Raw genomic sequence first — 56,152 nt, forward strand, 5'->3', positions numbered from 1 at the left:
CCCTTGCCGTAGATCGCGAAGACCTTGGCGCCGTCGATCTTCGGCCCGGTGTTCATCTTCACCTGCACCGATCCCTCGCCGTCCTCGCGGCGGTGGACGGTCCTCGGCAGCGGCAGCGTGGTCTTGAGCGCGGTCATGCGGCCACGACCTCCTTGCTTGTGATTCCTTCGAGCCGATCCTCGAGATCGGCGCCGGCCTCGCGCAGCGCCTCGCGGTCCGCTGCGTCGGGGGTCCAGTAATGGCGCTCCTCGGCCTCGATCAGCCGGTCGGCCATGCGGGCGGACGCGGTCGGGTTGAGGCTGGCGAGACGCTCGCGCATGTCGGCGTCGAGAACGAAGGTCTCGGCGAGGCGCTTGTAGACCCAGGGGCTCACCTGACCGGTGGTCGCCGACCAGCCGAGCGTGTTGGTCACATGGCTCTCGATCTGTCGTACGCCTTCGTATCCATGGGCGAGCATCGCTTCGATCCATTTCGGATTGAGCATGCGCGTGCGGGTCTCCAGAGCGACCTGCTCTTCGAGCGTGCGCACCTTGCCCTCGCCTCTCGTCTGGTCGCCGATATAGACCGGCACCTTCTCGCCGCGGGCGACCGAGGCTGCCCGGCTGACGCCGCCGAGGGTGTCGAAATAGTGGTCGATGGTGGTGACACCGAGCTCGACGGATTCGAGATTCTGGTAGGTCATCTCGACCTTGGCGAAGCTCGCTTTCAGGAGCCTCGCCTGCTCGGCGGTGTGGCCCCTGCGGTCGACGGCGAAGCACTTGCGCCGCGTATAGGCTTCGGCGAGCTCGCCCTCGGCGTCCCAGGCGCCCGAGTCGATCAGCATGTTGACGTTGGAGCCATAGGCGCCGTCGGCATTGGAAAAGACGCGCAGCGCCGCTGTTTCCATGTCGCAGCCGGTCTCCTCGGCATAGGCGAGCGCGTGCTTCCTGACGAAGTTCATCGCCTCGGGCTCGTCGGCGGTGGCGGCGAGGAAGGCGGCTTCCGCCAGCAGTTTCGACTGGAGCGGCAGCAGGTCGCGGAAGATGCCGGACAGGGTCACCAGAACGTCGATCCGCGGCCGGCCGAGGCTTTCGAGCGGCAGGAGATCGGCACCGCTGAGCCGGCCGAAGCCGTCGAAGCGCGGCGCCGCGCCGATCAGCGCCAGCGCCTGGGACAGCGGGCCGCCCTCGCTCTTGAGGTTGTCCGTCCCCCACAGGACGATCGCCACCTTCTCCGGCAGGCCGTGGCCGCCGGCGGCGTGGCGCGAGAGCATCCGCTCGGCCTGGCGCCGGCCATCGGCGACGGCGAAGGCGCTGGGAATGCGGAACGGGTCGAAGCCATGGACATTGCGGCCGGTCGGGACGATCTGCGGGGTACGAAGGAGGTCGCCGCCCGGCACCGGCCGGATGAACCGCCCGTCGAGGGCCCGCATCAGCGCCGGAAGCTCGTGGTCGCGGCAGAGGTCCTCCGCCAGCGCCACCAAGGAGTCGATGGCTGCATACTCATCGGTATCAGGATCGATCGACTGCTTCAGTGCGGCGCCGCCGTCGCCGCTTGCCAGAGCCTCGATGGCAGCGCGATCCGGAACCATGCCGAGGCTCGCCTCGGCGGTGACGGCGAGGAGGTCGGCGCGCTCGGCCTCGCTCACCGCTTCGCCGACGACGTGAAGCCCATGCGGTATGAGCGTTTCCTCGACCTCCAGAACGGCGCGATGCAGCGCGGCAACGTCGACGGGTCGGCCGTCTTCCGGCTCGCTGCCAAGGTCGAGGGCGCTTGCCTGGGCGGCGATGGTGGCTTCCAGATTGCGACGTTCGACGGCCATCTCCGGCGCCGAGGCCCGCCAGCGCTCGATGGTCGCCTTCAGATCCGCGAGCCCGCGATAAAGGCCGGCATGCGCGACCGGCGGCGTCAGGTAGGAGACGAGCGTCGCCGCTGCCCGGCGCTTGGCGATGGTGCCTTCCGAAGGGTTGTTGGCGGCGTAGAGATAGACATTCGGCAGGTCGCCGATCAGCCGGTCCGGCCAGCACTCGCCGGAAAGCCCCACCTGCTTGCCCGGCATGAATTCCAGCGCCCCGTGGGTGCCGAAATGCAAGACCGCATCGGCGCAAAAATCCTCACGCAGCCAGCGATAATAGGCCGAGAAGGCGTGGGTCGGCGCGAAACCCTTCTCGAACAGCAGCCGCATCGGGTCGCCCTCGTAGCCGAAGGCCGGCTGCACCCCGACGAAGACGTTGCCGAACATCGCCCCCAAGACGAAGATCGACGAGCCGTCCGACTGCTGGCGGCCCGGCGCCGGGCCCCATTGCGACTCGATCTCGGCGAGATGCGGCTCGCGGCGGACATGGTCCTCGGCGGGGATGCGGAGATAAACGTTCGCCTGCGCGCCGAAGCGGCTTGCATTGCCCTTGAGGATCGCATCGCGCAGAACGTCGGCGCTCTCGGCCAGGTCGACCGAATAGCCGTCCGCCTTCAGCGCCTTCAGCGTGTTGTAGAGCGAGGCGAAGACCGACAAATGCGCCGCGGTGCCGACGCTGCCGGCATTCGGCGGGAAGTTGAAGATCGTCAGCGCGACCCTGCGCTCGGCCTTGGGCCGGCGGCGCAGCGCAATGAGCTTCGCCGCGCGCCGCGCCAACAGGTCGGCACGCCCCAGATCGGCGGTCATCTCGCGATGGCCGTCGGCCCGCGAAAGGGTGGAGCGGCCGCCGAACAGCATCGGCCCGGTCGCCCCGTCGATCTCAGGGATCGCCACCATCATGGTGGCTTCCACCGGCGTCAGCCCGGCAGAGGAAACCCGCCATTCCTCCAGCGACTGGAACTCGACCGCATGGGCCGAGAGGAACGGCACGTCGAGACGGGCGAGCATCGCCTCCGCGGCGCTGGAGTCGTTGTAGGCGGGCCCGCCGACCAGCGAAAAGCCGGTGAGCGAGACCAGCGCATCGATCGTCGGCCGGCCGCCCTTCATGAAGAAGGCCTCGATGGCGGGCCGTGAATCGAGCCCCGACGCAAAGGCTGGGATCACCCTCAGGCCGCGGGCCTCCATCGCAGCGATCACCCCGTCATAGTGGCCGGTGTCGCCTGACAGGACGTAGGAGCGCATGACCAGAAGCCCGACCGTCCCGGCCGTACCGCCCTTGCGGTTCGGCAGCGAGTCGATGCGCGTCGCGATGCGGTCGGCGAGCCGCGGATGATAGAGCCCGACATCGGGATATTCGACCGGCGCGCGGGTCTGGCGCAGCCTGGCGGCGATCTCGGCGCGCGGCCCCTTGGCATAGCGCTCGACCAGGAAGCGGATCATGTTGGCGACGTTCTCGTCGGATCCCGCCAGCCAGTATTGCAGCGTCAGGAAATAGGCCCGGACGTCCTGCGCCGTGCCGGGGATGAAGCGCAGGATCTTCGGCAGGCGGCGCAGCATCGCCATCTGCCTGGCGCCGGAGCCCGAGGACGGCCTGCCCTCGGTCTTCGGCCCGCCGCGCAGACGCTTCAGGAGCGCGATGACGCCCTTCGCCTCGCCGGCCATCTCGAAGCCGCCGAGCCGAGTCAGCTTGATCACCTCGCCGGCCGACATCGCGCCGACCATGGCATCGCAGGCATCGCGCCGGGCTTTCAGCGCCGGCAGCACCGCCTCGATGTGGTTCTCCATGAACAGCATGTTGGCAAAAACGATGTCGGCCCGGGCGATATCGGCGATGCAGCGGGCAAGGCTTTCCGGCTCGCGCTCCCAGTCGGTCGCCGCATGGAGCACCACTTCGAGGCCGGGGATCTCGCCGGACAGCCGCCCGCGCGCCGCCGCGACGGCACCGGCCATGTGGCCGTCGAGGCTGATCAGCACCACCGTGACCCGCGCCGATGCGCCCGGCCCGGCAGGGCCGCTAGCGGCTGTAATGGGCCTTTGCATCATAGAGCGTCTCCACGGTGATCTGTGACAGACCCCGTTCGAGGGCGAATTGCTCGGTGTTCCGGCGGGCTTTGCCCCGCACGAAAAAGGGTATCTTTTTCAGTTCGAGTTCGGCTTCGTTCAGCCAGCCGGGGGCGATCGATGCAGCAGTGGCAGCCGGGAACGAAGGCTCTTGCTCGTCTTCGGGCTCGGCCGCGATGCGGGCGCCGCCGCCGAGATGCGAAGGCCGTGCCGCGTCGTTGAATTCGAAGTCGTCGCGGAACATGCCGAGAAGGTGTTCCTCGAGCCCCATCACCAGCGGGTGCACCCAGCTGTCCCAGAGGACATTGGCGCCCTCGAAGCCCATCTGCGGCGAGTAGCGGGCGGGATAGTCCTGCACATGCACCGGCGCGGAGATCACCGCGCAGGCGATGCCGAGCCGCTTGGCGACGTGCCGCTCCATCTGGGTGCCGAGGACGAGCTCCGGCTGCGCCGCGGCGATCGCCGCTTCGACGTCGAGATAGTCGTCGGAAATCAGCGGCTCGACGCCGTATCTTTCGGCGGCGGCGCGGATGTCACGGGCAAATTCGCGGGAGTAGGTGCCGAGACCACAGAGGGTGAAGCCGAACTCTTCCGTCGCGACGCGGGCGGCGGCGAGCGCGTGCGTCGCATCACCGAAGACGAAGACGCGCTTGCCGGTCAGATAGTTGGAATCGACCGAACGGGAGAACCACGGCAGGTTCGACTTCGCTTTCCCGCTGCCGAGCCTCGCCTCGCCTGCCGCCTCGGGCAGTTTGGCCAGTTGGCGGACCTCGGCGATGAAATCCTGCGTCGCACCGACGCCGATCGGCACCACGGTGGTGAAGTCCTGCCCGAAGGTCCGCTTCAGCCACTTCGCCGCGACGCCGGCGATCTCCGGATAGAGGACGACGTTGAAGTCCGCCTCGCCCAGCCGCGCGATGTCGTCCGGCGAGGCGTCGAGGGGAGCGACGACTGCGACGTCGATGCCGATCCCGCCGAGCAGCCTGCGGATCTCCGCGACGTCGTCGCGGTGCCTGAACCCGAGGGCCGTCGGGCCGAGGATGTTGCAGCGGGGGCGCGCGGCGTTGCGCGGCGCATGCCGTGCGTCTGCCGCGCTGGTTGAATCCGCAACCTCGTTTGCGCCGGGGGAATGGATGACTCCGGCCTCACCCCCCTCTGCCCTGCCGGGCATCTCCCCCTCAAGGGGGGAGATCGATCCTGCGGAAACGCCTCCGGCGTCTTTCTGGTCGGCGCCTTGCTGCGGCGCAGAATGGAGCGCGGCACCCACGCCTTCGATCTCCCCCCTTGAGGGGGAGATGCCGGCAGGCAGAGGGGGGTCTCCAGACGCAACATCGGACGAAACCGTCGTCGACACGGCGCCACCATCGTTTCGCGACGACCCTCCCGCCGCCAGCGTCCGCACCACCTGGTAGAACGTCTCGGCGGCGCCCCAGTTTTCCTTGCGCTGGTAGGAGGGGAGTTCCAGCGGGATCACCGGCACCGGCAGGCCGGCGGCTCTCGCAAGACCGGCCGGGTCGTCCTGGATCAGCTCTGCCGTGCAGGACGCGCCGACGAGCATCGCCCGCGGCTGGAAGCGCTCGAAGGCGTCCCTGAGCGTCGCCTGGAACAGCGCCGCCGTGTCGGTGCCGAGGTCTCGCGCCTCGAAGGTCGTGTAGGTGACCGGCGGGCGCCTGTCGCGCCGCTCGATCATGGTGAAGAGCAGGTCGGCATAGGTGTCGCCCTGCGGCGCATGGAGAACGTAGTGCACCCCTTCCATCGCGGTGGCGACGCGCATCGCGCCCACATGCGGGGGTCCTTCATAGGTCCAGACGGTGAGCTGCATCGCCGCCTCCCCTAAACTCTCAGCCGCGTCTTGCGGTCGAGCGGGCGGGCGAACAGGCTGGCGAGGTCGCCGGCCTGTTCATAGCCCTGGATCGGGGTGAAGAGGAGCTCGATCGACCACTTGGTGGTCAGCCCCTCGGCCTCCAGCGGATTGGCGAGGCCGAGGCCACAGACCGCGATGTCCGGGCGCAGTTCCCGGGCTCTGGCGAGCTGACGGTCGACGTCCTGCCCCTCCGAGAGAGACGCCTCGTCAGGCAAGAGCTCCAGCTCCTCGGCGAGATGGCGGCGGTGGAGATAGGGCGTCCCGACCTCGGTCAGCCGCATGCCGAGTTCGCGCGACAGCATCCTGGCGAGCGGGATCTCGAGTTGCGAATCCGGAAAGAAGAACAGCGAGCGGCCGGCAAGCTCGGCGCGGAACGGCTCGAGCGCCCGCTTCGCCCGCGCCTCGGCCGCGGCGGTGGCCGCACGAAACCGCATCGGATCGGTGCCGAAGCTGTCGGCTGCCGCCTTCAGCCACAGCGTCGTGCCCTCGGCCCCGAGCGGGAACGGCGCGGCGATGCGCGACGCGCCGCGCTCCTCCAGCGCCCGCGCGGTCTCGCCGAGAAACGGCTGGGCGAGCAGAAAGCGCGTCGACGGCCCGACCGGCGGCAGATCGCGCGCCCGCCGGGGCGGCAGGAAGCCGACATTCCCGATCCCCATTGCGGCAAACAGCCGGGCGAACTGGTCTTCGACGACGTCGGCGAGCGCCCCGACGACCAGCAGCGACGGTGCCTCGGCTTCAGCCTCGGGCAATGCCGGCACCAGCGCAGCAAGGCAGTTGTCCTCGCCCTGCGTGAAGGTGGTCTCGATGCCGGAGCCGGAATAGTTGAGGATCCTGACCTCCGGCGCGTAGCGCTCCGACAGCCGCGCGGCGGCGCGGGAGAGATCGAGCTTGATCACCTCGGAGGGGCAGGAGCCGACGAGAAACAGCATGCGGATGTCGGGCCGCCGCTCGATCAGCCGCGAGACGGCGGCATCCAGTTCCTCATTGGCGTCGGCAAGGCCGGCCAGATCGCGTTCCTCCATCACCGCAGTGGCAAAGCGCGGCTCGGCGAAGATCATCACCCCGGCGGCCGACTGCATCAGATGGGCACAGGTGCGCGAGCCGACGACGAGGAAGAAGGCGTCCTGGATCTTGCGATGCAGCCAGACGATGCCGGTGAGGCCGCAGAACACCTCGCGCTGCCCGCGTTCGCGCAGCACCGGCCGCTCGGCACAGCCCACAGAGGGCACCGCGACGCCGGGGCTGGCGGCAGCGCCGCTCATGCCGGCACCTGTGCTGGGTAGTCACGCCGCTTCGGGCCGGCCTCGAGCCGCGCGGCGCGCAGCTTCAGGACGAACTGTCCGGCATTGACGACATAGGCGGCATAGCCCGCCAGTGCGACGGCGAACTGCTCGGCCGGGGTGCCTATCCCGCGAAGGAGCATGACGACATAGGCGGTGTGGAGCGCGATGACGCCCATCGACACGACGTCTTCCCAGAAGAAGGCGGGAGCGAACAGCCAGCGGCCGAACACCACCTTCTCCCAGATCGAGCCGGTGACCATGATGGCGTAGAGCGCCAGCGTCTTGACCAGCACCGAGAGGGCCGCGGCCCCGTAGCCCTCGCCCGTTGCGAGATAGCGCAGCACCAACGCCAGCGAGCCGAGGCAGATCAGGAACTGCAGCGGCGCCAGCACCCCCTGCACCAGGGTCCAGACCGTTCCGTCACGCCGCGCCCGCTCGGCCGGCGTGTAGAGCCCGCCTCGGCGCCCGGCGGCGCTGCCTTTTGGCGATGGGGAACGTAACGCTGTCATGGGGTGGAGTCTGCGGCGGGCGGGTCCAATGTGTCAAGTTAAATTGACGCTCTGGAATTTTTACACTTTTATCGTCACCCGCCGCATTGATTTGTCCGCCGGATTGGAGGAAGCTCCATGAATAACGATCGCCGAACATGGGCGAGTGCCGGGATGCCAGGGGTTTGGCGTCGCGGCAGATCGCGGCGACCTTCTGGGAGGGGCAATTTATGCCGGGCATCCCCCACGTTTCTGAATTGTATGCCGATGAGTTTCGCGGACCTGCTCACGGCCCCACCCTGTCCAGCCGCGTTGACAGGTCCAGTCGCCGTGACTGGAAGGGCCGGCTCTCAGATGCGATCGTCAACAAGGTGATCCCGTCCCTTTATGCCGCCCATGGGGAGACGAAACCCGGCGGACGCACAGCCCAGGAATGTGCCGAGCTGCGCCGCAGGGTCGAGGCGGAACGCTTTCTCGGTCTCGTCCTCTCCAACAGTCCCGAAGCCCAGTGGCAGCATCTTCTCGGGCTGCGCGCCTCGGGCATGGGCCTCGAGACGCTGCTGATGGAGATCATGGCCCCCGCCGTGCGCGAGCTCGGCGAGATGTGGCTGAACGACCGGATGAGCTTCGTCGAGGTCACGACGAAATCGGCTCGCCTGCAGCACATGATCCGCTCCCTCGGCCGGTCCGATTCCGACTTCCTGCCGGACGGCTGCGGCAGCGTTCTGCTGGCGGCGGCGCCCGGCGAGCAGCACACATTCGGCCTGTTCGTCCTCGCCGAGATGTTCCTCGCCGCCGGCTGGAGCGTTTCGCTGGAAGCCAATTCCACCATGGAAATGCTCTGCGAGCTGGTCGCGAGCCGCCGCTTCGATGCGGTCGGCCTCAGCGTCGGCAGCGAGCGCTTCCTTGCCCCCGTCGGCAGCCAGGTCGCGGCCCTCAGGCAGGCCTCCGAAGCCCATGCGAGCCGCATCTTTCTCGGCGGGTGGGCTTTCACGACGGCCGGACAGTCGTTAGATGACTATGGAGCCGACCTGGTTGCGGTGGATGGGCGCAGCGCCGTCGAGAAGGCAGAGACCCTGCTGATCGGGCGCTAGGCATTCACGCATTCAGGGACGAGGCCGCACCGGGGGGACAGGCGAGAGATAGGCGCTCAGAGGATGGAACATCCGAGAACTGGCCGGCAGTTTTCCGATCCGAGCCGTTCCTTTGCAAATCTCGAGGCTGCGTTGGTCGCGACGATGGTCACGGCCGCGACGGATGTCGCATTGCTGCTGGATCGCGGCGGAACGATCGTCGACGTGGCGATCCGCGAGCCGGATCTCTTCGGCGAGGTCGAAAAAAGCTGGATCGGCCAGAAGTTTTCCGACGTCGTCACGGTCGAGAGCCGCCAGAAGGTGGTGCGCATGCTCTCCGAGGAGCCGGACGAGGAATCGCCGGCCCGCCGCGAGATCAACCACCCGATGCCGCACGGGATCGACCTGCCGGTCAGCTATTCGATGCTGCCGCTGACCAAGAACGGCACGCGGCTCGCCCTCGGCCGCGACCTCAGGACGATGGCCTCGCTGCAGCAGAACCTGATCGAGACCCAGCTTGCGCTGGAGACGGACTATGCCCGCCTGCGCAACACCGAGACGCAGTACCGGGTCCTCTTCGACACCGCGCTCGAGCCGATCGTTCTCGTCGACGCCTCCAACGGCCGCATCATCGACGCCAATCTCGCCGCCCGCCAGCGTTTCGAAAAGGACGGCCGGCGGCTTGCCGGCGCGCCCGTCAACGCGCTGTTCGGCACGGCGAGCCAGAGCGAGGCCGACGCGCTGATCGCCGCCGCCCGCAGCTCCGGCGAATCGGAGACGGCCAGCCTGCTTCCCTCCGGCGGCGAGCGGAAGGTGCCGGTCGCGGTGCGCTTCTACCGCCAGCACGGTTCGAGCCGCATCATCCTGCGCTTTGCCGGCGACGAGGAGCCGCTGAAGAACACCATCGAGACCGACCTCGTCGCCAGATTGACCTCCACCTTGCCCGACGGCCTCGCCGTCGTCGGTCCCGACAGGCTGATCCAGGACGTCAACGAGAGCTTCCTCGACCTGTCCGAGATCGCCAGCCGCAACCAGATCGTTGGCCGGCCGCTCGACGAGATCCTCGGCCGCCGGGGTGTCGAGCTCGGCGTCCTGATGAAGGCGATCGACACCGACGGCTTCGTGCGCAATTTTTCCACCCATCTCAACACCCGCTATGGCGGCGTCGTCGAGGTGGAGGTCAGCGGCTCGGCGATCACCCGGGGCGACAAGCGCTTCTACGGCTTCTCGATCCGCGAGGGCGCCCGCACGCCGCCCCGCCCGGCCGCCTCGGAGCCGTTCCGTTCTGCCAACGACATGACCGGCCTCGTCGGCCGCGTGCCGCTGCGCGAGATCATCCGCGAGACCGCCGACATCATCGAGCAGCTCTGCATCGAGGCGGCGCTGGACCTCACCCGCAACAACCGCGCTTCGGCCGCCGAGATGCTCGGCCTCAGCCGCCAGAGCCTTTATTCCAAGCTTCGCCGGCACGGCATTTCGGGCAATTTTTCCGAGAGCGACGACACCCACTGAGATCCCTGGTCGTTCGGCCGGAGCCTCGGCGGGATCCGCCGGGAGCTCTGTTTCGTGTGCCATCGTCAATCGGCGATGGCCTGCGCTGCCGGCTCGCCCGGGTCCTCGCGTCATCGTCACCTGACGACTGACTGTCAATTTTGGTTGACACTCTTCCGGGGCGCGCCTAGCCTCGCCTCATGAGCCGATCGATCGCAGAAACTCCGGCAGGATCGCGCCCCAGCTTTGCGGCCGGGATCGAGCTCTTGAAGCCGATCACCTGGTTCGCGCCGATGTGGGCCTTTGGCTGCGGGGCCATCTCCGCCCGCGGCATGGCGTCCCCTGACGGCCAGACCGTCTGGATCGTGCTTGCCGGCGTGGTGCTCGCAGGGCCCCTCCTCTGCGGCGCCAGTCAGGTCGTCAACGACTGGTTCGACCGCCATGTCGACGCCATCAACGAGCCGAACCGGCCGATCCCGTCCGGCCGCATGCCCGGCCGTTCGGCGCTTTGGCTGGCGATCTTCTGGACCGCCCTGTCGCTCGTCGTCGCGTTCGCTCTCGGCCCCTGGGTCGGCATTGCCTCCGCCCTCGGCTGTCTTCTGTCATGGGCCTACAGCGCCCCGCCGCTGCGGCTGAAGCGCAATGGCTGGTGGGGCAATGCCGCCGTCGCTTTCGCCTATGAGGGACTTGCCTGGTTCACCGGCGCAGCGGTGGTGGCGGGTGGCCTCCCGGACGGCAGGATCATCTTCCTTGCCTATCTCTACAGCGTCGGCGCCCACGGCATCATGACGCTCAACGACTTCAAGGCGATCGAGGGCGACGCCGCCCTCGGGGTGCGCAGCCTGCCGGTGCAGTACGGCGTCTCGGCCGCGGCGCTGATCGCCTGCTTCGTCATGGCGCTGCCGCAGATCCTCGTCGCCGGCCTGCTGTTGGCCTGGGGCACGCCGCTCCACGCGTTCGCGATCATCGCGCTGCTGGCGCTGCAACTCGTCCTGATGCGCCGCTTCCTGGCCGATCCACGCGGCAAGGCGCCCTGGTACAACGCCACCGGCACCAGCCTCTACGTTCTCGGCATGATGGTCGCGGCCTTCGCCCTCGGCGGCATCGTCGGAGGCTGACAGGTGGCGGCACGCGGACTGTCCTGGCTCGAAATCGTCCGGCTCGCCCTCGTCCAGACCGCGCTCGGGGCGATGGTCGTGCTGACCACCTCGACGATGAACCGGGTGATGGTCGTCGAACTCGCGCTCCCGGCGGTCCTTCCCGGTTTCCTCGTCGGCATCCACTACGGCCTGCAGATGCTGCGCCCGCTGTTCGGCCACGGCTCGGATGGCGGCCGCCGGCGCACCCCCTACATCGTCGCCGGCATGGCGGTGCTCGGCCTCGGCGCGGTCGGCGCCGCCGCCGCGACGGCACTGATGGGCAGCCACCCCGCCGCCGGCATCGCCGCAGCCACCCTCGCCTTCATGCTGATCGGCGCCGGCGTCGGCGCCGCGGGTACCAACCTCCTCACCCTCGTCGCGACCCATGTGGATGAGCGGCGGCGCGGACCCGCCGCGACGCTGATCTGGATCATGATGATCGCCGGTTTCGCGGTGACCACCGGCCTTGCCGGCAGATTCCTCGACCCCTATTCGCCGCAGCGCCTCGTCGCCGTCACCGCCGTCGTCTGCGCCGTCGCCTTCGTCGTCAGCCTTGCCGCCGTCGCCGGCATCGAGTCCCGCGGTACCGCCAAGACTTCCGGGCCAGAGACTTCACCGCGTCCCGCCTTCCGCGCCGCCCTCGCCGAGGTCTGGCAGGAAGCGCAGACGCGGCGCTTCACCATCTTCATCTTCGTCTCGATGCTCGCCTACAGCGCGCAGGATCTGGTGCTGGAGCCCTTTGCCGGCCTGGTCTTCGCGATGACGCCCGGCGAGACCACCGAACTCTCCAGCGCCCAGCATGGCGGCACGGTCCTCGGAATGGTGCTGGTGGCAGTGCTCGGGCCGCTTCTGGCAAAGCGCCTGCCGGTCATCCTCACCGGTCTTTCCGTCGCCGGCTGCCTCGGCTCGGCCCTGTCGCTCGGCGCCCTCGCCACCGCCGGCGTCATGCCGGAGATGTTCGCGCTGACGCCGCTGGTCTTCGCCCTCGGCCTTTGCAACGGCGTCTTCGCCGTCGCCGCGATCGCCCGGATGATGGGCCTCGCGCGGGAAGGCGCCAAGGGCCGCGAGGGCGTTCGGATGGGCGTCTGGGGCGCATCGCAGGCGATCGCCTTCGGCCTCGGTGGCTTCCTCGGCACCGTCGCCGTCGACCTTGCCGGCCAGATCCTCGGCAAGGGCGGCCTCGCCTATGGGGTCGTCTTCGCCGCAGAGGCGGTGCTCTTCCTCGTTTCCGCCGGGCTGGCGAGACACGCCGTCACCGGACGGCAGGTGCGCGCCGTGAAGACCGGCGGCGCGACGCGACTTTCCTCGAGCGACGTGGTTGCGGCATGAGCGGGACGGCGAACGACACCCCCTTCTTCGACGTCGTCGTGGTCGGCGGCGGGCCCGCCGGCGCCACCGCCGCGGAAAGCCTCGCCCGTGCCGGCCACAGCGTGGCGCTGATCGACCGGGCCGGTCGCATCAAGCCCTGCGGCGGCGCCATTCCGCCGCGGCTGGTGCGCGACTTCCAGATCGCGCCGGAGCTGCTCGTCGCCCGCATCGCCAGCGCGCTGATGGTGGCGCCGTCGCAAAAGCGCGTGCCGATGCCGATCGACAACGGCTATGTCGGCATGGTCGATCGCGAGCATTTCGACGAATGGCTGCGCGAGCGGGCCGCCGAGGCCGGCGCCACGCGCTTCACCGGCCGTTTCATTGCCCTCGAACGGACGGACGGACAGACGGGCGGCACGACGCTGGTCCGCTACCAGCCGGCTGGCGACGCTGCTCGCGAAGAGACGATCGCCACCCGCCTCGTCGTCGGGGCCGACGGCGCGCGCTCGGCGGTCGGGCGCCAGGCGATCCCCGGTGCCGACAAGGTTCCTTGCGTCTTTGCCTATCACGAGATCGTCCGGGCGAAACCTGAGGCGGCCGATGCCGACTACGATCCGGCGCGCTGTGACGTCTACTACCAGGGCCGGATCTCCCCGGATTTCTACGGCTGGGTGTTCCCCCATGGCGAGACCGCCTCGATCGGTACCGGCAGCGCGAGAAAGGGCTATGGCCTGCGCCCGGCGGTCGAGCGGCTGCGTGCCGCGGCGGGGCTCGCCGGCGCCGAGACGATCCGCCGCGAGGGTGCGCCGATCCCGCTGAAGCCGCTGAAGCGCTGGGACAACGGCCGCGACGTCATCTTGGCCGGCGACGCTGCGGGCGTCGTGGCGCCGGCGTCCGGCGAAGGCATCTATTATGCGATGGTCAGCGCGAAAATGGTGGCCGAGGCCGCCGGAAGCTTCCTTGCCACCGGCAATCCCAGGGAGCTCCGCAGGGCCCGCAAGGCCTTCATGGGTGAGCACGGCCGGGTGTTCTGGATCCTCGGCATCATGCAGGCGTTCTGGTATCGCTCCGACGCCCAGCGCGAGCGCTTCGTCGCCATCTGCCGCGACAAGGACGTGCAGCGGCTGACTTGGGAATCCTACATGAACAAGAAGCTGACCCGCCGCGATCCGGCGGCGCATCTGAAGATCTTCTTCAAGGATCTCGCCCATCTGTTCCGGCTGGTCTCGCCGTAACGGGACGACGCCCGGCCCGGCGGTCAGCCGAGGATAGTCACCGGTGCTTGATCAGCCCGGAATGGTGACCCCGCGATAGGAGGCGATGGCGAGAAGGATCGCCGCGCCCAGCACGGCGCCGATCATCAGCCAGACGAGGGCGATGGCGAAATCGCTCATGCGGGAGCGCTTCGGCTTTGCTTCGACCTTCTTCGGCTCGTGGATGCGCAGCGGCGCCTCGTCGGCCATGGCCGCCTTGCCGTTTCCGGGCTGGCTCTCCGCCGTTGCGAGCGCATCGTCCGCGGCAAACGCCTTCTCGCGCTCGACGATCCGCTCGGCGACATAGTCGGTGACGTGATCGGCGATCGCCCGCGGCTCGGTGGATTCGGCCAGCGTCAGGCGGCCAAGGCGGGTCTCGCGCACGAAGCGGTAGGTGCGCCGGTCGCGCGCCATCATCACATTGGCCGTGCCGTCGATCCACAGCCGCGGATGGCTGCCGCCGGAAACGGTGAAGTCGAAATAGTCGTCGCCCGGCTCGAGCTCGCGGATGATCGGCTGCAGTTCCTCGGCGAGGATTTCCAGCCGCGCACGGTCGGCCTCGCGGATGTCGACGACGACGTCGGACCGCTGGGCAGCCGCGATCTTGGCCTGGCGAACGGCATCGGCCAGACGCTTCGTCCCCATCAGCTGGGAGATGTTCTCGTTGGTCTCGCCCATGCCTGCCTCGAATCGACCCGCTTTACGATTTGTTTACCGTAATGGCGTTGCCGCGCGAAGGAAACTGTCGCGGGGGGTCGGCAGGGCAACAGGTGCCGGCCAAAGCGAGGCGCCGCAGTGCCAGCCCCGATTCGCCTGCCCCGTTTCGCCCGCCCCGGTCAGCCCGCCTTTGTCAGCCGGCGCGGGCGATCGCCCGGCGGATCGCCGCCGAGACGGCCTCCGGCGCCTCGAGCATCAGCATGTGGCCGACGCCCGGAAGCCGCGTCACTGCAAAGGCCGGCGGCAGGTTTTCGCTCTCAGAGACCGGCGTCACCGGATCGGCCTCCCCCCAGAGAAGCTCGATCGGACGATCTGAGGCGGCGACCGCGTCGAGTGGCAGGACGCCCTGGCGGCCGGAGCCGAACATCGGACCGAAGATCTGGCGGATCTCGTCCCGGCCGCCCGGACCGTTGTTGCCCCTCGTCGCATGGGGCGGCAGCGTGAAGTCCGGTGCCGTCATGGTGCGAAGCGCCGCGGCGAGGCTCGTCTCGTCCCTTGCGGCCATCACCGCACGGATCGGCTCAAGGCCGATCTCCGGGCCGAAGCCGCCCGGGGCAAGCAGCGTCAGGGAAAGGACAAGCCGAGGCTCGAACAGCGCGATCAGGCAGGCGACCGCCCCGCCCATCGAATGGCCGACGACATGCGCCGCCTCGATCCCGCGCGCCGCAAGCTCGCCGATCACGGCGCGGGCGGCGACCTTCGGCGGGCCGAAGCCCGGAAAGTCGCGCGAGCCGCCATGGCCCGGCAGGTCGAAGGCGAGGCACCGCCGCCCCTCCGCCGCAAAGCCCGCGGCAATGCCGTCAAAGGCCTCCGCGCGGCCGTCGAAACCGTGCAGGAGGACGAGCGGCGGCCCTTCGCCGCCACCCGTCTCGATCGCGCGAAGGCGCGGGCCCTGGCTCATCGCCCCGTCATGCGGCGACGATGCGGTTCACCGCCGAGACGATGGCCTCGAGCGAGGCCGAGACGATATTCTTGTTGATCGCCGCGCCGAACAGCCGGCCGCCAGGATGGGCGATCTCCATGTAGCAGATCGCCCGGGCGTCGGAGCCTGCCCCGAGCGAGTGCTCGGAATAGTCGTAAACCGAGAACTCGATGCCGAGATGGCGCTTCAGCGCGTCGACGAAGCCGTCGATCGGGCCGGTCCCGAGCCCCTCGATCACCACTTCCCGGCCGTCGTCGAGAATGTGGCCCTCGACGATGCGCTCGCCCTTCACGTTGGGATTGGGCCTGGTGAAGTGATCGACGAATTTCAGCCGTCCGGCAGGCTGGTCGACATAGCGCTCGATGAAGCGCTCGTAGATCGCCTTTGCCGGCAGTTCGACGCCGGTCTCGTCGGTGATCCGCTGGATGTCCTCGCGGAACTCGATCTGCAGGTTGCGCGGCAGGTTGATGCCGTAGTCGGCCTGCAGGATGTAGGCGATGCCGCCCTTGCCGGACTGCGAGTTGATGCGGATGATCGCCTCGTAGCTGCGGCCGACATCCTTCGGATCGATCGGCAGATACGGCACTTCCCAGATCTCGCTGTTCGCCGCCCGCCGGGCCTTCATGCCCTTGTTGATGGCGTCCTGATGCGAACCGGAAAAGGCGGTGTAGACGAGTTCGCCGACATAGGGGTGGCGCTCCGGGATCGCCAGCTTGTTGCAGTATTCGTAGACGTCCTTGATCTTGTTGATGTCGGAGACGTCGAGGCCGGGATCGATCCCCTGCGTGAACATGTTGAGCGCCAGCGTCACCAGATCGACATTGCCGGTGCGCTCGCCATTGCCGAACAGCGTGCCTTCCACCCGGTCGGCGCCGGCCAGGAGGCCGAGCTCCGTCGCCGCGATGGCCGTGCCGCGGTCGTTGTGGGGATGCAGCGAGACGATCAGGCTGTCGCGATTGTCGAGGTTGCGGCACATCCACTCGATCTGGTCGGCATGGACGTTCGGCGTCGACATCTCCACCGTCGCCGGCAGGTTGAAGATCAGCTTGTTCTCAGGCGTCGGCTGGACGATTTCGGCGACCGCGTTGCAGATCTCGGCGGCAAATTCCAGCTCGGTGCCGGTGAAGCTTTCCGGCGAATATTCGAAGCGGTAGCCACCGCCGGCCTTGGCCGCCATGTCGGTGATCATCTTCGCCGCATCGACGGCGATCTGCCTGATGCCGGCGCGGTCCTTCTGGAACACCACGCGGCGCTGCAGCTCACTGGTGGAGTTGTAGAAGTGGACGATCGGCCTGACCGATCCTTCCAGAGACTCGAAGGTCTTCTCGATCAGCTCGGGGCGGCACTGCACCAGGACCTGCAGCGAGACGTCGTCGGGCGCGCCGCCCTGTTCGATGCACCAGCGGGCGAAATCGAAATCGGTCTGCGAGGCGGACGGAAACCCGATCTCGATTTCCTTGAAGTTCATGGCGAGGAGCAGCGCGAAGAAGCGGGCCTTGCGGTCCTGCCCCATCGGGTCGACCAGCGCCTGGTTGCCGTCCCTCAGATCGACCGAGCACCAGATCGGCGGTTCGGTGATCGCCTTAGCCGGCCAGGTGCGGTCGGGCAGATCGATCTGCCCATAGGGGCGATATTTTCGCGGCGCGTCGACCATCGTCTTCGGACTGGACGCGGTGGCGGGACTTTGTTCGCTCGCGGCGGATGCGGGCGATTGAGCCCTGGAAACGGCGGACATGGATTTCTCAACCTCTCGGTCTCGCGGATGGCCGCGACGCATTGCGCAACAGGCGGCGTCAGTGTGCGGACGCATCCGATATTCTGGTGGATTTGTGAAGACCAAGGGACGGTGGTCCGGCAACGCGCCGCACCAGCTCGACCGCCGGACGCCCCTTGTTACCGGGCCCGACGGTCGCCGCTAAGGCTAAGAAGGAGAAGCTGCGAGGACGCGCAGGAGATCGCCCCGCCGCCAAGCGGCAGTCGATCGTGGCGCGAAAGGGTCCTCGTCTGGTCCATGCGGAGCAAGATAGCCATCGCCGGCCGCTTTGCAAGCATTTTGCGCGACGCTTCGCTGTGGAAAACGGCACCGCACTGCGGCAAATTTACCGGACCTTTACCTTACGGGACTCATGATTGGTCACGCCCCCGAACGATTGCCGAGACTGAGGTTCGCATGGCGATTTCCCGCGCGACCCCGCCGGCCCGATCAAGACTGTCCGCGATCGCCGATCCGATCGCCATCACGGCCGGAGTTGCCGGCCTGCAGTTCGTTGCCGCGCTGGCGACGGGTATCTTCATCTATTTCATGCCGACGGAGAACAGCTGGGACTGGTGGGTGCCGCTGTGGTTTCCCTCCGGAACAGCCATCGCCCTCGTCATCGCCTTCGGCACCCGCGTTCTGCCGGGCATCTGGATCGCCTCTCTGACGGCAGAAATCTATTTCGGCTCCGCGCTCCCCGCGACGATCGGCGTGCCCATCGTCAACACCGCGACACCCCTCCTCGTCGCGACGATCCTGAAGAGCAACCGGATCGGCCTCGCCGAGCTTTTCAACACGGTCCAGAACGCCGCGACCTTTCTCGCCGTCACCGCGGTCGTCGAATTGTTCTTCAGCGCGACGCTCGGCACCGTCTTCCTGCTGCCGCAGGATATTCTGAACGGTCACGCGCTGTTTCAGCAGATCGGCACCTGGGCCCTCGGCAATCTCAGCGCCGACCTGATCGTCGGCGTGCCGCTGCTGATCTTCTTCGCGCTCGCAGGCTCGCGCGAGGAGAGGCCGCAGGCAAAGTCCGTCGGCATCACCGTCCTTGCCGTCCTCGTCACCTGCCTCGTCTTCTCCGATCTGCCGCTCGGTCTCGGCTATACCTACATGCCGGCCGGCTTCGTCGTCTTCCCGCTGATCATCTGGTCGGGTCTGAGGCAGCGACGCACCGAGACGGCGCTGATGGTGATGGGCATCGCCATCACCGCCACTCTGTTGACGGCGATGGGGCACGGGCCGCTGGCCGCCTCCGCCGCGCCGAAGCTGAATGCCATCCTGCTGCAGGTGTTTCTCGTCTCGATGAGCCTCAGCGGCCTTCTCCTCTCGACGGCCAATGCCGAGCGGCTCGCCTCCCGCAACGAGGTCGAACGCACCCTTACCGCCCTCGACCTTCTCATCGAGGACCGGACCATCGAGCTGAACCGGACGAATCGACGGCTGAAATCCGAGCTTGCCGAGGGCCAGCGCCGCAGCACGATCATGCGCGGTCAGGCCAAGGTGATGGAAATGCTGACCTCCGGCGAGGATCTGTCACCGGTTCTGACGACGCTGCTCGCCGAGTTCCGCCGGACCCAGCCGGACTGCGAGGCCGCCATCCTGGTCAAGGACGAGGCCGGCGCCTGGGAGGTGGCCGCGATCGACGGCGATCCGGCCGTGTTCGATCTCTTCGCCCGCCGTCTGCCGCCAGAGGGAGCGGAGAGGATCGACGGCCGGAAGGGCGGCGAGACGGCCGTGGCGCTGCTGCGCAAACGCCTCGACCACGCCTTCGTCGTGATGCCGCGGGAGGAGGAGGCAAGGCTTGCCGGCCTCATTGCCGAGCCGATCGCGATGCACGACGTCGGCCGGGAGGGCCTGTTCTGCATCCGCGAGACGGCGGCCGGCCCTTGCGACCGGGAGTTCCTCGCCGACATGGTGCGGCTTGCCGGCGTCGTCCTCAGCCACAAGAGCTCGATCGACAGCCTCCACCACGTCGCCTCCCACGACGCGCTCACCGGAGTCTTCAACCGCTACGGCCTGTTCCAGCATCTGGGAGCGCTGGTCTCGGCCCCCGCCGGACCGGCGCCCTTCCGCGCGGCGATCCTGTTCATCGACCTCGACGGTTTCAAGGCGGTCAACGATGCGCTCGGCCACGAACTCGGCGACCGCCTGCTGGTGGAATTCGCCCACCGCATCCGCGATGTCGTCGGGCCGGAGGCGATCGTCTGCCGCCTCGGCGGCGACGAGTTCGTCGTCGCGCTTCTCGACGTTGCAGCCCCCGCTCTCGCCCGTGCCGCCGCCGGCCGGCTGATCGACGGCTGCCAGGGCCTCAGATGCCTCTCAGGCACCGAACTCGCCATCTCGCCGAGCATCGGCGTCACCCTGTGGGACGGGCGGTCCGCCTCGCTCAACACCGTCATCGACCAGGCCGACGGCGCGATGTATGCGGCCAAGCGCAGTGGCGGCGGCCGGGTCATGTTCCATCAGGATCAGGTCGCGGAAACCGGCTGAACGGTCCGCAGAAGTCTTTGACCACGGCGCAATGCTTGCCCCAACGTCCGGTCGATCCTGCCAGGAAAGCTTCAGAGCACCGGCACGCCGGTCTGCTTGGCCTCGTCCTCCGGCTCGACATGGATGAGCACCCGCGCGCCGGCGAAGATGTCCTGCAGCGCGTCCTCGATCCGGTCGCAGATCTTGTGGGACTCCGCGACCGTCATCTTGCCCGGCACCACCAGGTGGAACTCGATGAACATCGCCCGGCCGGCAAGCCTTGTCCTGAGGTCGTGCACCTCGATCGCGCCCTCGGCATTGCAGGAGATCGTCTCGCGCACCCGGGCCTCGGAATCGGCGTCGATCGCCTCGTCCATCAGGCCGGAGAGCGAGGTGGTGACGACCCGCGCGCCTTCCCAGAGAATGTTGACGGCAACGAGCGCCGCGAGCAGCGGATCGAGGATCGTCCATCCCGTCACCGCCGCGACGATCAGGCCGAGGACGACGCCGGTTGAGGTGACGACGTCGGCCATGATGTGCCGGCCGTCGGCGGCGATCGCCGGCGAGCGGTGCTGGCGTCCGAAGCGGATCAGGAAGATCGCCCAGCCGACATTGATCAGCGTCGCAAAGCCGTTGAGCAGCAGCCCCTCGACCGGCGCCTTGAAGGCCCGCGGCTCGAGATAGGCGCCCCAGGCCTCGCGCAGGATCAACAGCGCCGCACCGACGATCAGCGCCCCCTCGACGACGGCGGAGAAATACTCCGCCTTGGTATGACCGAAGGGATGGTCGTTGTCGGCCGGCTTGTAGCTGACGGTCACCGCCCAGAGGGCGATCAGCCCGGCGACGACGTTGACGATCGATTCCAGCGCGTCGGAAAACAGCGCCACCGACCCGGTCAGCACATAGGCGACGTATTTGATCGCGAGGACCACCAGCGCGACGACGACGCTCGCAGCCGCCACGCGCTTGGCGATCGGGGCGTTGGTTTCCGGCATCGATTGTCCCGGCCGCCTTGCTAGGCAGCCTTTTCTCTGGCGCGTCGGGGAAGATGGGCGACGATGTTCTCGATCATCCGCATACCGGCATCGCCCCCGAGAGTCATGATGCTTTCGGGGTGGAACTGCACGGCCGCCACCGGCTCCGAGCGGTGCTCGAAGGCCATGACGATGCCGTCGTCGGTCTCGGCGGTCACCTCGAAGTCGCGCGGCAGGCGGACAGGATCGGCAAAGATCGAGTGATAGCGACCGACGGTGATCTCCGAGGGAAGCCCCGAGAAGATGATGCCCGGCTTGTCGACCCGGATGCGCGAGGGCTTGCCGTGCATCGGCAGATGCAGCGTCCTCAGCGCGCCGCCATAGGCCTCGGCCAGCGCCTGCAGGCCGAGGCAGACGCCGAAGATCGCCGCGCCGCGTTCCCGCGCCGCCGCGATCGTGCCCTTGCAGTCGAAGTCCGAGGGCATGCCGGGGCCAGGCGACAGCACCACGAGGTCGGGATCGATCCGCTCGAAGATTTCCGCCGCCACCGGGGTGCGCACCGTCGAAACCTTTGCGCCGGTCTGGCGGAAATAGTTCGCCAGGGTGTGGACGAAGGAATCCTCGTGGTCGACGAGGAGGATCGACAGCCCCTCGCCCACCTTGGCCGCCTCGCGGGTGCCGGTCGCGGCGTTGGTGGCGCCGGCCTCGCGGATCGCCCCGAGCAGCGCCGAGGCCTTGAGTTCGGTCTCGGCTTCCTCGTCCTCGGGGTTGGAATCATAGAGCAGCGTCGCACCGGCCCGGACCTCGGCGATGCCGTCCTTCAGGCGGATGGTCCGCAGCGTCAGGCCGGTGTTCATGTCGCCGTTGAAATGCACCATGCCGACGGCGCCGCCATACCAGGCACGCGGGCTTTTCTCGTTCTTCTCGATGAAGCGCATCGCCCAGAGTTTTGGCGCGCCGGTGACGGTGACCGCCCAGGCGTGAGAGAGGAAGGCGTCGAAGGCGTCCATGCCGTCGCGAAGCCGCCCCTCGATGTGATCCACCGTGTGGATCAGCCGCGAATACATCTCGATCTGGCGCCGGCCGATGACCTTCACCGAGCCCGGGTCGCAGACCCGGCTCTTGTCGTTGCGGTCGACGTCGGAACACATCGTCAGCTCCGACTCATCCTTCTTGGAGTTCAGAAGCTTCAGGATCTGCTCGGAATCCGAGATCGCATCCTCGCCGCGCTTGATCGTGCCGGAGATCGGGCAGGTCTCGACCCGCCGCCCGTTGACCCGGACGAACATCTCCGGCGAGGCGCCGATCAGGAACTCGTTCTCGCCGAGATTGATGAAGAAGGAATAGGGCGACGGGTTCACCGCCTTCAGCCGGCGGGAGATCTCCGAGGGCCGGTGCTCGGCGCGCTGGTAGAACACCTGGCCGGGAACGACTTCGAACAGATTGCCGCAGCGAAACTCCTCCTTGGCCTTGCGCACCAGTTCGGCATATTCGCCGGGCTGGTGGTCGCCGCGTGACGGGATCGCGTCGGAGGCCGCAAACGGCGCCGCCGCCCCGCCGCCTTCGAGCCCCTCGGTGGAGGCGTCGCCCATCGCAAAGTCGTAGCGGGTGAGAAAGGCCGAGGCCGAATAGTGATCGACTTCGAGAAGCTGGTCCGGAAGGTAGAGGACGAGGTCGCGGCGTTCCGGATCGCGGCTCTGCACCTCGTCCACCGGGTCGAACTGGAAGGCGAGATCGTAGCCGAAGGCGCCGTAGAGGCCGATCGCCGGATCCTCCGGCGAGCGGAACAGCGAGACGATGGTGCGAAGCACCGAAAACACCGTCGGGATGCGCGAGCGCTCCTCCTCCGTGACGGCCCGCTTCGGCTCGGCAATCCTGACGTCGAGGCGCATCTCGCCGGCCGTCAGCTCCGCGACGTCGTCACAGGCCTGGAGCGCCCTGGCGATGAAGCCGGCGAGCACCTTGCCGCGGGGGTTCAGCGCCTCGACCCAGAGCTCCCGCCCGCGCGAGGCGATCACCAGCGGCGGATCGACGAAGGCGACGTCCTGGCGGGTGTAGCGGCCGGGATATTCGTAGTTGGAAAAGAGGATCGCCCCGCGATGGGTATCCAGCCGGTCGAAATAGGGATCGATCGCGCCGTTATACTCGACGCCCTCGCGGTGCCGTTTCACCGTGACGCCGCCGGCGGTCACGTATCGCTCGCCGCCGTCCTGAAGAAGCTCGCTCACCATCCCAATTCCCTCGGGTTCTGCCCTTCGGTCCAGGCGCCACAAGCAAAAAGGCCGCCCGGACTTCGAGGCGGCCTTCATTCGAGATCACGACGCGTGTCGGCTCGGCCGCTCCGTTAGAGCGCCCACCACCAGTTCATCACCGTGACGATCGTGTTGTTCATGGCCGATCGATAGCCTTTGGCGCGAAAAAGGGCAATGGGCGGCCGCCGGCTTTCCTCCGCCGGCCGCCGATCAGCGCCTCAGCTCCCATGTCGTCACCCGCTCGCCGGTCGCAGGATCCTTGCCGTCCTTCAGCTGGATGCCTTGTTCCGCCAACGCGTCGCGGATGCGGTCGGCCTCGGCGAAGTTCTTCGCCTTGAGCAGCGCCAACCGCTCGGCAATCGCCGCCTCGACGGAAGCCTCGTCGAGGCCTGCCTGGCCCTTTGCCGCCGCCTCGGACAGACGCTTGGCGAAGCCGGCAAGGTCGACGCCGACGAGGTCGAGCGATGCGACGAGCGCCGCCGGATCGCTGCGGCGAAGCTGATGAAGTTCGGCGATCGCGGCCGCACTGGCGAGATCGTCGGACAGCGCCTCGACGAAGCGCTGGCTCGGCGCGCTCGCCGCGGCGCCCTCGCTTGCCCGAGCAAATCCGTCGAGCAGTTCCTCGGCCTCCTCCAGCCGCTTGACCGAAAAATCGATCGGCTCGCGATAGTGCGTCATCAGCATGGCGAGCCGCAGCACCTCGCCCGGCCAGGCCCGACCGCCGAAGTTCTCTGTCTCCAGGAGCTCGCGGATGGTGAAGAAGTTGCCGTCGGACTTCGACATCTTCTTCCCCTCCACCTGGAGGAAGCCGTTGTGCATCCAGACCTCCGCCATGGTGGCGCCGCCATGGGCGCAGCGCGACTGGGCGATCTCGTTCTCGTGGTGCGGGAAGATCAGGTCGAGACCGCCGCCATGGATGTCGAAGGTCTCGCCGAGGAGGGCTTCCGACATCACCGAGCATTCCAGGTGCCAGCCCGGCCGGCCGCGGCCCCAGGGGCTCTCCCAGCCGGGCTCCTCGGGCGAGGAGAGTTTCCACAGGACGAAATCGCCGGGGTTCTTCTTGTGGCTGTCGACGGCGATCCGCGCGCCGGCCTTCTGGTCCTCGAGCTTGCGGTTCGAAAGCTTGCCGTAATCGGCCATCGAGGTGACGTCGAACAGCACCTCGCCGCCCGCCTCATAGGCGTGGCCCTTGGCGATCAGCGTCTCGATCATCGCGATCATGTCGTGCCCGTCGCCGCGCTGGACATAGGCGGTGGCGCGCGGCTCGAAGCTCGGCTCGAGGCAGCCGAGCGCCGCGACGTCGGCATGGTACTGGTCGGCCGTCGTCGACGTCACCCTGGCGATCGCCTCGTTCAGCGGCAGGCCGGGGAAATCCCTCGCGGCACGCGCGTTGATCTTGTCGTCGACGTCGGTGATGTTGCGGACATAGGTGACATGCTCGGCGCCATAGAGATGGCGCAGCAGCCGGTAGAGGACGTCGAAGACGATCGCCGGCCGCGCGTTGCCGATATGGGCATAGTCGTAGACCGTCGGGCCGCAGACATACATGCGCACCCGCCGCTCGGCCTCGGAGGGCCCGCCGTCCCGCCAGTCGAGCGGACGGAATTCCTCCTTCGTCCGGGTCAGAGTGTTGTGGAGCCGCAAGCCGCGGAAGCCGTCGTCGGTCATGTCCATGTCCCTTCTGCGGTCGCTCGGCCGCCGCAGCCGGTTCGTCGTTCCAGTTCACGCGTCGCATTACAGGATGTCGCAGGCGATGGCGATTCGCTGCCGGCATGCGGCTTGGTCGACCGTGACGGGCACTCCATGAGGCGCCACCTTGCAACCGATGACCGGCGTCGTCGCGCGGCGATGTCCGGCGCGTCATCCAATCGTCATCGTCGGCGCTCTGGGCACTGACGGATCGTATCGCTCCGACACACAATTTGTCCTGAAAACCGGGCTCGGAACGATATCCCTCGAAGCCTGCGATTTGGCGAAATTCTTGCTCGTTTTCAGCCACTTCCCTGTCGCATGGAGGACACGCCCGCGTGCTCGCCCGACAATTTGCGACTTTCGCGCAAGGAAGCTTTAGCCATTGTCTTCAAACTGGCGCAATCGAGCCGCTGAAGTCGGCCATCCACATGCAGATGCGAGCACATGACATGACCACCAAGGACAACCTGCAATTCCGCTCCAAGCGCGAACGCGAGAGCGAGATCGACCTCGTGCGCAACTACCGCGACATCGCGATTCCGGCGATCGCCGCTGCCAGCCAGGCCGGCCGCAAGGCGGTCGCGAATGCCGGCAAGGCACGCCGCTCGGACGAGCCGCAGCTGATCGCCGCCGAGTGATCCGCATTGCCGCTGCGCCGATGAGCGGCGCGGCGGCGGGTGGCATCGCGGCCTTCGCCGCCTGCCTGACAAGGCGCGGGCGGCCTGCCATGACGGCAGGCTGCCCGCTTACCGGCCGTCTGTCGCCGTCGGGGGACTGGGCCGGAAGAACGCACCGCGGATCGCCGAAGGCCGTAGCCAGCGTCTTGGTCGCTCAATCGCTGCGAACATTTCCGGCAGATCAGTCCGCCGCGCCGATCTCGAGCGCTTCGGTGCGCGGCGCGACCAACAAGTCACCGACATCTCCCGGCCCGAAGTTACGGCAGTCGAGCCAGCGGCCGAAATCCTCCCTTGCGATCACCACCGGCAACCGCTCGGGCAGGCCGCGATCCTCGGGGCTCGTCGGCGCGGTCAGGATCGCCGCCGTGTCGATCTCGCTGCCGTCCGGCGCCATGTAGCCTTCCATCAGCCCGGCGATGGCGAAGATCGGCTCGCCGGCGATGGCGAGACGGCGGGTCGTCGCCGGCCCGTCACGATCTCTCCCGTCCATTCGGCGAAAGAAGGCGCTCGCCGGCACGAGGCAGCGGCGATGACGCATCGCGCCGCGGAAGGCGGCGTTCTCGGCGGCCGTCTCGGCCTTCGCGTTGAACATCGCCGGCAATTGCTCTTCGCCCCGGAACCAGCCCGGGATCAGCCCCCAGCGCACCAGTTGCGCAAAGCGGCCGGCGCGATAGGTGTCCACCCTCCCCTCGCTGCCGGCAAGGACGATGAGGATCGGCTGCGTCGGCAGGATGCGCGGGCGCGGCGGAAAGTCGTCGATGCCGGCAAGGTCGAAATGGGCGGCGACGGCCCGGGGCGATGCCGTCAGGGAGAAGCGGCCTGCCATCTCTCAGATCTCCCGCTCGTCTTGCCGACCGGCGGAGCCTGACAGGAGGGCAACGCCAGGCAGCCATGGAGTACGCCAGGATGCGCGAAGCAAGGCCACGTCTCGGAGTCTCCGTCTGTCTTTCGAACAGCAAGGGTATCCTTCTCGTGCGCCGGGGCAAGGCGCCCTATCGCGGCCTCTGGAGCCTTCCCGGCGGCGGCGTTCGCTTCGGCGAGCGGCTGCTCGACGCAGCGCGGCGCGAACTCATCGAAGAGACCGGGCTTGCGGCCGGTGATCTCGCCTTCGCAACCTTTCACGAGGCGATCTCCGACGAGGGCCATGCGGTCATCGCGGTCTTTGCCGGCCATCTCGGCGCGGGCGCGGCGCCAAAGGCGCAGGACGACGCCGAAGCGGTTGAGATCGTCCACCCCGACGAGGTCTTCGCCCGCGAATCGGCAAGCGGGACGACGCCCGGCCTTCATGGTGTCGTGATGCAGTGCCTCGCTCTGTTCGATCGCTGATCCGACCGGCGGCTCGCCCGCCGCTGACGCAACGGACATTAACTGCATCCGGCAGCGGTTGTTGCGGCGAGGCCGCAGAACGGCAAATAAAGCCCGTCGCCGGCCCTCGCGGCTTGCGGCAGGCTTAACGAATGATGAATTCTGTCAACATGATCGTCAGACGACTCATACTCGCGGCCGTGTTGGCAACCGCCGGGCTCGCTCCGGCCGGCGGCGCCTTCGCGCAGGGTGAGGCACCGGAGGCCGCACAGCCCGAGCGCCAGGGCGATGCGGCCTACATGCAGCCGCTCGGCCGGTTGGCGATGATCCTCGGATCGATGCATTTCCTGCGCAAGCTCTGCGACGATCCGGAGGCGGAAGTCTGGCGCGACAAGATGCGCGAACTGATCGACGCACAGGCGCCGACGGAGACCGAGAAGCAGCAGCTGATCGCGAATTTCAACAATGGTTACCGTACCTTCGCAGCGACCTATCGCAGCTGTACGAGCGCCGCGCGGATCGCCGTCAACCGCTACCAGAAAGAGGGAGCCGCTCTGGCACGGGAGATCGGCTCAAGGTACGGGAGTTAACGCTTGATTAACGATCGGTGGGGATTCGCGCAGTCGAGCGCCCGACACCATGATAGGTCTTAACGACTGGTGAAATCGGGGACGCAATTTTTAAGGGGGTCATATGATCGATCTACAGAGCGCTGAACTGGACGAGATGATCCAGGCCGAAAAGAAGCAGGTGGCCCTCGAATATCACAACGAGGCTTGGGCTGACGGCATCTCCGACGGCATCGAGACGGAAATCCTCGCCGAGACGGCGATCACCACCGCGCTGACCGAACTCGTGCGGCTGCATGGCGAGGACGACGTCCTGTCGCTGATGGAAGGGCTGAGGAAGCGCCTCGAATACGGCGAGTTCCGCGCCGACCGGACGATCCAGTAGTCCCGCACGAGAGACCCCGCACCGGCGATTGCGGCCGGTCGATCGACGCCAGTCCATCCGAGCCAGTCGCGAAGGGCCATTAAACACGGTCGCGTCGTCCCCCATATGGAACATGCAGGGCGAAGGGGCGCGTCCTGCAGAACCGATCCGTTTGCAGCAGCAAAGGCAGCCGCACCGATGCGCCGTTCAACGAGCCTCCTTCCCCGATTCGCCACGGCCGGCCTGTCGCTGTTCGTCGCCGGCGAGGCCATGGCATTCTCGCAGTTCGAAGGCGAGAACGGCAGCTTCAGCGGCAGCAAGGACGGCATCATCGCGGTTCCCCTGCCGCCTTTGCCCGGCTCGGACTCCGAGCGGGCCGGCCCCAATCCGCCGGCGGGCTTCCTCGACAAGAAAAATTCGGCCGACCCGAAGGAGCGCCACCGCAACGACGCGGTGCCGGCGGACAACTCCGGCGACGACGACCAGGAAATGGAAGGCACCGACCAGGGCGAGGTGCCGATCGCCCCGGAAGACGAGAGCGCCCCGGCGGTCACCAGGCCGGGCGACGGCCTGCCCGCCCGGCTGCCGCGCGGCGATGACAAGACCTCCACCCCGGCGCAGTACCAGGCCGAGCCGGGCAAGCAGCCGACGGAAGAGACTGGCCCGCGGGTCGGTCGGCCTTTCGGCAATGGCGATCAGCAGACGGATCCTGCCGTCCCCCTCGCCGCCGAGATCGGCTATGGCACCGAAAAGCTGCCGGCGCCCGTCCGCGAGCTGCGCGAAAAGCTGATGGAGGCAGCGAAGACCGGCGACATCGAGAAGCTCCGGCCGATGATCGCCACCGGCGAGGACGGCACGGTGGTGAGCTTCGGCGAGACCCCCAAGGACCCGATCGATTTCCTCAAGACCGCCTCCGGCGACGGCGAGGGCATCGAAATCCTGGCGATCCTCGTCGACATCCTGCAGTCGGGCTATGCAAGGGTCGAGCCGAACAGCGACGACGAGATCTATGTCTGGCCCTATTTCACCCAGGTCGACCCGTCGCGGCTGACCAAGCCGCAGCTCGTCGAGCTGTTCGAGATCGTCACCGCCGGCGACTACCAGTCGATGATCGATTTCGGCGCATATAATTTCTACCGCGTCGGCATCACTCCCGACGGCAAGCTGCAGTTCTTCGTCGCCGGCGACTGACGCTGGCCCGCAGGCGTTGGCGTCCGTCGACGGAATGAGCGTCAGCGGAAGCGCAGCGATGCCCTGCCGTGCGCTTCCCGCAGCGCCGCGACGTCGACGCCCGACGGCATGCCGTCCTCCACCCGCCACCTGCCGGCGACCATCACCCGGTCTGCGCCCTGCGCGCCGCAAAGGACGAGCGCGGCGATCTTGTCGTGCGCACCGGAGAAGCGCAATTCGTCGAGAGTGAAGAGCGCAAGGTCCGCCTGCGCCCCGACGGCGATGCGGCCGAGCTCCGGCCGGCCGAGACAGGCGGCCGAGCCCGTCGTTGCCAACTGGATCGCGTCGCGGGCGGTGAAGGCCGCAGCCGATCGCGTCCGCAGCCGCTGGACCATCAGCGCATTGCGCAGCTCGGCGATCATGTTCGAGCCGTCGTTGGAGGCCGAGCCGTCGACCCCGAGGCCCACCGGCGCGCCGGCCGCCTGGAGATCGCTCACCTGGCAAAAGCCGGAGGCGAGCACCGCGTTCGAGGCCGGGCAGTGGCAGACGCCGACCTTGTGGTGGCCGAGCTTGGCGCATTCCTCGGTGGTGAAATGGATGCCATGGGCGAGCCAAGTCCTCGGGCCGAGCCAGCCGACATCCTCCAGGTAGTCGAGCGGACGACAGCCGAAGGTCTCCTCGCAGAAGCGGTTCTCGTCCTCGGTCTCGCCGAGATGGGTATGCAGCCGGCAGTCGTGCCGTTCCGCCAGTGACGCCGTCTCGCGCATCAGCGCCTTCGTCGAGGAGAAGGGCGAGCATGGCGCGAGGGCGATCTGCACCATCGCGTCTTCCGACCGGTCGTGATGCCGATGCAGCAGCCGCTCCGAATCGGCCAGGATCGTGTCGGCATCCTGGACGACATGGTCGGGAGGCAGGCCGCCATCCTTCTCGGACAGATCCATCGAGCCGCGGGTCAGCGTCACCCGGATGCCGAGAGCCCTCGCCTCCTCCACCTCGATGTCGATGGCGTCGTCCAGCCCTTCGGGAAAGAGATAGTGATGATCGGCCGCCGTGGTGCAGCCGGACATCAGGAGTTCCGTCAAGGCGAGCCGCGCGGCGAGCCGCAGGCTCTCTGGATCGAGCCGCCCCCAGATCGGGTAGAGGCTCGTCAGCCAGGGGAAGAGCTCCTTGTCGATCGCGGCGGGATGCGCGCGGGTCAGCGTCTGGTAGAAGTGGTGATGCGTGTTGATCAGCCCCGGCAGCACCACGTGGCGGCTGGCGTCGAAGGTCGCGTCGACGGGCTGTGCGGGCGTCGCACCGGCAGGCACCAGTTCGGCGATGCGGCCGCCCTCGACGACGATGCCGCCCTCGGCGCCCTCGGCAAGGATCGCCAGCGGCTGCTTCAGCCAGAGCCGCCGGGCGCCGCCTGTCGCCGCACCGTCCCCTGCCTGCCCGTTCGATTGCGACGCCATCGCCGTCACCTCATGTCAGATCATCGAGATCGAATGCCAGAACATCGCCGAGGAACGCAATGAAGGCGTCGGACTGATGGTCGGCGATCGCCCGGCCGATCTCGGGGGTGGCAAGGCTCGCGTCGCCGACGACGCCGGCCTCATTCAGGTCGCCGGCCATCCAGCCGAAGCCGAGCCGTCCGTGAGCACGTAGATGGGTGTGGCGTGCGGCAAGCTTCGCTTGCAGCGTCGCAAAGCGGCCGATCTTCTGGCTCCTGACGAGATCCGGCCGGAAATGCAGCATCAGCGCCGTTTCCACCGCGCCGCCATGGATGCCCTGCGCGATCTCCTCGGCGGGCAGCAGGCCTTCCGGATATCCGAAGCGCAGCCAGGAACAGGTCGCAACCAGCATCTGACGCTCGCGGCGGAGCTCCAGCGCCGCGGTGTCCATCACCGGCGTGTTGCCGCCATGGGCATTGACGATGACGAGGCGGCGGAAACCGGCGTCGGCAAGACCCTCGCCGATCTCGATGATCGCCGAGGTCACGGTGCGCCAGTCGAGGCTGAGCGTTCCGGGAAACTGCGTGTGTTCGGCCGACTTGCCAAGCCGGAAGGTCGGAAGGAACGTCGCCCTCGTCTCCTCGCCGAGCCGGGGGAGAACGGCCTCGACCATTGCGTCGGCGAGGATCGCGTCGGTGCCAAGCGGCAGATGCGGCCCATGCTGTTCGATCGCCGCGATCGGCAGCACCACGACCGCACCGGCAAGCTCCTCGCGACAGGCCGCGAGCTCTTCGCTGGTCATCTCCTCGAAGCGTCGCTTCATCGTCCCGCCATGTCCGATTGATCGATTCCTGCGCAAACGCCTAAGCTGCAGGTTGCCATCCTGCCGCCTTTGCCATAACGCGGTGAAGCGCTCGCTGATATTGTAAGCCGAACTTTCTGAAAACACTCATTGAACATTTTATATGATCGCCGCACGACGATTCTGCCGGCGATCTTTGCAACCGAGAGACAAGATGGCGAGGAAAAAGAAGAAAGGATCGGTCACAGGCCAGTTAGTCCTTGCGGCAAGGAGCGCGAGGACAGCGTTATTGCATAATCTTGGTACGACGGAAATCTATCCCGGCCAGGACAACGTCCTCATAACTATAGGGAAGAGCGACGGGATTACGCTGCGCGATCTCGCCGAAAAGCTCGCCGTGCGGCCGCCAACGGTCACGAAGACGATCGCCCGTCTGGTCGCGCAGGGGCTCGTCGAAAAGCGCCTCTCCGACACCGACGCCCGCCAGAGCCGGGCCTTTCTGACAGCGGAGGGCGCTGCCCTGGTCGAGCGGGTCCAGCAGGCGCAGAAATCCCTCGAGCGCCGCGCCCTGTCGGGTTTCACGGAGCGTGAGCGCAAGGCGTTCCGCCGCTATCTCATCCGCGTCCAGAAAAACCTCGCCGAGACCGACGAGGAGACGGGCGGCGACGGCGAGCTCTGAGCCCCGCCGTCCCCGGAAGGCTTCGTCAGCCGATCTGCGACTTCACGAAATCCTTGACGATCGAAACGATGCCGCGGCCGAGCAGGCTGTCGAGCGCGTCGCAGAACTGGTCGACATGCTCCTCGCCGCAGATCAGCGGCGGCTCGAGGCGGATGACATTGCGATTGTACTCGGTGAAGGCGACGAGAACGTCGTAGTCGCGCAAGAGCAGCGCCCCGATGAAGCCGGAGAGCGAGCCCTTCAGCTTGTCGTCGAGGATCGCCACCATCGGACGGAGGGCGAGCGGCAGGGTCCGCGAGAAGTCCTGGAACTCCAGCCCGACGAACAGGCCCTGGCCGCGCACGTCCTTGATGATCTGCGGATATTTCGCCTGGATCGTCTTCAGCCGCGAGAGCAGATAGGCGCCGGTGTCGGCGGAATTGCCGATCAGGTCCTCGTCATAGAGGACGTTGAGCCCCTCGATCGCCGTGACGCAGGCTTCGCCGATGCCGCCGAAGGTCGCCTGGGCGTGGATCATCGCCGTCTTCGGAGTGCCGTAGGCCTTCATGTAGACGCTGCGCTTGGCGATCATCGCGCCGACCGCCGCCTTGCCGCCGCCGAGTGACTTGGCGAGGGCGGTGACGTCGGGGACGACGCCGTGATGTTCGAAGGCGTAGAACTTGCCGGTGCGCCCGTAGCCGCACTGCACCTCGTCGGCGACCCAGAGGACGTCGTGCCGGTCGCAGAGGGCGCGCACGCCCTGCCAGTATTCGGTCGGCGCGCCGATGATGCCGCCACCGCCCTGCACGGTCTCGAGCACGACGACGCCGATGTCCTTGTCGTTCTCGATCGCCCGCTTCAGGGCCTCGAGATCGCCGAACGGCACCTTCACCCGGTTGTCGACCAGCTTGAACTCGCCCTGATAGAGGTTCGAGTCGGTGATCGACAGAACGCCCTTCGACTTGCCGTGGAAGGAATTCTCGGCATGGACGATCTTGCAGTTCTTGCGACCGGACGCCCGCTCGGCGACCTTGATCGCCGCTTCCATGGCCTCCGACCCCGTGGAGCCGAGGAAGACCATGTCGAGTTCGCCCGGCGAGCATTCGGCAAGGTTCTTGGCGAGCGCCGCGGCATATTGCGACAGGAAGGCGATGGCGATCTCGTGGCGCTTCTCTTCCTGGAAGCGCTCGCGCGCCGCCAGCACCCGCGGATGGTTGTGGCCATGGGCGAGCGAGCCGAAGCCGCCGAAGAAGTCGAGGATCTTCCGGCCGTTCTGGTCGGTGTAGTACATCCCCTCGGCCCGCTCGATCTTCACCTTGTGGAAGCCGAGCAGCTTCATGAAGTGGAACTGGCCGGGATTGATGTGGTCCTTGAAGAGGTCCGCCATCGTCTCGACGGGCATCGCCTTGGCGTCCTCGACGGAGAGCAGCCGGGGCTTGGCCGGGCCGCGCCGCGAGGCGACGTCGAGGGTGGTGGTCACGGGACGGTCGAGCATGATGTATCCCCTCACTCCGCCGGCTGCGCGTGCTGCGAGACCGTGCCGGCCTTGCCTGCGAGCTTGTTGCGATATTCGCTGTAGGCGGCGATCAGCATGTCCTCGTCGCGATACTGCGGCACCCAGCCGAGCTGGCGCTCGCCCTTTTTGACATCGAGGACGCATTCCTCGTCGGCGATGAGATACTGCTCGGGATCCATCAGCGGCATGTTGAGCATGTCGAGGAAATCGAGCGTGCGCTTGACCGCCCAGCCGGGCGTCGGGACGAGGATCGACTTCGAGCCGGCGTGGCGGATGAGGTCGCCGAGCAGCTTCCTGACCGGCGGCGGGTTGATCGAGCCGAGATTGTAGGCCTCGTTCGGAACGCCGGCCTTCCAGGCAAGACGCGCGGCCTCGGCGCAGTCGAACACCGAGATGAACTGGTAGGGGTTCTTGCCCGAACCGATCATCGGCACCGGCAGGTTGTGGTCGATCAGCTTGAACAGCTTCTCCAGGATGCCGAGCCGGCCCGGGCCGATGATCAGGCGCGGGCGGAACAGCGAGATGTTCATGCCCTTCTCGCGCCACTTCGCCGCGAGGATCTCGGTGTCGAGCTTCGACTGGCCGTATTCGCCGAGCGGCGCGACCGGATGCTCCTCGGTCATCGGATAGGTGACCGTGTGGCCGTAGATCATGTCGGTGGTGAAGTGCACCAGCTTCGGCGAGCCGGCGTCGGCCATCGCGTGGATGATGTTCTCGGTGCCGAAATAGTTCACCGGGTAGAAGAAGTCGTGACGCTTCGCCTTGACCTGGATCGGCGAGAGCATCTTGGCCGACAGATTGTAGACCATGTCCTCGGGCGCCAGCGGCACGCGGGCGACGGCGGCCTTGTCGGTGACGTCGCAATGGAGGAAACGCGCGGCGCCGTAATGCGGCAGGTCGCTCTTGACGATGTCGGCGACGATCACCTCCTCGCCGTCGGCAGTCAGTTTCTTGGCGAGATGGCGGCCAACGAAGCCGTCACCGCCGAAAATCACGTGTTTCATGGCGAAGCCCTCGGACTGGGAAGTTGTCAGGATTGGTGGCTGGCGGTGTCGCTGGCGACCGCCTCGACGGCATCCACCGCCGGATCGGCATGGCCAGTGCCGCCGCTCTGGGCGATGAAGAAGGTGCCGCCGCAAATCAGCGCGATGCCGACGATGCGCATGGCGTTCACCTCTTCGTGGAAGACGAAATAGGCAAACACCGCGACCGCCACATAAGCGAGCGACAGGAACGGATAGGCGAAGGAGAGGTCGACCTTCGACAGGACGAAGAGGTGCGACGCCATCGAGATCACGAAGGTGCAGAGGCCGAGGAAGACCCACGGGCTGAACACGATCTGCAGGATCTTCAGGACCGGGTTGGCGCCGGCGAAACTCAGCGTCCCGAGCTGCATCATGCCGTATTTCAGCATCACCTGCGCCGCGGCGTTGGTGAAGACGGTGAAGAGGATGAAGGGAATGTATTTCGTCATCGGCCTGATCTTTCCGTCGAGCCATCGGCAGTGGCGCCTGATCTGACGGAAGGTCATAGCGCCTTAAGTTCAGTGATGCGTTAAGGGGCCGGCCGCTCAGGCGCCTGCGAGAAGTATTCTGCCGGCCGTGGTAAAGGAATTGCCGACCGGATCCATCGAATGCGAAGCATCCGCTCCGCCCACCTCGGCGGCTTCGCCGAGCCGCAGGGCCGTGCGCCGCCAAAAGTCCGACAGCATTGCCGGGTCGCGCTCGGCTTCCAGCTGCCGCCAGCCCGGAAACCCGGCAGCGAAGGTCGCGGCCGACATTCGGGCGTCCTTGTAGGGGTTCACCGCGCCGCCTGCCTCGATGGTCAGCCGGTCGAGCTCGGCGAGAAGCTTGAGGGTCCTGTCACCGCGATGGGGAAAATCGAGGGTCAGCGTGTAGCCGGGGCGCGGAAAGCTGGTGAGGCCGGGGCTTTTCAGGTCGCCGAAACGCTTCAGCACCGTCAGGAAGGAGCCGTGGCCGTGGTGCCTCGCGCATTCGATCAGCGATCGAACAACCGTCTCGGCCCCGGCGAAAGGCACGACGCTCTGATGCTGGAACAGCCCGCGAGGACCGTAGAGCCGGTTCCAGGCACCGATCCTGTCGAGCGGATAGAAGAAACCCGCGAAAGGCACCGTGCGGACGCTGGTGCCGGCTTTGGCCTTGCGGAAATAGGCCTCGTTGAAGGCCTTGAGGAACGGCCCGGCGAGCGGGCTCACCGGCGGCGTGAACGGCACGCTGGCCAGCCGCCCTCCCGCTTCTCCGCTCATGTCGCCGGTCTCGGCATGGTCGCCGCAGATCAGATGGCCGCGGCCGAGGCTCTGTCCGCCGGCGAGCGAATCGATCCACGCGACAGCATATTCGTGGCGCTCGTCCGCCGCCTCGGCGAGGTCGAAATAGTCGGCGAGGCGGTCGAAGCGCGTCGTCGTCTCGACGATCGACAGCGACGGCACCTTCATCAGCCGGATCGTCGCCCGGCGGATCAGCCCCGTCAGTCCCATGCCGGAGATCGTCGCGGCAAAGAGCCCGGCGTTCTCGTCGGGCGTCAGCGTGAGCTGCCCGCGATCGGAGCGCTCCAGTTCGATCGCCTCGACCCAGCGTCCGAAAGTGCCCCGCCGGTGGTGGTTCTTGCCGTGAATATCGTTGGCGATCGCCCCGCCGAGGGTGACGAACTGCGTCCCCGGCGTGACGGGCAGAAACCAGCCATGCGGCGCAGCGTGGCGGGTGATCTCGGAAAACAGAACGCCGGCATCCGCGGTGAGGTGGCCCGTCACGGGATCGAAGGCGGTGATCTTCGGCTCGGCGCCCTGCCTTGCGTCGAGGAGCGTGCCGCGATCGTTGTGGCAGCTGTCGCCATAGGACCGGCCGTTGCCGAAGGGCAGCAATCCGCCCTCGCCCGTCGCCGCGGGAGACGAGCGCCACTCGCCCGCCGCCGGCATGGCAGCGCGCGGGCCTTTTTTCAGGCGGCCCCAACTGTCATGGGCGAAACGCGAGATGTCAGGCATAGGCGGCCAGGAGGAACATGACGCCGCCGATGGCGATCATCATCTGGCTGCGCCAGTCCTGAAGGATGAACACCACCGGATCGTCATGCATCTGGTTGCGGCGGGCGAGCACCCAGATCCGCACGATGATGTAGAGGAGGATCGGGCAGAGCGGCCAGACGAGTGCCGGGACCTCGTAGTGGGTCAGCACCTCGGGGCTGTTGATGTAGAGCGCCAGCACCATCACCGCGGCAAAGCCCGACGACATGCCGGCCTGCGCCAGCGTCTCGAGATCGGCGTCGACATAGCCGCGCCCGGTCTTGGAGCGCTCGGCGCCGGTGCCGAAGTCCATCAGCTCGGTGTAGCGCTTCACCAGCGCCAGCGACAGGAAGAAGAACAGCGAGAAGGCGAGGAGCCAGAACGACACCGAGACGTCGGTGGCGGCGACGCCGGCCATGATCCGCGTCGTGTAGAGCCCGGCAAGGGTCAACACGTCGATCAGGAGCATCCGCTTGATGAACATCGAATAGGCGGTGGTCGCGACGAGATAGGCCGCAAGGACGCCGAGGAAGGCGATCGGCAGGAACAGCCCCAGCACCAACGATGTCGCAAAGAGGCCGCCGGCGAGCTTCAGCCCGTCCGGGATCTGCAGCGTGCCGCTGGCGAAGGGGCGGTTGCGCTTGGTCTTGTGCTTGCGGTCGGCGGTGAGGTCGACGAGGTCGTTGAGGATGTAGACCGAGGATGCCGCGAAGGAGAAGGCGATGAAGGCGAGGAGCGCCTCGACCAGCATGCCGAGATTGAAGAATTCGTGGGTCAGCACCAGCGGCACGAAGACGAGGACGTTCTTCGCCCACTGATGCGGGCGCATCGCCTTCAGCGCGGCACGCGCGGGGCTGCCGCCGCTCTCGATGAGGTCGGCGCCGGTGCGCTGCTGCCAGTTCCGTGCCGCACGATCGGGAGCGACGACGGTCGCCCCGGTCGCCGCGTCGAGCAGGCAGAGATCCTCGTGGGAATTGCCGAAATAGTCGAAGCCCTCGTCGCCGCAGCTGGCGGTGATCCGATCGAGCTTCCGGCGCGAGGTGAGATTGACCGCCTCGCAGGAGGCCATCACCTCGTCGAACAGGCCGAGATGGTCGGCGACGGCATGGGCGAGACGTTCGTTGGCGCCGGTGGCGAGCACGATGCGCCGGCCGCTCCGCTTCGCCGCGCGCAGCGCCTCGACGACGTCCTCGCGATAGGGCAGCAGCGCCGGGTCGAAATCGACGTTCCGCGCGAGTTCTGCCTTCAGCCGCGCCTTGCCGCCCGAGAGCCAGCCGGGAAGCTGCAGCAGCCGCGCCGGCGATTGCCGGGCGTTCAGGAACAGCGTCTCCCACAAGAGGTCGCTCTTGATCAGCGTCCCGTCGAGGTCGACGAAGATCGGGCGGTCGGTCTGGCCTACGCACGCGTCCAAGAAACTGTCTCCCGTTCGGGACCGCAGTCCCGGTCCCCCTACTTCAGTCGATCTTGGACACTTACGGTTTCCATCGGGTTGAAGAGCCGGCCCCTTACGGAAATTCGCGATGACCTAACATCGGAATTGGCAAACGAAGGGTGAAATTTCGCCGTTCAAGTTGAGCGAGTTGGGCATTTCCCTACGGCAGAAGCGACGCCGCAAAAGTCCGGCCGGTCAGAGCGGCGGCTGGCCGCCCGCGCCGTCGTCCCGTCGCCGCGACGCCCTGCGCGCCTGCCACCACCGGGTGCTGCGCACCTCTGTGCGCCGACGCCAGCGACGCACCAGCGGCGAATCGACGGAAAGGACGGCGAGGCCGACCGGGATCATCCAGAAGCCGAGAATCGGCAGGAAGCCGAGCATGCCGCCGCCGACCAGCGCCAGGCCGAGGGCGATGCGCGATCGCCGCGACCCGGGCAGCGGGAACTCCCGGCCGAAGAGTTTGAGCGTCCTGCGCCGCTTCTCGTCCGGCGCATCTACAGCAGATTGGGCCTTGCCGTCGCCGGCCGTGTGGGGTTCCGGTCCCGCCGCGAGATCGTCGGCAGCCGCTTCTTCCGGCCCGCCGCCGGCCGTTCTCGGCGCCTGCGTCGCGTCTTCCCCGCCGCTGCCGCCCGCCGTCCGAGCGGGGCTGCGCTCACTGACACTCGTACCCATCCGTCGTCTCCAGCGGCCCGCGAGCCTTCGGCTTGAGATGGGAGAGCGGCTCGCCGAGCGCAAATGCCAGCCGGCCGTCCCTGCCCAAAACTGCCTTGCGCGCAGGCGGTTTGGCGCCGCAAGCGGCTTTTTTCCGCCGAAGCGCTTGGCAAACCGGGAATGGCTTTGCTATAGGCCTCGCCAACGCTCAGATGCGTATTCCCCGGTAGCTCAGTGGTAGAGCACTCGACTGTTAATCGATCGGTCGCTGGTTCGAATCCGGCCCGGGGAGCCACTCTCATGACGGAATTGACCGGACAAGCCCTGGAAGCCGCCTCGTTTCCGGGTCTGGTCATTGTGCGCCCAGCGCCCGGAAATCGGCTGACAAACCAGCTTGCAGGACCTGATGGAAGGTGAACGCTGACGCGAAGCCCCTCGCAAAGCATTCCTGACGGCTGCAGAGAGCCCCGGAACGAGGACAAGACCGCGCCGATCATGGCGGCATGACCGCCTCTGGACATTTCGGGCCGATGGCCCGACATTGAAGGCGTCGGATAGGGCAATGAAGCCCGTCGATTATCGAGATCGATATGAGCGATGCCGCCAGCGACAGCCCCGAACTTCGCAGGACGCTTGCAGAAATCGACAAGCTGCTCGCCGAAAACCGGAAGCTGCTCGCCGAGTCCGATAAGCTTTACGCCGAGTCGCGGAAAATGACGCTCGAGACCACGCTTTATCCGGTCATCGCGACGGCGACGGTGATCGGCGCGACGGCCGCGTTCATCAAATTGTTTCTCGGCTGATATCCAAGGAAATCTGCGGGGCCCGGCGCAAGCAGGGCCTTTTCAGGTTCGACGCCGGTCTCGACCCTCCCATCACTCTCCGACGGGAGGCCGCTCCTGCAGTGGCCGGCTCCAGGCACCACGCTGCCGACCCATGACCTGTTGCACCCTCCGCGAAAATTTGCTCCGCGGCGGCTTCGCGCCACCTGTTGCCCGGTGACGCATCGCCTTTGCGTCCCAGCGATGGAGTGAGCATGAGCGAAACACCCGCCGTCCTGTTCGTCTGCCTCGGCAATATCTGCCGTTCGCCGCTCGCCGAAGCGGCGTTCCGCGCCGCTGCCGAACGTGCGGGCCTTGCCGTCCATGTCGAATCGGCCGGGCTCGGTCACTGGCATCTCGGCTATCCGCCGGACCCGCGGGCCGAGGCCGTCGCCCGGCGCCACGGCATCGAGATGGGCGACAAGCGCGCCCGGCTGGTGACGCCCGAGGATTTCGACCGGTTCGATTTCGTCATTGGCCTCGACCGGGACAATCTCGCCGGGCTGCGCCGCATCGCGCCCGCAGGCTCGCGCGCCGAGGTCAGCCTGCTGCTCGACCACGTGCCGGGGCGCAAGGGCCAGTCGGTCACCGACCCCTATTACGAAGAAGACTCGGCCTTCGACGACGCCTGGCAGGACGCCTGCGAGGGCGCCGAGGCGCTGGTCGAGCGGCTCAAGGCTAAAGCCGCGAAACGATGAGCGATCTTGCCGATCGCGCCGCACGTCTTCTCGGCAGCGAGGTTGCCGAGACCCGGCATTTCGCCGGCGGATCGCTGTCGAGCATCGTCTTCATGCGGCTTTCCGACGGCCGCGAGATGCTGGTGAAGAGCGGCCCGTCACCCGAGACCGAAGCCCGCATGCTCGGCGCGATCCGCGATGCGGGCGTTTCCGCCCCGAAGGTCTATGCCGCCGACGACAGCGTGCTCGCCATCGAGCGGCTTCCCGACGACGGCGGCCTTTCGGCGGCCTGGGGCGATCTCGGCTCTGAGCTGCGCCGGCTGCACGAGACGACAGGCGAATTCTACGGCTGGGAGGACGACTATGCCTTCGCCCGCCTGCCGATCCGCAACGCCTTTTCCGACGACTGGCCGGCCTTCTTCGCCGAGCACCGGCTGCTGGCGGCCGCCCGCGGCACGGGTGCGGCGGTGGAGCGACGGGTCGCGGCTCTGGCCGCGCGGCTCGGCGACATCCTGCCGCAGCGACCGAAACCCTCGCTCGTCCATGGCGATCTCTGGAGCGGCAACGTCCTGACCTTTTCAGGCAGGGTCTCCGGCCTGATCGACCCCGCCTGCTACTTCGGCGACGGCGAGGTCGACGTCGCCATGCTCGGCCTGTTCGCCCGGCCGTCGGGGGAGTTCTACGAGGCCTATGGCCCGCTGCCCGGACACCGCGAGCGCCGTCCCGTCTACGCGCTGTGGCCGGCGCTGGTGCATCTCGCTCTGTTCGGCTCGGGATACCGGAGCATGGTCGAAGGCTACCTTGCCGAAGCCGGCTTCTGACGGAGCCTTTCCGACGATTCCCCGGCAGCTCTGCCCTCGCCCGCCGCTCTCCCGGCAAGGCCCTTTATCTTCGGCGTTCACTGGCCAGATAATGATCCCATGAGCGAGCCCACCATCATCACCGTCGCGATCACCGGATCGCTGCCGAAGAAGGCCAACAATCCGGCCGTGCCGATCACCGTCACCGAACAGGTCGAATCGACCCATGAGGCCTTCGAGGCGGGCGCCAGCCTTGCCCATTGCCATGTCCGCAACGACGACGAGAGCCCCTCGTCCGATCCGGAGAAGTTCGCGCGGCTGCTCGAGGGCCTTCGCAAGCACTGCCCGGGCATGATCGTGCAGTTCTCGACCGGCGGCCGTTCCGGCTCCGGCCGCGAGCGCGGCGGCATGCTGTCGCTGAAGCCTGACATGGCCTCGCTCTCCACCGGCTCGGTGAACTTCCCGACGCGGGTCTACGAGAACTATCCCGACCTCGTCGACTGGCTCGCCGAGGAGATGCTGCGCTACGGCGTCAAGCCGGAGATCGAGGCCTTCGACCTGTCGATGATCTTCAAGGCGGCCGAGATGGCCAAGGACGGCCGGATCGCCGGGCCGCTGCACGTGCAGTTCGTCATGGGCGTCAAGAATGCCATGCCGGTCGACCGCGAGAGCTTCGACTTCTTCGTCAGGACGCTGAAGCGCCTCGCCCCGGACGCGACCTTCACCGGCGCCGGCATCGGCCGCCATCAGGCGACGCTCGTCGAATGGAGCCTCGCCGCCGGCGGCCATTGCCGTACCGGGTTGGAAGACAATGTCCGGCTCAGCCGCGAGGAGCTTGCGCCCTCCAATGCCGCGCTGGTGCGCCTCGCGGTTGAAGCCTGCGCAAGGCATGGCCGCCGCCCGGCAACGCCTGCCGAGGCCCGCCGCATCCTCTCGCTGCCAGCGGCAGCGTGAGGACAGGCGCGACGACGACCGACCGGCAATGGCGACACTGATGATTAATTCCCGCAAGACCGCCCGCCGGCTCGGCCGGCTTTCCCTGTGGCTCTGGCAGAAGGTGGAGATCTGGACGCTTCTCGGCGCGCTGATCGTCGCCGGGGCGATCTGGGCCTTCGTCTCGATCGCCGGCGAGGTGGTCGAGGGCGATACCCAGGGGCTCGACCGGACGATCCTTCTGGCCCTTCGCTCCAGCACCGATCCGTCCGACCCGATCGGCCCGCGCTGGCTGGAGGAGTTCGGCCGCGACGTCACCGCGCTCGGCGGCACCGGCATCCTGATCATGATCACCACCTTCGTGGCGCTCTATCTCTGGATCTCCGCCAAGCGCCGGTCGATGGTGATGGTCGTCGCGGCGATCGCCAGCGGCTTTCTGGTCAGCCAGATCCTCAAGCGCGGCTTCGACCGGCCCCGCCCCGATCTCGTGCCCCATGGCGACTACGTCTACACGGCAAGCTTCCCGAGCGGCCATGCGATGATGTCGGCGGTCACCTATCTGACCCTCGGCATCCTGCTCGCCCGCGTGGAGCCGCGGCGGCGGGTGCGGGCGTTCCTGCTCGGCCTCGCCGTCTTCCTGACGGTGATCATCGGCATCAGCCGGGTCTATCTCGGCGTCCACTGGCCGTCGGATGTCCTCGCCGGCTGGACGGCGGGCGCCGCCTGGGCGCTGATGTGGTGGCTGCTGGCGACCTGGCTGGAGCGCCGCGGCGCCGTCGAGCCGAGCCCGCAGAACGTTGCCTCGCCGGATCGAATCGGCCGGGCGCCGACCGGCGAGCGCGCCGCCATGAACAGCGATCTCGCCAGCAACGAGCCGGCTGGCCGTGACCGGCCGTCGCTTCAGGGCTGACGCGGCCCGCCAACCCGGTCGTCAAGGCGCTGCGATGGTATTCATCGCCCCTGCGACTTTCGTCGCAGCCCATCGCTCCAACGCAACGCCGTTCCGCAACCCATCGGGGCTCTGCGGAAAGCCTGCCGGCCCCGCGCGGCCCGGGGATGCGGTCGCTCCCGCCCGCCACCCGGCCCCGCTCCGTCGCCGGCCGTCGCGCCGGACTTTTTTCGTCCCGAGGCTTGCCACGGCCATCCCTGCTATGGAATTCATCATGCACACGGACGCGGCGTTCCTGACAATAAGCTGCGCCGGCACGTCCTGACCAAGAAGAACCGGCAAAAAAGGCGGTCGATGGAATATTTTCTGCAGCAATTGATCAACGGGGTAACCCTCGGTTCGATCTACGGGCTGATCGCCATCGGTTACACGATGGTCTACGGCATCATCGGCATGATCAATTTCGCCCATGGCGAGATTTTCATGATCGGCTCGTTCATCGCGCTCGCGGTCTTCCTCGCGCTGGCGGCGATCGGTATCACCTTCCTGCCGCTCGTCATCCTTCTGATGATCATCGTCGCCATGCTGTGCACCGCGGCCTGGGGCTGGACCATCGAGCGGGTCGCCTACCGGCCGCTCAGGGGCTCCTTCCGGCTCGCCCCGCTGATTACCGCGATCGGCATGTCGATCTTCCTGCAGAACTTCGTCCAGGTCACCCAGGGCGCCCGCGTCAAGCCGCTGCCGCCGCAGATCCAGGGTGGCCTCACCCTGATGGATTCGCCGAGCGGCATCGTCGTCCAGATCTCGTGGATCCAGATCATCATCATCGCCATGACCGTGGTGCTGATGACCGCCTTCTCGCTGATCATCTCGCGCACTTCCCTCGGCCGCCAGCAGCGCGCCTGCGAGCAGGACCGCAAGATGGCCTCGCTCCTCGGCGTCAATGTCGACCGGACGATCTCGCTGACCTTCGTCATGGGCGCCGCGCTCGCCGCCGTCGCCGGCATGATGTTCCTGCTCTATTACGGCGTCATCGACTTCTACATCGGCTTCATCGCCGGCGTGAAAGCCTTCACCGCGGCGGTCCTCGGCGGCATCGGCTCGCTGCCCGGCGCGATGCTCGGCGGCCTCGCCATCGGCCTGATCGAGACCTTCTGGTCGGGCTACTTCTCGGTCGAGTACAAGGACGTCGCCGCCTTCTCGATCCTCGCGATCGTCCTGATCTTCATGCCGTCCGGCCTGCTTGGCCGCCCGGAAGTCGAGAAGGTCTGAAGACTGATGAGCGACATGACTTCGCCTTCCGCCGCCGACCATCCGGAGGGCGCGGAGCGCCTGTCCGAGGAACGCCGCGAGGCCATGCGGGGCGAGCCGCCCTTCGTCGAGGCGCCGACGACGGATTCCCGCCTCGTCCGATCGCTGAAGGAAGCCGGCATCACCGCCGGGCTGGTGGCGCTGCTGACGCTGTTCTTCTTCCTGTTCAGGACCGACATCGCCGTCGGAGGCCTCGCCCTCAGCCTCGATCCGGTGACCTGGATCGTCGCCATCGCCATCGCCTTCGTCGGCCGCTTCCTGCTCTCCTTCTTCGTCTTCGCCGGCGAAAGGCCGTCGGTCGGCGGCTGGAAGAAGGTGGCGGCGGCGACCGCCCGCTGGCCGATCGGCAAGGCGCTCGGGGCGATCCTGCTCCTCGTCGCCCTCACCCTGCCGTTCCTGCTCTCGACCTTCCTGCCGAGCCAGAACCGCTATCTCCTCGACCTGGCGATTCTGATCCTCACCTATGTGATGCTCGGCTGGGGCCTCAACATCGTCGTCGGCCTCGCCGGCCTGCTCGATCTCGGCTACGTCGCCTTCTACGCCGTCGGCGCCTATTCCTTCGCGCTGCTCGCCACCAATTTCGATCTCGGCTTCTGGGTCTGCCTGCCGATGGCCGGGCTGTTCGCGGCGCTCTGGGGCATCGTCCTCGGATTCCCGGTGCTGCGGCTCAGGGGCGACTATCTCGCCATCGTCACGCTCGCCTTCGGCGAGATCATCCGCGTCGTGCTTCTCAACTGGTACGACTTCACCGGCGGCCCGAACGGCGTCCTCGGCATTCCGAAGCCGACGCTCTTCGGTCTCGAATTCTCCCGCGGCGAAGGCTCGTTCTCGGACTTCTTCGGCATCTCCTACAGCCCGGTGCAGCGTTTCGTCTTTCTCTACTACATCATCCTCGCCCTGGCGCTTCTGACCAACTTCGTCACCATGCGGATGCGCAAGCTGCCGGTCGGCCGGGCCTGGGAGGCGCTGCGTGAAGACGAGATCGCCTGCCGCTCGCTCGGCATCAACACCGTCAACGTCAAGCTGACGGCATTTGCCACCGGCGCGATGTTCGGCGGCTTCGCCGGATCGTTCTTCGCCACCCGCCAGGGCTTCATCTCGCCGGAAAGCTTCACCTTCATCGAATCGGCGATCATCCTCGCCATCGTCGTCCTCGGCGGCCTCGGCTCGCAGCTCGGTGTCGTCATCGCCTCGGTGGTGATGATCGGCGGCATCGAGCTGTTGCGAAACCTCACGGGCCTCCAGGCGATCTTCGGCGCCGGCTTCGATCCCACCCAGTACCGCATGCTGATCTTCGGCCTCGCCATGGTGCTGATCATGGTCTGGAAGCCCCGCGGCCTCGTTTCGACACGCTCGCCATCGGCCGTCTACAAGGAAAAGAAGACCATCGGCGCCGATCTCGTGGCTCAGGGCGAGGGTCACTGATGCTGAAACAGACCCGCAACTGGTCGGCCGATCCGGTCCTGTCGGTGGAGCATCTGACGATGCGCTTCGGCGGCCTCGTCGCTGTCGACGACCTTTCCTTCAATGTCGGCCGCGGCGACATCACCGCGCTGATCGGCCCGAACGGCGCCGGCAAGACCACCGTCTTCAACTGCGTCACCGGCTTCTACAAGCCGACCGAGGGGCGCATCGCGCTTCGCCGCGAGGGCGCGGTCGAGGACGAGAAGATCGCCGAGCTCACCCGCAGCGGCCGCCAGTACAGCGACGGCGAGACGAGCCCGGTCTTCCTGCTCGAGCGCATGACCGACTTTCGCATCACCGAGGTCGCCGGCGTCGCCCGTACCTTCCAGAACATCCGCCTGTTCGGCGGCATGACGGTACTCGAGAACCTGCTGGTCGCCCAGCACAACAAGCTGATGCGCGCCTCGGGCTATTCGGTCGCCGGGCTGCTCGGCCTGCCGGGCTATCGCCGCGCCGCGGCGGCCGCCAAGGAAACCGCCGTCGAGTGGCTGCGCCGGGTCGATCTGCTCGACCGGGCGGACGATCCCGCGGCCGACCTTCCCTATGGCGCCCAGCGCCGGCTGGAGATCGCAAGGGCGCTCTGCACCAACCCGGTGCTCTTGTGCCTCGACGAGCCGGCAGCGGGCCTCAACCCGCGCGAATCCGCCGAGCTCAACACGCTGCTGAAATATATCCGCGACGAGCACGGCGTGTCGGTGCTGCTGATCGAGCACGACATGGGCGTCGTCATGGAGATCTCCGACCACATCGTCGTCCTCGACTACGGCAAGAAGATCTCCGACGGCACCGCCGCCGAGGTCCGCAGCGACCCGAAGGTCATCGCCGCCTATCTCGGCGTCGACGACGAGGAGGTCGAGGAAGTCGAACGCGACCTCGACGTGAAGACCGGCCCCAAGGCCGCCGAAGGAGGCGCCCTGTGAGCGCGGCGCAGAACATCGAGACCATGCCCGCCGGCGAGCCGCTGCTCGCGGTGCGCGGCGTCGAGACCTTCTACGGCAAGATCCAGGCGCTTCGCGGCGTCGACATCGAGGTCCATCGCGGCGAGATCGTCACACTGATCGGCGCCAACGGTGCCGGCAAGTCGACGCTGATGATGACGATCTGCGGCAATCCGCAGGCCCGCACCGGCCAGATCGTCTATAACGGCCAGGACATCACCAGCCTGCCGACCCACGACATCATGTCGATGTCGATCGCCCAGTCACCGGAGGGCCGCCGGGTCTTCCCGCGCATGACGGTGATGGAAAACCTCCAGATGGGCGCGATCCTCGAGGACGAGAAGTTCTTCGACGAGGATCTGCGCAAGGTCTTCGAGCTGTTTCCCCGGCTGAAGGAGCGGCGCGCCCAGCGCGGCGGCACGCTGTCGGGCGGCGAGCAGCAGATGCTGGCGATCGGCCGGGCGCTGATGAGCCGGCCGAAACTCCTGCTCCTCGACGAGCCGTCGCTGGGTCTCGCGCCGCTGGTGGTCAAGCAGATCTTCGAGGTGATCCGCGAACTCAACGCCAATGAGGGCCTGACGGTCTTCCTGGTCGAGCAGAACGCCTTCCACGCACTGCGCCTCGCCCATCGCGGCTACGTCATGGTCAACGGCGCGATCACCATGGCCGGCACCGGCCGCGAACTGCTTGCCCGCGACGAGGTCCGCAGCGCCTATCTCGAAGGGGGAGTGCACTGACATGACACCTGAGATGGGCATCCTCTGGGAGGTCTCCTTCTGGGAGTTCTTCTTCGTCACGGTGATCCTCGGCGGTGGCGGCGCCTGGATGATCGGCCGCTCGACGGCGCTGAGATGGAGCGGCTGGGGCCTCCTCGCCTTCTATGTCTTCCTGCTTTCGATCGCCGTCCGCTTCATCCATTTCAGCTTGTTCAACGGCACGTTCCTCTTGCCGCTGTCGCACTTTGGGACCGGCCTATACTACGGCGTCGTCGACTACGTGGTGCTGTTTGCAATCGCCTCCGCCGCCCGTGTCTTCGTGAGGAATCGCCAGATGGCGCGGCAATACGGCTTCCTCGACCGGGCAACCGTTTGAGCGGGGCGGAAAGCTTGCGATATTTTTCCCCGTTACGCTTCCATGGCGAAACGTTCCGGGCTTTAATCCCCGGCAGGTAGGGGGAGGTCGCTACCTGATGCGGCGGCACGCCGCAGAATTTGTTCAACACAGGGAAGGTTCGTATGAAGAAGGCACTTCTTTTAGGCGCGGCGCTCAATCTCGTCTTTGCAGGCGCAGCCCTTGCCGACATCACGATCGGCGTCGCCGGCCCGATGACTGGTCAGTATGCAAGCTTCGGCCAGCAGCTGAAGATCGGTGCCGAACAGGCGGTCAAGGATATCAACGCCAAGGGCGGCGTCAACGGCGAGATGCTGAAGCTCTCCGTCGGCGACGATGCCTGCGATCCGAAGCAGGCGGTCGCGGTCGCCAACAACTTCGCGTCCGAGGGCGTTCCCTTCGTCGCCGGCCACTTCTGCTCGGGTTCCTCGATCCCGGCGAGCCAGGTCTATGCCGACGAGCAGATCATCCAGATCTCGCCGGCCTCGACCAATCCGGACTTCACCGACAAGCGCCCTGGCGACGGCATCTTCCGCGTCTGCGGCCGTGACGACCAGCAGGGCGAGGTTGCCGGCAACTACATCGCCAAGAACTTTCCCGACGCCAAGGTCGCCATCATCAACGACAAGACGGCTTACGGCAAAGGTCTCGCCGACCAGACCCAGAAGTTCTTCGAGGAAGCCGGCGGCAAGCCGGTCCTGACCGAGGCCTACACGGCCGGCGAGAAGGACTACACCTCGCTCGTCACCAAGATGAAGCAGGCGGGCGTCACCCTCGTCTATATCGGCGGCTACCACACCGAGGCCGGCCTGATGGCCCGCCAGATGCGCGAACAGGGCATGGACACGACGATCATGTCCGGCGACGCGCTGGTCACCGACGAGTACTGGGCGATCACCGGCGACGCCGGCGAAGGCACGCTGATGACGTTCTCGCCGGATCCGCGCAAGAACGAGGAGGCCAAGCCGGTCGTCGACGAGCTCGAGAAGGAAGGCAAGACCGCCGAGGGCTACGTGCTCTACACCTACGCCGCGATCCAGGCCTGGGCCGACGCCGCGACGAAGGCCGGCTCGACGGACTACGATCCGGTGGTCAAGGCCCTCGGCAGCGGCAGCTTCGACACCGTCATCGGCTCGCTGAAGTTCGACGACAAGGGCGACGTCACCCTGCCCGGCTACGTCATGTACGAGTGGAAAGACGGCAAGTACGACGAAATGAACTGAGGCCTGCGATGGCCGCGGCGGTGGGGATCGCAAGCCGGTCCCCGCCGTGCGGCTTCGCGAGCCGGTTCGTTCCGGCCGAGCCACAGTGAAACGAAAGCGCCGCGGATCCGCACCGGATCCGCGGCGCTTTCATTCGTGTCGCGCGGCGCATCCGAATGCATCGATGAAATTGCCCGAACCAGAGGCGCCAGTGCGCGTGTCCGTCGGGCGTGCCAGTCCGGTGCTGCCAGCGCGCCGCGCGTCCGATAGGACGCACAAAGGCCGCGCCAACTCTTTGAGTCCACGGCATCGTGCTTGCCGACAGTCGTTTCCGATGTTCGGGCCGATGCTGCCAAGCCGCGCGATCAGGGCCGGCTTGATCCGAAGCGGAATGCCCCGAAGTGCCGCCGCAGAATTTCACGGCAGTCGCGACGACCGGCGCCCTGCCTGTCTCGTCAGTGGCTGATCGCCCGGTCGAGGCCCTTGAGGCCCGCCTCGAGGCCGCGACGCTCGTCTTCCGAGAGGTTCTTCAGGACGGCCAGCTCGGCCTCGCAGATCTTCGGCAGAAGCCGTGTCAGCGCCGCCGTCCCGTCTTCGGTCAGAGCGAGATATTCGAACCGCCGGTCGGAGGTCGCCCTTTCCCGGGAAACCCAGCCGCGCTGGTCGAGCGAGGCGACGGCCCGGCTGACCTTGGTCTTGTCCATCGCGGTGAGTTCGACGATGTGCGACGAGGTCAGCTTCGAGCGTTCGCTGCCGAGCGCCAGAAGCACGGCGAATTCGGGCGACGTCAGCCCCTGCTCGCGCTTGTGGACCCGCGATGTCACGCGCCCGAGGGCGGTGGCGGCGCGGATCAGCCGATTGGAAACGAGAAGGTGCTGGTTCTGTTCAATCATGCCTCCCATGATTTCACCCCTCGGCTGAAGAAGTTGTTGTTTTACCGAAGACTCAGGCGTTCACCAAAGACCTTCTCTATCGGTGAGGCAACCTCACCGAAGCGATTTGGTTGAGTTTCTTTGCTATTCCCGAAAAGCCATGTGGCTTGACTGAAAGCGCAACCTAGCTTCAACTTTGCGCGGTTTCCGTCATCTTGCAAGTCGTGACGGTTGAAAAAAGTGTGCATGTAGCGACTGCAGGTCTCTTGCGGAATGTCGAGCGGAAACCTATGGCTGCATGCTGCACTGCACTGCCGGAGTTCGCGCGCCGCGCTCGGACGCGGCGCCGGAAACGAACATGCTTTGCTTTTCGCGCGACGATTCCCTATAGCATCGCGCCAATCCAAACAGACCAGTGCATAAGGGTAGGTCATTGTCCTCAACTTTCGACCGGGTCGCCGACATCATTGCCGAAACGAGCGAGATCGACCGCGACGAGATCACGCCGGAGAGCCACACCATCGAGGATCTCGGGATCGATTCTCTCGATTTCCTCGACATCGTCTTTGCGATCGACAAGGAGTTCGGGATCAAGATCCCGCTCGAGAAGTGGACGCAGGAGGTCAATGAGGGCCAGGCTCCGACCGAGGAATATTTCGTCCTCAAGAATCTCTGCGCCAAGATCGACGAGCTGCGGGCGGCCAAGGCCGCCGGCTGAGCCGCGTCGCGCGGATCAACGCTTCGGCCGCGCGAAAAATCCGCTCTTTCGAATCCTCCCGGTCGGCACCTATATGCGTCTGCGCGGCCGTCTTCTGGCGAGCGGGCGAATGAGCGGCGTCGCCTGACGGCGGGCTGCGCGACGCGCCCCGGCTTTTGAGCGCCGCGCGGCCGCCGTCACGGGACGCTGGCGGCAGGATGCTTCGGCGGCGGATGGCGGATATCGGGACCAATGGAATGATCGCATGACTGAGCCAAGGGACGTACTGATCACCGGGATCGGCCTGGTCTCCTCCCTCGGCGAGGGCATCGGCGCCCATCTCGACGCCTTCGCCCGCGGCCCGGGCCTGCAGCCGAACATCAAGACGGAAGGCTTTGAGCCTTATTTCGTCCACGGCCTGCCGGCGATCGACTGGTCGAAGCAGATCGCCAAGAAGGGCGACCTTCGCCAGATGGAGACCTGGCAGAAGCTCGGCACCTATTCGGCGGGCCTGGCGCTGGAAGACGCCGGCATTCCGATGGACGAGGCGGTACGCGCCGAGATCGACATGATCGTCGCGGCGGGCGGCGGCGAGCGCGACGCCTCCGTCGACGCCATGGTCATGGACAGGGCCAGGGGACCGAACGATCCCGAAAAAGTCATCAACGAGACGCTTTCCACCGAACTTCGGCCGACCCTGTTCCTCGCCCAGCTCTCCAACCTCCTCGCCGGCAACATCTCGATCGTCCATAAGGTCACCGGCTCCTCGCGCACCTTCATGGGCGAAGAGGCGGCGGGCATCTCGGCGCTCTATTCCGCCCGGGCCCGCATCGCGTCCGGCCAGAGCGAGATCTGCCTCGTCGGCAGCGCCTTTTCGGCCGAGCGCAAGGATCTCATCCTCAATTTCGATCTGGCCGAGCTGATGCTGAAGGACGAGTGGCGGCCGGTCTTCGCCCGCACCGGCGACCGGCAGGGCATCGCCGTCGGCAGCGTCGGCGCCTTCCTGGTGCTGGAATCGCCCGAACACGCCGCGGCGCGCTCGGCGAAAGCCTATGCCCGCCTCGTCTCGGCGCTCGGCGACCGCGGCCGCCGCGATCTCGAAAAGACCGCCGGCCGCTTTGCCGATCTCCTGCCGAAGCCGACGGCGTCGATGGACGAGGTGCTGGTGCTTTCCGGCGCCACCGGCCTTTCCGAAATCACCGGCGTCGAGCGCAAGGTCCTCGCCGAGCTCCTCGCCGGCGCCCCGGTCCGGGCCTATGGCAGCGTTCTTGGCCATTCCTTCGAGGCGCAGATGCCGGCGGGCGTCGCGCTTGCCGCGGGCGCTCTCTCCCGAGGCATGGCGATCCCGCCCTTCGACACCGGCGAGGAGCGCCCGTCCGAGGCCGCGCCGCGGCAGGCGGTGGTCACCAGCATCGGCCATCTCCACGGCGAAGGCGTCTGCCTCGTCGAGACGATCGAGGGAGGCCGGCCATGATCCCGGCAAGCGCCGACAACAGGGGTATGTCACGATGAGCGCCAGCGACACCGATTTCCTCGGCCGCCCGGTCATCGCCGTCACCGGCCTCGGCATCGTCTCCTCCCTCGGCCGCGGCGTCGAGGAGAACTGGGAGGCGCTGACTGCCGGTCGTTCGGGGATCCACCGGATCGACCGCTTCTCGACCGAGGGGCTGCGCACGACGATCTCCGGCAGCGTCGACTTCATGGGCGAAATGGGCGAGACCTCGACCGGTCTCTCCTATGCGATGGCCGAGGCCGCCGGCTCGGAGGCGATCCGCATGGCCGGGCTGAAGGACGACGATTTCGGCGGCCCGCTGTTCCTCGCCGCACCGCCCGTCGAGATGGAGTGGCAGCACCGGCTGCTGCTCGACAGGCTCGACGGCGCCGCCATCGAGGAGGCCGGCTACGACCGGCTGCTTCAGGTCGCGCGCAAGCATCCCGACCCGTCGATCTACCACCTCACCCAGTGCAGCCGGATCTCCGAGCTCCTCGCCGACCGTCTCGGCACCCGCGGCCTGCCGATCACCCTCTCCACCGCCTGCGCCTCCGGTGCCAGCGCCATCCAGCTCGGCGTCGAGGCGATCCGCCGGGGCGAGACGAGCCGGGCGATCACCATCGGCACCGACGGCTCGATCACCCAGGAATCGCTGATCCGCTTCTCGCTGCTCTCGGCGCTTTCGACCCAGAACGAGGTCCCCGAAAAGGCGTCGAAGCCGTTCTCCAAGGACCGCGACGGCTTCGTCATGGCCGAGGGCGCCGGCGCTCTGGTGCTGGAATCCTATGCCGAGGCGAAGGCCCGCGGCGCGAGGATCTACGGCCTCATCCTCGGCTGCGGCGAGCGCGCCGACGACTTCCACCGCACCCGCTCCAAGCCCGACGGCTCGCCGATCATCGCGGCGATCAAGGCGGGGCTTGCCGATGCCGGGCTCGGGCCGGAGGGAATCGACTACATCAATGCCCACGGCACATCGACGCCGGAGAACGACCGCATGGAGGCGACCGGCCTTGCCGCCGTCTTCGGCGACGAGCTGAAGTCGACGCCGATCTCCTCCAACAAGTCGATGATCGGCCACACGCTGACCGCAGCCGGCGCCATCGAGGCCGCCTTCTCGATCCTGTCTTTGAAGGACGGCATCCTGCCGCCGACGATCAACCACGCCAATCCCGATCCCGCCATCGAGCTCGACGTCGTGCCGAACGAGGCGCGGCGCCAGGAGATCGGCGCGGTCCTCTCCAGTTCCTTCGGCTTCGGCGGGCAGAACGCCTGCCTCGTTCTCGGCCGCGCTCCCGACGCCTGAGCGCCGGCTGCCACCCATCGCATGGTCCAGGACGGCGCGACGTTGCGCTTCGACAGGATCATGCCAAAGAAAAGACCCCGAGCGGCGAGGCGAGCGATCGCCCGCCGCCATGAAACGTCAGGGCCATTTCGATGCGCGCATTGCAGCTGATCGGCGACCGCGACCTCCAGGCGGTCGACATCCCCCCGCCCCCGGCCCCCGAGGCCGGCGAGGTGACCCTCCGGATCGCCGCCGTGGCGCTCAACCACATCGACGTCTGGGGCTGGCGCGGCATGGCCTTCGCCAAGCGCAAGCTGCCGCTCACCGTCGGGGCGGAAGCCTCCGGCGTCGTCGAGGCGATCGGCCCGGGCGTCTCCTCGGTGCTGCCCGGCCAGCTTGTCTCGATCTATGGCGCCAGGACCTGCGGCCTCTGCCACCACTGCCGCGCCGGCCGCGACAATCTCTGCGAAAATGTCGGCGGCGTGCACGGCTTTCATCTCGACGGCTTCGCCCAGGAAAAGATCAACCTGCCGGCCCGCCTGCTGGTCCCCGCCCCTCCCGGCTGCGATGCCGTCGGCGCGGCGCTGGCGCCGGTCACCTTCGGCACGGTCGAGCACATGCTGTTCGACAATGCGAGGCTCCAGTCGGGCGAGACGATCCTCGTTCACGCAGGAGGGTCTGGCATCGGCTCGGCGGCGATCCAGCTCGCCAAGCGCATGGGCTGCACGGTGATCACCACCGTCGGCTCCGACGACAAGGCGGCGCGGGCGAAGGAACTCGGCGCCGACCATGTCATCAACTACCGCGCCGACCGCTTCGAGGGTGTCACCCGCAAATTGACCAGGAAGAAGGGCGTCGACGTCGTCTTCGAGCATGTCGGCGCCGATACCTGGGCCGGCTCGATGCTCTGCCTGAAGCGCGGCGGCCGCCTCGTCACCTGCGGCTCGACCTCGGGCGTCTCGACCCAAATCAACCTGATGCAGCTCTTCCAGCAGCAGCTGAAGCTCCTCGGCTCCTTCGGTTGCCGGATGGAGAACATGGCGAATGCCATGGAGAAGATGGCCCGTGGTCTGGTCCATCCGGTGATCGACACCGAGATCGGCTTCGACGGGATCGACCTTGCGCTGAAGCGCATGGAAGCGCGCGAAGTCTTCGGCAAGATCATCCTCAAGGTCGGCGGCGACGCGGCCGGCACCGGAGACCGCGGCGCCAGCGCCGCATGAACCCACGTCTTCTGAAATTCGCACTGCGGGCCAAGCGCGCCGGCGACTATGTCACCGCCAAGGCGCTGTTCGGCGTGTTGCGCGTGCTGCGGCTGCTGCCGGCCGATACCGGCCTTGCCATCGCCGACCGGGCGGCGCGGCTGATCGGCCCGCTTTCCTCCCGCCACAAGCTGGCGAAGACCAATCTCGCCCGCGCCTTTCCCGGCAAGGACGAGGCCTGGGTGCAGGCGACCGCCCTCGCCAATTGGGGCCAGATGGGGCGGATCGCCGCCGAATTCGTCTATCTCGACGATCTCTTCGACTACGATCCCGCAAGGCCGGATGAGGGCCGCATCGAGGTCGTCGGCGTCGAGAGGTTCGTCGAGCTGCGCGAGCGCAAGGGCCCGTTCATCTTCTTCACCGGCCATCTCGGCTGCTTCGAGCTGCTGCCGATCGGCGCCGCCGCCTTCGGCCTCGAATTCACCGCCCTCTTCCGCCAGCCGAACAACGCCTATGTCGCGAGGCGCGTCCAGGCCGCGCGGCGCACCGCCGGCGGCCATCTGATCCCGTCCAAGGCCGGCGCCGTCTGGTCGCTCGCCGGCATCCTGAAGGGCGGCAGCTCGGTTGGCGTCCTCGTCGACCAGAAATTTCGCAAAGGCGTGAAGACGACCTTTTTCGGCCTGCCGGTGAAGACCAACCCGCTCCTGCCGAAGCTCGCCCGCCAGTACGACGCCGAGGTCTATCCCGCCCGCTGCGTCCGGCTGCCGGGCGGGCGCTACCGGCTGGAGCTCCAGCCCCGCCTCGAGCTGCCGCGCGACGATGCCGGAGCGATCGACGTCGAGGCGAGCTGCCAGGCCCTCAACGACGTCGTCGAGGGCTGGGTGCGCGAGCATCCCGACCAGTGGATGTGGTTCCACGACCGCTGGCAGGTTATGGGCCGTCGCAAGAAGTGATCCCGGGTGGGCCCACGAGCTGACACCGACCGTCTCTGACCGCCCATGGCGGGACGTTCCCGACGGCCATTACAGGCCGTCGCGAGCGTCGGCGGGGTGGCTCAGCGCTGGACGACGATCCGCGTGTTGCTCATGCCGTTCTGCTTGACCAGCGAATAGAACACCTTGGCATTGGCGGGGTGCAGACGCACGCAGCCATGCGAGGCGGGACGGCCGAGCCGGCTGATCGCGCCGGTGCCGTGGATGGCGTAGCCGCCGGTGAAGAACACGGAATAGGGCATCGGCGACATGTCGTATTTGCGCGAATACCACATGCGATGCAGGCGCTTGGGGCTCCAGCTGCCGGTCGGCGTGCGATAGCCGCGCCGCGCCGTCGAGACCGGCCAGCGATACATGACCTTGCCGTCATTGATGACGGTCAGCGTCTGGGACGAGAGATCGATCCGCGCCAGGAGGCCGGCATCGGCGCTCGTGACCATGGCGAAACCGGATGCGATCGCCAATGCGATCGCCAGAGCAAATTTTCTCAAGGCACCACTCCTGCCAAACAGTCGTCTTTGTTTTGCCCCGAAAAAACCCTAATTCGCCAAGCTTCCTGAATCAATTGCCAAAGTCGTGATCGCACTCGCTTTGAAATTTATGGTTACGGAGCAAGGCGAATACACGAGACGACATGTTTCGATTTGGCGCGATCCTGAGAATGGACGGGTAATCGATCACTTGCCCCAGCGACAGATGGGTGCGCGAGAGGCGAGGTGACGTCGAGGCGGACGGCAACGGCTATCCGAACGTTTGGGATAGTCCGGTGGAGGACCATGACACGGCGGCCGGTAACGCGGCGGCCCGTCCCATCATGGCGGGCCCCGCCGTCAACCCTGGCGGACGCGGTCTTCCTCGATCGCCAGCATCTCGAAATCGAAGTCGGAGCAGTCGTCCTGGCCGCGGCGGCGCAGGGTGGCGCCGCTGGTGACGAATCGGGCCTCGCAGGCACCGGTCAGCTTGCCGTTCAGCTCCAGCGCCTCGTCGAACAGCCTGACGACGAGAAGGTTCGGATCGGGGGCGTGCCGGCAGAAGGGCGCCAGCGCAGCCGCCGCGTCGTTCGGCGCAAGCGCGCCCGCCAGGATGCCGAGGCCGATGGCCGGCGCCCGCCGCACGCCCTGCAGGCCGTGGACGCAGAGCCTCGCCGCCTCGGGCAGCGCCGCCACGAAAGCAGCGACGGCATCGATGATCTCCGGCGTCGGCGCGCCCGGACGGCCGGGCTCCTCGACGTCGTCGAACTCCAGCTTCAGATGACAGTCCGGCGCCACGTCCTTCGGTCCGAGATAGCTGCGGCCGGGGGT

At 67.1% G+C, this 56,152-nt stretch carries 51 protein-coding genes and 1 tRNA gene (2 of these 52 only partly in view); 29 read left to right on the forward strand and 23 right to left on the reverse strand.

The features are described 5' to 3' along the window. The 5 genes in view from bchL to bchF are tightly spaced (at most 11 nt apart) and all read right to left on the reverse strand, a layout consistent with a single transcriptional unit that may run on beyond the window. Window positions 1-137 carry the start of a ferredoxin:protochlorophyllide reductase (ATP-dependent) iron-sulfur ATP-binding protein gene (gene bchL / locus E3C22_RS10200; protein WP_134761931.1) on the reverse strand. 775 nt of this gene lie to the left of the window's left edge, so the window shows 137 of its 912 coding nt (coding positions 1-137); it begins with the start codon at window positions 135-137; its stop codon lies off the left edge, out of view. Beyond that, window positions 134-3,874 carry a magnesium chelatase subunit H gene (locus E3C22_RS10205; RefSeq protein ID WP_206026950.1) on the reverse strand — a complete coding sequence of 1,247 codons (3,741 nt, stop codon included), beginning with the start codon at window positions 3,872-3,874 and terminating at the stop codon, window positions 134-136. The genes bchL and E3C22_RS10205 overlap by 4 nt, the downstream gene beginning before the upstream one ends. Then, window positions 3,849-5,717 carry a ferredoxin:protochlorophyllide reductase (ATP-dependent) subunit B gene (locus tag E3C22_RS10210; RefSeq protein WP_134761933.1) on the reverse strand — a complete coding sequence of 623 codons (1,869 nt, stop codon included), beginning with the start codon at window positions 5,715-5,717 and terminating at the stop codon, window positions 3,849-3,851. Before E3C22_RS10210 ends, E3C22_RS10205 begins: the two co-directional genes overlap by 26 nt. Before the next feature lie 11 nt (window positions 5,718-5,728). Further along, entirely contained in the window at window positions 5,729-7,021 is a 1,293-nt protein-coding gene (locus E3C22_RS10215; protein WP_134761934.1) for a ferredoxin:protochlorophyllide reductase (ATP-dependent) subunit N, read from the reverse strand. Continuing rightward, a complete protein-coding gene (gene bchF / locus E3C22_RS10220; protein WP_134761935.1) occupies window positions 7,018-7,551 on the reverse strand; it encodes a 2-vinyl bacteriochlorophyllide hydratase in 534 nt (177 codons plus the stop codon). Before bchF ends, E3C22_RS10215 begins: the two co-directional genes overlap by 4 nt. 350 nt (window positions 7,552-7,901) lie before the next feature. Between bchF and E3C22_RS10225 the strand changes: the two genes are divergently transcribed. The 5 genes from E3C22_RS10225 (at window position 7,902) to E3C22_RS10245 (ending at window position 13,776) form a co-directional block, all read left to right on the forward strand. After that, on the forward strand, window positions 7,902-8,624 hold the full coding sequence (locus tag E3C22_RS10225; protein ID WP_167591725.1) for a cobalamin B12-binding domain-containing protein: 723 nt from the start codon (window positions 7,902-7,904) through the stop codon (window positions 8,622-8,624). A gap of 132 nt (window positions 8,625-8,756) precedes the next feature. Then, window positions 8,757-10,115 (forward strand): transcriptional regulator PpsR, encoded by a 1,359-nt coding sequence (gene ppsR, locus E3C22_RS10230; protein WP_167591726.1) that lies wholly within the window; start codon window positions 8,757-8,759, stop codon window positions 10,113-10,115. 179 nt (window positions 10,116-10,294) lie between these two features. After that, window positions 10,295-11,212 (forward strand): chlorophyll synthase ChlG, encoded by a 918-nt coding sequence (chlG, locus tag E3C22_RS10235; protein WP_134761938.1) that lies wholly within the window; start codon window positions 10,295-10,297, stop codon window positions 11,210-11,212. 3 nt (window positions 11,213-11,215) lie between these two features. Continuing rightward, window positions 11,216-12,562 (forward strand): BCD family MFS transporter, encoded by a 1,347-nt coding sequence (locus tag E3C22_RS10240; RefSeq protein ID WP_245514906.1) that lies wholly within the window; start codon window positions 11,216-11,218, stop codon window positions 12,560-12,562. Beyond that, window positions 12,559-13,776 (forward strand): geranylgeranyl diphosphate reductase, encoded by a 1,218-nt coding sequence (locus E3C22_RS10245; protein WP_134761939.1) that lies wholly within the window; start codon window positions 12,559-12,561, stop codon window positions 13,774-13,776. The genes E3C22_RS10240 and E3C22_RS10245 overlap by 4 nt, the downstream gene beginning before the upstream one ends. A 51-nt stretch (window positions 13,777-13,827) precedes the next feature. On the opposite strand, the gene E3C22_RS10250 is transcribed toward E3C22_RS10245, so the two are convergent. The 3 genes from E3C22_RS10250 to leuA all read right to left on the reverse strand — a co-directional run bounded on the left by E3C22_RS10250 (window position 13,828) and on the right by leuA (window position 17,087). Next, on the reverse strand, window positions 13,828-14,472 hold the full coding sequence (locus E3C22_RS10250) for a hypothetical protein (protein ID WP_134761940.1): 645 nt from the start codon (window positions 14,470-14,472) through the stop codon (window positions 13,828-13,830). A 172-nt stretch (window positions 14,473-14,644) separates the two neighbouring features. After that, window positions 14,645-15,412, reverse strand: a complete 768-nt coding sequence (locus E3C22_RS10255; RefSeq protein WP_134761941.1) for an alpha/beta fold hydrolase — start codon at window positions 15,410-15,412, stop codon at window positions 14,645-14,647. 7 nt (window positions 15,413-15,419) lie between these two features. Further along, on the reverse strand, window positions 15,420-17,087 hold the full coding sequence (gene leuA / locus E3C22_RS10260) for a 2-isopropylmalate synthase (protein WP_206026939.1): 1,668 nt from the start codon (window positions 17,085-17,087) through the stop codon (window positions 15,420-15,422). 516 nt (window positions 17,088-17,603) lie between these two features. Between leuA and E3C22_RS10265 the strand changes: the two genes are divergently transcribed. Continuing rightward, complete coding sequence (locus E3C22_RS10265; RefSeq protein WP_167591727.1) at window positions 17,604-19,679, forward strand: diguanylate cyclase domain-containing protein; 2,076 nt, start codon at window positions 17,604-17,606, stop codon at window positions 19,677-19,679. A 71-nt stretch (window positions 19,680-19,750) separates the two neighbouring features. Here E3C22_RS10265 and E3C22_RS10270 read toward each other — a convergent pair whose 3' ends face one another. The 3 genes from E3C22_RS10270 to cysS all read right to left on the reverse strand — a co-directional run bounded on the left by E3C22_RS10270 (window position 19,751) and on the right by cysS (window position 24,552). After that, entirely contained in the window at window positions 19,751-20,653 is a 903-nt protein-coding gene (locus tag E3C22_RS10270; protein ID WP_134761944.1) for a cation diffusion facilitator family transporter, read from the reverse strand. Between the two features lie 20 nt (window positions 20,654-20,673). Continuing rightward, window positions 20,674-22,863, reverse strand: coding sequence for an anthranilate synthase (locus tag E3C22_RS10275; RefSeq protein ID WP_134761945.1), 2,190 nt, complete (start codon window positions 22,861-22,863; stop codon window positions 20,674-20,676). A gap of 231 nt (window positions 22,864-23,094) precedes the next feature. Beyond that, window positions 23,095-24,552 carry a cysteine--tRNA ligase gene (gene cysS, locus E3C22_RS10280; protein ID WP_134762453.1) on the reverse strand — a complete coding sequence of 486 codons (1,458 nt, stop codon included), beginning with the start codon at window positions 24,550-24,552 and terminating at the stop codon, window positions 23,095-23,097. 473 nt (window positions 24,553-25,025) lie between these two features. Between cysS and E3C22_RS10285 the strand changes: the two genes are divergently transcribed. Next, on the forward strand, window positions 25,026-25,214 hold the full coding sequence (locus tag E3C22_RS10285; protein WP_134761946.1) for a hypothetical protein: 189 nt from the start codon (window positions 25,026-25,028) through the stop codon (window positions 25,212-25,214). A 220-nt stretch (window positions 25,215-25,434) separates the two neighbouring features. Here the strand turns inward: E3C22_RS10285 and E3C22_RS10290 are convergent, their stop codons facing one another. Continuing rightward, entirely contained in the window at window positions 25,435-26,079 is a 645-nt protein-coding gene (locus E3C22_RS10290; protein ID WP_134761947.1) for an SOS response-associated peptidase, read from the reverse strand. Window positions 26,080-26,159: 80 nt separating this feature from the next. Here E3C22_RS10290 and E3C22_RS10295 point away from each other — a divergent pair, with 80 nt between their 5' ends. From E3C22_RS10295 to E3C22_RS10310, 4 genes are all read left to right on the forward strand, one after another. After that, on the forward strand, window positions 26,160-26,579 hold the full coding sequence (locus E3C22_RS10295) for an NUDIX domain-containing protein (RefSeq protein ID WP_134761948.1): 420 nt from the start codon (window positions 26,160-26,162) through the stop codon (window positions 26,577-26,579). Window positions 26,580-26,710: 131 nt separating this feature from the next. Continuing rightward, window positions 26,711-27,148 (forward strand): TIGR02301 family protein, encoded by a 438-nt coding sequence (locus E3C22_RS10300; RefSeq protein WP_134761949.1) that lies wholly within the window; start codon window positions 26,711-26,713, stop codon window positions 27,146-27,148. Window positions 27,149-27,251: 103 nt separating this feature from the next. Then, complete coding sequence (locus tag E3C22_RS10305) at window positions 27,252-27,512, forward strand: hypothetical protein (protein WP_134761950.1); 261 nt, start codon at window positions 27,252-27,254, stop codon at window positions 27,510-27,512. A 177-nt stretch (window positions 27,513-27,689) separates the two neighbouring features. Next, window positions 27,690-28,682, forward strand: coding sequence for a nuclear transport factor 2 family protein (locus E3C22_RS10310; RefSeq protein ID WP_134761951.1), 993 nt, complete (start codon window positions 27,690-27,692; stop codon window positions 28,680-28,682). A 41-nt stretch (window positions 28,683-28,723) separates the two neighbouring features. On the opposite strand, the gene E3C22_RS10315 is transcribed toward E3C22_RS10310, so the two are convergent. After that, window positions 28,724-30,112 carry an 8-oxoguanine deaminase gene (locus E3C22_RS10315; RefSeq protein WP_134761952.1) on the reverse strand — a complete coding sequence of 463 codons (1,389 nt, stop codon included), beginning with the start codon at window positions 30,110-30,112 and terminating at the stop codon, window positions 28,724-28,726. A gap of 10 nt (window positions 30,113-30,122) precedes the next feature. Further along, a complete protein-coding gene (locus E3C22_RS10320) occupies window positions 30,123-30,914 on the reverse strand; it encodes a creatininase family protein (protein WP_134761953.1) in 792 nt (263 codons plus the stop codon). A gap of 268 nt (window positions 30,915-31,182) precedes the next feature. Here E3C22_RS10320 and E3C22_RS10325 point away from each other — a divergent pair, with 268 nt between their 5' ends. Continuing rightward, window positions 31,183-31,572, forward strand: coding sequence for a MarR family winged helix-turn-helix transcriptional regulator (locus E3C22_RS10325; protein WP_245514908.1), 390 nt, complete (start codon window positions 31,183-31,185; stop codon window positions 31,570-31,572). A gap of 25 nt (window positions 31,573-31,597) precedes the next feature. On the opposite strand, the gene E3C22_RS10330 is transcribed toward E3C22_RS10325, so the two are convergent. The 6 genes from E3C22_RS10330 to E3C22_RS10355 form a co-directional block, all read right to left on the reverse strand. After that, window positions 31,598-33,046 (reverse strand): aspartate aminotransferase family protein, encoded by a 1,449-nt coding sequence (locus E3C22_RS10330; RefSeq protein WP_134761954.1) that lies wholly within the window; start codon window positions 33,044-33,046, stop codon window positions 31,598-31,600. Between the two features lie 11 nt (window positions 33,047-33,057). After that, window positions 33,058-34,071 carry an NAD-dependent epimerase/dehydratase family protein gene (locus E3C22_RS10335; protein ID WP_134761955.1) on the reverse strand — a complete coding sequence of 338 codons (1,014 nt, stop codon included), beginning with the start codon at window positions 34,069-34,071 and terminating at the stop codon, window positions 33,058-33,060. Window positions 34,072-34,097: 26 nt separating this feature from the next. Further along, window positions 34,098-34,541 carry a DMT family transporter gene (locus E3C22_RS10340; protein WP_134761956.1) on the reverse strand — a complete coding sequence of 148 codons (444 nt, stop codon included), beginning with the start codon at window positions 34,539-34,541 and terminating at the stop codon, window positions 34,098-34,100. Between the two features lie 96 nt (window positions 34,542-34,637). Continuing rightward, window positions 34,638-36,002, reverse strand: coding sequence for an FAD-binding oxidoreductase (locus tag E3C22_RS10345; RefSeq protein ID WP_425364967.1), 1,365 nt, complete (start codon window positions 36,000-36,002; stop codon window positions 34,638-34,640). 58 nt (window positions 36,003-36,060) lie between these two features. Beyond that, on the reverse strand, window positions 36,061-37,497 hold the full coding sequence (locus E3C22_RS10350; RefSeq protein ID WP_134761958.1) for a UbiA family prenyltransferase: 1,437 nt from the start codon (window positions 37,495-37,497) through the stop codon (window positions 36,061-36,063). A 216-nt stretch (window positions 37,498-37,713) separates the two neighbouring features. Further along, on the reverse strand, window positions 37,714-37,956 hold the full coding sequence (locus E3C22_RS10355; protein ID WP_134762455.1) for a hypothetical protein: 243 nt from the start codon (window positions 37,954-37,956) through the stop codon (window positions 37,714-37,716). A 433-nt stretch (window positions 37,957-38,389) separates the two neighbouring features. Here E3C22_RS10355 and E3C22_RS10360 point away from each other — a divergent pair. The 12 genes from E3C22_RS10360 to E3C22_RS10415 all read left to right on the forward strand — a co-directional run bounded on the left by E3C22_RS10360 (window position 38,390) and on the right by E3C22_RS10415 (window position 48,335). Next, window positions 38,390-38,464: transfer RNA gene (locus E3C22_RS10360), tRNA-Asn, on the forward strand. A 295-nt stretch (window positions 38,465-38,759) separates the two neighbouring features. Continuing rightward, window positions 38,760-38,972, forward strand: a complete 213-nt coding sequence (locus tag E3C22_RS10365; protein WP_134761959.1) for a hypothetical protein — start codon at window positions 38,760-38,762, stop codon at window positions 38,970-38,972. Window positions 38,973-39,205: 233 nt separating this feature from the next. Next, window positions 39,206-39,688 (forward strand): low molecular weight protein-tyrosine-phosphatase, encoded by a 483-nt coding sequence (locus tag E3C22_RS10370; protein WP_134761960.1) that lies wholly within the window; start codon window positions 39,206-39,208, stop codon window positions 39,686-39,688. Beyond that, window positions 39,685-40,488 carry a fructosamine kinase family protein gene (locus E3C22_RS10375; RefSeq protein ID WP_134761961.1) on the forward strand — a complete coding sequence of 268 codons (804 nt, stop codon included), beginning with the start codon at window positions 39,685-39,687 and terminating at the stop codon, window positions 40,486-40,488. Before E3C22_RS10370 ends, E3C22_RS10375 begins: the two co-directional genes overlap by 4 nt. Window positions 40,489-40,587: 99 nt before the next feature. After that, window positions 40,588-41,421: a 3-oxoadipate:acetyl-CoA acetyltransferase gene (locus tag E3C22_RS10380; protein WP_134761962.1), complete on the forward strand. Its 834-nt coding sequence runs from the start codon at window positions 40,588-40,590 to the stop codon at window positions 41,419-41,421. A gap of 40 nt (window positions 41,422-41,461) precedes the next feature. Continuing rightward, complete coding sequence (locus tag E3C22_RS10385; protein WP_134761963.1) at window positions 41,462-42,310, forward strand: phosphatase PAP2 family protein; 849 nt, start codon at window positions 41,462-41,464, stop codon at window positions 42,308-42,310. Window positions 42,311-42,643: 333 nt separating this feature from the next. Beyond that, window positions 42,644-43,561, forward strand: coding sequence for an ABC transporter permease subunit (locus E3C22_RS10390; RefSeq protein ID WP_134761964.1), 918 nt, complete (start codon window positions 42,644-42,646; stop codon window positions 43,559-43,561). A gap of 6 nt (window positions 43,562-43,567) precedes the next feature. Continuing rightward, window positions 43,568-45,025: a high-affinity branched-chain amino acid ABC transporter permease LivM gene (gene livM / locus E3C22_RS10395; RefSeq protein ID WP_134761965.1), complete on the forward strand. Its 1,458-nt coding sequence runs from the start codon at window positions 43,568-43,570 to the stop codon at window positions 45,023-45,025. Then, complete coding sequence (locus E3C22_RS10400) at window positions 45,025-45,984, forward strand: ABC transporter ATP-binding protein (RefSeq protein WP_134761966.1); 960 nt, start codon at window positions 45,025-45,027, stop codon at window positions 45,982-45,984. Before livM ends, E3C22_RS10400 begins: the two co-directional genes overlap by 1 nt. A gap of 23 nt (window positions 45,985-46,007) precedes the next feature. Further along, complete coding sequence (locus E3C22_RS10405; RefSeq protein ID WP_134762456.1) at window positions 46,008-46,739, forward strand: ABC transporter ATP-binding protein; 732 nt, start codon at window positions 46,008-46,010, stop codon at window positions 46,737-46,739. A 1-nt stretch (window position 46,740) separates the two neighbouring features. Then, window positions 46,741-47,094 (forward strand): DUF6867 family protein, encoded by a 354-nt coding sequence (locus E3C22_RS10410; RefSeq protein ID WP_134761967.1) that lies wholly within the window; start codon window positions 46,741-46,743, stop codon window positions 47,092-47,094. 143 nt (window positions 47,095-47,237) lie between these two features. Next, window positions 47,238-48,335 (forward strand): branched-chain amino acid ABC transporter substrate-binding protein, encoded by a 1,098-nt coding sequence (locus E3C22_RS10415; RefSeq protein ID WP_134761968.1) that lies wholly within the window; start codon window positions 47,238-47,240, stop codon window positions 48,333-48,335. 434 nt (window positions 48,336-48,769) lie between these two features. Here E3C22_RS10415 and E3C22_RS10420 read toward each other — a convergent pair whose 3' ends face one another. After that, the gene (locus tag E3C22_RS10420; protein WP_134761969.1) at window positions 48,770-49,216 is read right to left on the reverse strand and encodes a MarR family winged helix-turn-helix transcriptional regulator; all 447 of its coding nucleotides are present in this window, start codon (window positions 49,214-49,216) and stop codon (window positions 48,770-48,772) included. Between the two features lie 403 nt (window positions 49,217-49,619). Between E3C22_RS10420 and E3C22_RS10425 the strand changes: the two genes are divergently transcribed. The 5 genes from E3C22_RS10425 (at window position 49,620) to E3C22_RS10445 (ending at window position 54,812) form a co-directional block, all read left to right on the forward strand. Further along, window positions 49,620-49,904: an acyl carrier protein gene (locus E3C22_RS10425; protein WP_134761970.1), complete on the forward strand. Its 285-nt coding sequence runs from the start codon at window positions 49,620-49,622 to the stop codon at window positions 49,902-49,904. Between the two features lie 244 nt (window positions 49,905-50,148). Then, complete coding sequence (locus E3C22_RS10430) at window positions 50,149-51,357, forward strand: beta-ketoacyl-ACP synthase (protein WP_134761971.1); 1,209 nt, start codon at window positions 50,149-50,151, stop codon at window positions 51,355-51,357. A 34-nt stretch (window positions 51,358-51,391) separates the two neighbouring features. Beyond that, entirely contained in the window at window positions 51,392-52,678 is a 1,287-nt protein-coding gene (locus tag E3C22_RS10435; protein ID WP_134761972.1) for a beta-ketoacyl-ACP synthase, read from the forward strand. 131 nt (window positions 52,679-52,809) lie between these two features. Further along, complete coding sequence (locus E3C22_RS10440; protein ID WP_134761973.1) at window positions 52,810-53,880, forward strand: zinc-binding dehydrogenase; 1,071 nt, start codon at window positions 52,810-52,812, stop codon at window positions 53,878-53,880. Further along, on the forward strand, window positions 53,877-54,812 hold the full coding sequence (locus tag E3C22_RS10445) for a lipid A biosynthesis lauroyl acyltransferase (RefSeq protein ID WP_134761974.1): 936 nt from the start codon (window positions 53,877-53,879) through the stop codon (window positions 54,810-54,812). The genes E3C22_RS10440 and E3C22_RS10445 overlap by 4 nt, the downstream gene beginning before the upstream one ends. Window positions 54,813-54,913: 101 nt before the next feature. Here E3C22_RS10445 and E3C22_RS10450 read toward each other — a convergent pair whose 3' ends face one another. Together E3C22_RS10450 and E3C22_RS10455 are read right to left on the reverse strand one after the other, a co-directional pair. Next, window positions 54,914-55,291, reverse strand: a complete 378-nt coding sequence (locus tag E3C22_RS10450) for a L,D-transpeptidase (RefSeq protein ID WP_134762457.1) — start codon at window positions 55,289-55,291, stop codon at window positions 54,914-54,916. Window positions 55,292-55,681: 390 nt separating this feature from the next. Further along, window positions 55,682-56,152: the 3' portion of a phosphatase gene (locus E3C22_RS10455; protein ID WP_134761975.1), read on the reverse strand. The gene runs 75 nt beyond the window's last position; the window shows 471 of its 546 coding nt (coding positions 76-546); the start codon falls outside the window, past its right edge; the stop codon is at window positions 55,682-55,684.

The sequence above is a fragment of the Jiella endophytica genome, assembly GCF_004519335.1.
Taxonomy (GTDB): domain Bacteria; phylum Pseudomonadota; class Alphaproteobacteria; order Rhizobiales; family Rhizobiaceae; genus Jiella; species Jiella endophytica.

Bases quoted from the DNA above. Each gene is read 5' to 3' on its own strand.
- E3C22_RS10205 (WP_206026950.1), bottom strand. From the start codon at position 3,874: ATGCAAAGGCCCATTACAGCCGCTAGCGGCCCTGCCGGGCCGGGCGCA.
- E3C22_RS10210 (WP_134761933.1), bottom strand. From the start codon at position 5,717: ATGCAGCTCACCGTCTGGACCTATGAAGGACCCCCGCATGTGGGCGCG.
- E3C22_RS10215 (WP_134761934.1), bottom strand. From the start codon at position 7,021: ATGAGCGGCGCTGCCGCCAGCCCCGGCGTCGCGGTGCCCTCTGTGGGC.
- bchF (WP_134761935.1), bottom strand. From the start codon at position 7,551: ATGACAGCGTTACGTTCCCCATCGCCAAAAGGCAGCGCCGCCGGGCGC.
- chlG (WP_134761938.1), top strand. From the start codon at position 10,295: ATGAGCCGATCGATCGCAGAAACTCCGGCAGGATCGCGCCCCAGCTTT.
- E3C22_RS10245 (WP_134761939.1), top strand. From the start codon at position 12,559: ATGAGCGGGACGGCGAACGACACCCCCTTCTTCGACGTCGTCGTGGTC.
- E3C22_RS10250 (WP_134761940.1), bottom strand. From the start codon at position 14,472: ATGGGCGAGACCAACGAGAACATCTCCCAGCTGATGGGGACGAAGCGT.
- E3C22_RS10255 (WP_134761941.1), bottom strand. From the start codon at position 15,412: ATGAGCCAGGGCCCGCGCCTTCGCGCGATCGAGACGGGTGGCGGCGAA.
- leuA (WP_206026939.1), bottom strand. From the start codon at position 17,087: ATGGTCGACGCGCCGCGAAAATATCGCCCCTATGGGCAGATCGATCTG.
- E3C22_RS10265 (WP_167591727.1), top strand. From the start codon at position 17,604: ATGGCGATTTCCCGCGCGACCCCGCCGGCCCGATCAAGACTGTCCGCG.
- E3C22_RS10270 (WP_134761944.1), bottom strand. From the start codon at position 20,653: ATGCCGGAAACCAACGCCCCGATCGCCAAGCGCGTGGCGGCTGCGAGC.
- E3C22_RS10275 (WP_134761945.1), bottom strand. From the start codon at position 22,863: ATGGTGAGCGAGCTTCTTCAGGACGGCGGCGAGCGATACGTGACCGCC.
- cysS (WP_134762453.1), bottom strand. From the start codon at position 24,552: ATGACCGACGACGGCTTCCGCGGCTTGCGGCTCCACAACACTCTGACC.
- E3C22_RS10285 (WP_134761946.1), top strand. From the start codon at position 25,026: ATGACCACCAAGGACAACCTGCAATTCCGCTCCAAGCGCGAACGCGAG.
- E3C22_RS10290 (WP_134761947.1), bottom strand. From the start codon at position 26,079: ATGGCAGGCCGCTTCTCCCTGACGGCATCGCCCCGGGCCGTCGCCGCC.
- E3C22_RS10295 (WP_134761948.1), top strand. From the start codon at position 26,160: ATGCGCGAAGCAAGGCCACGTCTCGGAGTCTCCGTCTGTCTTTCGAAC.
- E3C22_RS10300 (WP_134761949.1), top strand. From the start codon at position 26,711: ATGATGAATTCTGTCAACATGATCGTCAGACGACTCATACTCGCGGCC.
- E3C22_RS10305 (WP_134761950.1), top strand. From the start codon at position 27,252: ATGATCGATCTACAGAGCGCTGAACTGGACGAGATGATCCAGGCCGAA.
- E3C22_RS10310 (WP_134761951.1), top strand. From the start codon at position 27,690: ATGCGCCGTTCAACGAGCCTCCTTCCCCGATTCGCCACGGCCGGCCTG.
- E3C22_RS10315 (WP_134761952.1), bottom strand. From the start codon at position 30,112: ATGGCGTCGCAATCGAACGGGCAGGCAGGGGACGGTGCGGCGACAGGC.
- E3C22_RS10320 (WP_134761953.1), bottom strand. From the start codon at position 30,914: ATGAAGCGACGCTTCGAGGAGATGACCAGCGAAGAGCTCGCGGCCTGT.
- E3C22_RS10330 (WP_134761954.1), bottom strand. From the start codon at position 33,046: ATGCTCGACCGTCCCGTGACCACCACCCTCGACGTCGCCTCGCGGCGC.
- E3C22_RS10335 (WP_134761955.1), bottom strand. From the start codon at position 34,071: ATGAAACACGTGATTTTCGGCGGTGACGGCTTCGTTGGCCGCCATCTC.
- E3C22_RS10340 (WP_134761956.1), bottom strand. From the start codon at position 34,541: ATGACGAAATACATTCCCTTCATCCTCTTCACCGTCTTCACCAACGCC.
- E3C22_RS10345 (WP_425364967.1), bottom strand. From the start codon at position 36,002: ATGCCGGCGGCGGGCGAGTGGCGCTCGTCTCCCGCGGCGACGGGCGAG.
- E3C22_RS10365 (WP_134761959.1), top strand. From the start codon at position 38,760: ATGAGCGATGCCGCCAGCGACAGCCCCGAACTTCGCAGGACGCTTGCA.
- E3C22_RS10370 (WP_134761960.1), top strand. From the start codon at position 39,206: ATGAGCGAAACACCCGCCGTCCTGTTCGTCTGCCTCGGCAATATCTGC.
- E3C22_RS10375 (WP_134761961.1), top strand. From the start codon at position 39,685: ATGAGCGATCTTGCCGATCGCGCCGCACGTCTTCTCGGCAGCGAGGTT.
- E3C22_RS10380 (WP_134761962.1), top strand. From the start codon at position 40,588: ATGAGCGAGCCCACCATCATCACCGTCGCGATCACCGGATCGCTGCCG.
- E3C22_RS10385 (WP_134761963.1), top strand. From the start codon at position 41,462: ATGATTAATTCCCGCAAGACCGCCCGCCGGCTCGGCCGGCTTTCCCTG.
- E3C22_RS10390 (WP_134761964.1), top strand. From the start codon at position 42,644: ATGGAATATTTTCTGCAGCAATTGATCAACGGGGTAACCCTCGGTTCG.
- livM (WP_134761965.1), top strand. From the start codon at position 43,568: ATGAGCGACATGACTTCGCCTTCCGCCGCCGACCATCCGGAGGGCGCG.
- E3C22_RS10400 (WP_134761966.1), top strand. From the start codon at position 45,025: ATGCTGAAACAGACCCGCAACTGGTCGGCCGATCCGGTCCTGTCGGTG.
- E3C22_RS10405 (WP_134762456.1), top strand. From the start codon at position 46,008: ATGCCCGCCGGCGAGCCGCTGCTCGCGGTGCGCGGCGTCGAGACCTTC.
- E3C22_RS10410 (WP_134761967.1), top strand. From the start codon at position 46,741: ATGACACCTGAGATGGGCATCCTCTGGGAGGTCTCCTTCTGGGAGTTC.
- E3C22_RS10415 (WP_134761968.1), top strand. From the start codon at position 47,238: ATGAAGAAGGCACTTCTTTTAGGCGCGGCGCTCAATCTCGTCTTTGCA.
- E3C22_RS10420 (WP_134761969.1), bottom strand. From the start codon at position 49,216: ATGGGAGGCATGATTGAACAGAACCAGCACCTTCTCGTTTCCAATCGG.
- E3C22_RS10430 (WP_134761971.1), top strand. From the start codon at position 50,149: ATGACTGAGCCAAGGGACGTACTGATCACCGGGATCGGCCTGGTCTCC.
- E3C22_RS10435 (WP_134761972.1), top strand. From the start codon at position 51,392: ATGAGCGCCAGCGACACCGATTTCCTCGGCCGCCCGGTCATCGCCGTC.
- E3C22_RS10440 (WP_134761973.1), top strand. From the start codon at position 52,810: ATGCGCGCATTGCAGCTGATCGGCGACCGCGACCTCCAGGCGGTCGAC.
- E3C22_RS10445 (WP_134761974.1), top strand. From the start codon at position 53,877: ATGAACCCACGTCTTCTGAAATTCGCACTGCGGGCCAAGCGCGCCGGC.
- E3C22_RS10450 (WP_134762457.1), bottom strand. From the start codon at position 55,291: ATGGTCACGAGCGCCGATGCCGGCCTCCTGGCGCGGATCGATCTCTCG.